We start from the raw sequence: 53257 nt of genomic DNA, 5'->3' as shown, positions 1-53257 counted from the left end.
GACGTTCATACTGTCGGCGAGCGGTTTCAGTCCAGGTCATCGTGATCTCCATCGTATGTCAGAAATCCGATTGAATCATAACCCACTGAAATCGCTCAACCCTTTTTGGAACAGGCTCTCAAACGCAGACTTTGGACATTCAGCATAATCAATGATGCAATAGAAAATTTAAATAACCGTGTTCTAAATATCTATGAAATGACAGCCAATTAATTGTTAGCAGAATATATTTAAATATAAATTGCATGTAAATACAGTAATATTTAGTTGGATGAATATAATATACTATTAAATAGTGCCAGATTTGTCACATAGTTATTTATAATAGTCATTCTCTATAAGTTGTAATTGAGATTTACGACAGATTCATTCTATCAGTCGGCAGTGTTAATTATTCAGATTTGCTGGAGGCATATCAAAATGACTATTAAGGGTTTTCTTCTGGGTTCAGCAGCAGTCATTGCAGCGGGAACTGGCGTTGCTCAAGCCGCTGATGCGATTGTTGCACCAGAACCAGAGGCCGTTGAATACGTACGCGTTTGCGATGCATATGGTGCAGGTTACTTCTACATCCCTGGAACAGAGACTTGCCTGCGCGTTTCCGGCTATGTTCGCTATGATGTGACTGGCGGCAACGATGTATATGGCCGCGGATTTACTGATCGCGACGGTGCTGCTGTTGCCAGCGACGGATACAAGCGCAAGACCTGGGACAACAAGGCTCGTTTCACACTCCGCTTCAGCACGGCTTCGGAAACTGAACTCGGCACCCTCAAGACCTATGCTGAAACCCGCTATGACTGGGGTAATGGCGAAGAAGGTGCATCCGGCTCACTGCGTTATGGCTATATCCAGCTCGGTGGTCTGCGCGTTGGTCTTGATGAATCGGCATTCGTGACCTTCCCTGGATATCTTGGCAATGTCATCAACGATGACGTGATCCTTGCAGGCGGTTATCGCACCGGCCTCATTAGCTATACCTTCAATGGTGATAATGGACTGTCCGCTATTCTATCGCTTGAACAGGGTAACAACGTCGATACCGATAATGCATACGGTTATGAGGGCGTAATCAAGGATTACACCCCGCATGTCGTTGGCGGCGTGAAATACGAACAGGGCTGGGGCAAGATCGCAGCCGTTGCAGCTTATGATGCACGTAATGAAGAATGGGCAGGCAAGCTGCGCGGCGACGTGAATATCACCGATCGCTTCTCGCTCTGGGTCATGGGCGGTTACAAGTCGAATAAGGACAAGTACTTCGACGTGAAAGACGGCTCCGGCAACGTTGTTGGCCAGGTCCGTGCCATCAGCAGCTTTTATGGCACTTGGGGTGGCGATTGGGCTGTCTGGGGTGGAGCAGCGTTCAAAGCAACCGATCAGGCTACCTTCAATGCACAGGTTGCCTACGATGGTAGCAGCACGTTCGCAGCAACCGCTAACGTGGCCTACGAACTGGTACCGGGCTTCACCGTTACTCCAGAAGTTTCTTACACCAAGTGGCAGGACGACAAGTCTTACCTCAAGGGTAAGGACGCATGGCAGGGCATGGTTCGCTTCCAGCGTTCTTTCTAATAAATATGTTGGCCGTTACATTGCGTAGCGGCCAATATACGAAATTTCATAATAATTAAATTCCAAGTCACTAAATTTAATACAAATATTATCAATATATATTGGTATTATACGCGATTAGAAATCTAGATATATTGAAATACCATTCGACGAAGTAGAAGGACTGCTTTGTTAATTCAATCTGATCTCCAGTCAGAAGAATGGTGGCGGCGGACTTCGGTCCGCCGTCTTTTTTTTATTGACGAAATTTAATTAGAGCACATCCCGAAAAGTGTGAAACGGTTTTTGGACAAAGGTGCACGCTAGAACAAAATGTTAGAGCGCTGATCTGGACCAATCAGATCGAAACGCGCTCTAAAGCGGTGATCAAAAGAAAAGGCCGGATCAAGATCGGCCTTTTTCTGTGAGAATGACGCTTAGCGCGACAGCTTCATGTGACGATTGACGTCCTTGTAAAGCAAATAGCGGAACTTGCCTGGTCCACCTGCGTAGCAAGCCTGTGGACAGAAAGCGCGCAGCCACATGAAGTCGCCTGCTTCCACTTCCACCCAATCCTGGTTGAGTCGATATACGGCCTTGCCTTCGAGCACATAAAGCCCGTGTTCCATCACGTGGGTTTCTGCAAACGGAATTACGCCTCCCGGCTCGAATGTGACGACGGTCACGTGCATGTCGTGACGCAGGTCGTTCGGATCGACAAAGCGTGTTGTGGCCCAAGCACCATTGGTGTCCGGCATCGGCGTGGGTGCGATGTTCTTCTCGTTAAGGAAGAGAGGTTCTGGCACATCAAGGCCGTCGACATGCTCATAAGCCTTGCGTACCCAATGGAAACGGGAGACGGCATTGCTGTTGTTGCGAAGTCGCCAGCCACTTTTCGGCGGCAGATAGGCATATCCACCTTCGGTCAGCACATGGTCTTTACCTGCGAGCGTGACTGTTACTTCGCCTTCGACAACAAACAGCACGCCCTGTGCGCCATCGTCCAGCTCAGTGCGGTCGCTGCCGCCGCCCGGCTGCACTTCCATGATATATTGCGAGAATGTCTCGGCAAAACCTGACAGCGGGCGGGCGATGATCCACAACCGCGTCTTTTCCCAGAAGGGCAGGAAGCTTGTGACAATATCGCTGAACGTGCCTTTGGGAATGACCGCATAGGCTTCGGTGAACATCGCGCGGTCTGTCAGCAGCTGCGTCTGTGGCGGCAAGCCACCCGTCGGTGCATAATAATTTCGGCTCATCGGTCTTTTCCTAATCAGTAAAGTGTCTCTGGAAGAATGTCTTTGAGCCGTAGCAGCGCGATGCGCTCGACCTGTTCGGACGCAGTTTCCAGCTCGGCAGCTTTCGTATTCTCGACGCGCCGTTTGAAAGCGTCGAGAATTTCCTTTTTGTTACGGCCTTTAACCGCAATGATGAAAGGAAACCCGAATTTCTGCGTGTAAGCGTCGTTGAGTTCGGTGAATGTCTTCCGCTCGTCGTCTGTCAATGCATCAAGACCGGCAGAAGCCTGCTCGGCGGTGGATTCCGGCGTCAGGCGTTTGGCTGCCGCAAGTTTACCCGCAAGATCGGGGTGCGCGCGCAACACACCGAGCTTTTCGTCGTCGGATGCCGCACGGAAAGCGCGAACCAAAGCTGTGTGAAGGCCGGAGGCTGAATCGGCCAATTCAGTCAGGCGCGTGTCATAGGCACGTTCGGCAATCCACGGAGAGTGCTCAAAGATGCCGCCGAAACGGGCGACAAAATCTGCCTTGCTGGCCTTGGATGGCATAACATCGGTCGATTTTGGCTTGTGATGTTCATGCCAGTGGCGTGCAATGTCGACGCGTTTGGCGATCCAGACTTTGTCGTGGCTCTGTACGTAATCGAGGAAACGCTCCAGTGCTGCCGCGCGTCCCGGACGACCAACCAGACGGCAGTGAAGGCCAATCGACATCATCTTCGGCGCACCTTCTGCACCCTCACGGTAAAGCACGTCGAACGTATCTTTGAGGTAGGTGTAGAACTGATCGCCGGAGTTAAAGCCTTGTGGTGTTGCAAAGCGCATATCATTGGTGTCGAGCGTATAAGGCACAATGAGATGCGGACCTTTCGGTCCCTTGACCCAATAAGGCAGTTCATCGGCATAGGAATCGGCGGAATAGAGAAAGCCGCCTTCCTCCATCACAAGCTTGAGCGTGTTATCGGACGGTTTGCCCTGATAAATGCCAAGCGGACGTGAACCGGTAATTTCCGTGTGCAAGCGCACAGCTTCGCGGATGTGTTCACGTTCCACTTCCTCGGGAACATCCTTATATTCCCACCAACGCAGGCCGTGGCTGGCTATTTCCCAATCGGCTTCCTTCATGGCGGCTATGGCTTCGGGGTTCCGCTCCATGGCGAGCGTCACACCATAGACCGTGACCGGCATATTGCGTCGCGTGAATGCGCGCCACAAGCGCCAGAAGCCGGAGCGCGATCCATATTCGTAGATGGATTCCATATTGAGATTGCGCTGGGCTTTCCATGCCTGTGCGCCAACGATCTCGGAAAGCAGGCATTCAGATGCCGGGTCGCCATCGAGAATGCAGCTTTCGCCGCCTTCTTCGTAGTTTACGACGAACTGCACGGCGATATTGGCTCCACCCGGCCAGCATGGGTCTGGTGTGTTGCGGCCATAGCCAACCAGATTGCGCGGATAACTCATATGGAATTCCCTCAGTTTTTGTCTGTTTTGCCCATGATAATAAAGATTTACGCGGACCATTCCCCCTCAAAATTTTGAAAGACATCCAACGATTATCATCTTTCCCAAGACACGAAGTCGGTAAATACTCAAAATAGGGAACGAGTGCGGTTTGCAAACTTCTATGGTTTGACCAGAATAAGCCGCACTAAATCAAGTGCTTGCAACGGTTCCAATCGTGGGATCGAGAGAATCGTACAAGCGGCAGGAGTACAAATGGGTAGGCAAATAAGCGGTCAGGGCCGATTGACGACGCATGTCCTTGATACGGTGAGCGGCAAACCAGCAGCAAATCTCCGCATTGAATTACGCCGCATCGAGAATCAGCAGGCTGAAACTGTGCGCGAAATCCGCACCAATGCGGATGGTCGCTGCAACGAGCCACTGCTCGCAGGCGATGCGTTACATACTGGTTCATATGAGTTGCTTTTCCATGTTGGTGAATATTTTGGAAAGAGCGATGACGTCGTGCCATTTCTGGATGTCGTGCCGCTGCGCTTTGGCATTTCGGATGAAAAGGCGCATTATCATGTGCCGCTTCTGGTTTCGCCATTTTCCTATTCAACCTATCGCGGGAGCTAAGCGATATGGGTCAAGCCGTCAGACATAGTATCCGCTTTCTGCTGAATGGCGAGACGGTTGAACTCGACCGCGTTTCGCCAACCGAAACCTTGCTCGATTATCTGCGTCTTTCTTGCAAACTACGTGGGAGCAAGGAAGGCTGTGGCGAAGGCGATTGCGGTGCATGCACAGTGCTTGTCGGCAAGATTGTGGATGACGAGCTGATCTATGAAAGCGTGAATGCCTGCATCCGGTTTGTCGGATCGCTCGATAGCTGTCATGTCGTGACTATCGAACATTTGCGCGGGTCGGATGGTGGCCTGCATCCCGTGCAAAAGGCGATGATCGATTTTCACGGCTCACAATGCGGCTTCTGCACGCCGGGCTTCGTCATGTCGCTTTATGGCCTCTGGATGCGCAATCCAAAGCCCGCAGACGCGCAGATCGAAAAGGCGTTGCAGGGCAATCTCTGTCGTTGCACCGGCTATGAAGCCATCATGCGTGCAGCCCGCGCAATCTCCGAATACGGCACACTGATCGACGATCCGCTTGCGGCTGAACGCGCGCAGGTTATCAGCCAGTTGACGGCCTTGCGCGACGGCGCGCGGGTTGAAGTGGGTAGTGGTAAAGATCGTTTGGTCGTGCCTGCCAGTCTCGATGATTTTGCCACTGTTTATGCAGCCGAAGCCAAGGCAACAATTGTTGCCGGTTCTACCGATGTCGGCCTTTGGGTCACGAAAATGATGCGCGATATTTCGCCGGTCATCTTTATCGGTCATCTCACTGAACTGCGCACCATCAGCGAGGGAGACGGCGTCATCTCTATTGGTGCGGGCGTAACCTATACGGAAGCCTTCTCCTTCCTTGCAAAGCGCATTCCGGCTTTGGGAAGCCTCATCAATCGCATTGGCGGCGAGCAGGTGCGCAATATGGGTACCATCGGCGGCAATATTGCCAATGGTTCGCCGATTGGCGATACGCCACCGCCATTGATTGCGCTGAACGCGAAGCTCACTCTGCGCAAGGGTACGGAACGCCGGATGATTCCTTTGGAAGAGTTTTTTATCGCCTATGGCAAGCAGGATCGCCAGCCCGGCGAGTTTGTGGAAGCCGTGCATGTGCCGGTGCCGCTCGAAGGCAGCCAGTTTGCCATTCACAAGATTTCCAAGCGTTTTGAGGAAGACATCACGGCAACGCTGGGTGCCTTCCATCTGACACTCGATAATGAGGGCAAGGTTGCATCCATCCGCATCGCCTATGGTGGTATGGCGGCAACACCAAAGCGGGCATTCAATGTGGAAGCAGCACTGACGGGTAAACTATGGGACGAGGAGAGCGTTGAAGCAGCGCTTGAATCCTATAGCCTCGACTATCAGCCTCTAAGCGATATGCGCGCGACGGCTGATTATCGCTTGCTGGTCGCCAAGAATTTACTCCGCCGCTTTTATGCTGAAACGCAAGGGCAAGCCGAACCTTTGCGCGTGCCAAGCGTTGAAGCTGCATAGGGAGGATGACATGAACAAGCATCCTGCAAACGCTCTTAAAGCTGCCCGTATTAAAGGCGGCGTCGCGACCGATCAGCGCCATGATTCCGCGCATAAGCATGTGACGGGTGAAGCGGTCTATATCGACGATATTCCAGAGCCTGAAGGGACGCTGCATATCGGCGTCGGCTTCTCGACTGTTGCGCACGCTAAAATCAATGCTGTTGATTTGTCCGCAGTGCGTGCGGCACCCGGTGTGGTCGACGTGCTGACTTATAAGGATGTGCCGGGCGAAAACGATGTCTCGCCATCGGGGATGCATGACGATCCGATCTTCGCGGTTGATAACGTTCAGTTCCACGGTCAGCCGATCTTTGCGGTTGTTGCCCGCACGCGCGATCAGGCGCGCCGCGCAGCCCGTCTTGCCAAGGTCGAATATGAAGAAATGCCGGGCCTGTTTTCGATTTCTGGTCTTGACGGTTACAAGGACAAGTTGGTCTTCACGCCACTGACGCTTAATCGGGGTGATGCCCGCAAGGCCATTGACGACGCGCCGCGTAAAGTCAAAGCGCGTATGCTTGTTGGTGGGCAGGATCACTTCTATCTCGAAGGTCAGGCTTCACTCGCCATCCCCGGCGAGGATGACGATGTAACGATCTATTGCTCAACGCAGGGGCCAAGCGAAACGCAGCATCTGGTTGCACATGCGCTGGGTGTGCCGAGCCATTCGGTGACGGTCGAAGTACGCCGTATGGGCGGCGGTTTCGGCGGTAAGGAAACGCAAGCCAATCAATGGGCAGCCATTGCTGCAATTGCTGCCAAGAAACATAAACGCGCCGTTAAAGTTCGTCTTGATCGTGATGAGGATATGACCTCAACCGGCAAGCGGCATGATTTTATGATCGATTATGAAGTCGGTTTCGACGATGAAGGCAACATTCTCGGTGTCGATTATCTTTTTGCTCTGAATGCGGGTTTCTCTGCCGATCTATCTGGCCCTGTTGGGGACCGTGCGCTGTTTCATTGCGACAATGCCTATTTCTTCCCGGCCGTTCATGCGCAGTCGGCACCGCTTTATACCAATACCGTATCCAACACGGCATTCCGTGGCTTCGGTGGCCCGCAAGGCATGGTGGGTGCCGAGCGCGTTATTGAGGAAGTGGCGTCTGCTGTTGGCAAAGACCCTCTCGAAATCCGCAAGCTCAATTTCTACGATGCCATGGGAACCGACGGTGCGCGCAATGTGACGCCCTATCACCAGAAGGTGGAAGACTGCATCATTCAGCGCATCGTTGCCGAGCTTGAGGAAAGCGCTGATTACGCGAAACGTCGTGAAGCAATCCGCGAGTTCAATGCGAAAAGCCGCTATGTGAAACGTGGCATGTCGCTGACGCCGGTGAAATTCGGTATTTCCTTCACCAAGACGGAATCTAATCAGGCTGGCGCGCTGGTGCATGTCTATAATGACGGCTCGGTGCATATGAACCACGGTGGCACCGAGATGGGGCAGGGGCTTCATCTCAAAGTAGCCCAAGTGGTGGCAGAAGAATTCCAGATTGACCTTGATCGTGTAAAGATCACTGCAACGACGACTGCGAAAGTGCCGAACACAGCTCCCACGGCAGCATCGTCCGGTGCTGATTTGAACGGTATGGCCGCGCAGGATGCGGCGCGTCAGATCAAGAAGCGGCTCATTCATTTTGCAGCGCAGCAACATCAGGTACCGGAAGATCAGGTCGTTTTCCTTCCCAACCGCATCCGCGTTGGTAATCAGGAAATCAGCTTCAATGATCTCGTGAAGCAAGCCTATATCGGCCGCGTTCAGTTATCAGCATCGGGTCATTACAAAACGCCGAAAATCCATTGGGATCGCGCAAAGGGTAAAGGCCACGCCTTCTATTATTACGCTTATGGTGCAGCCTGTTCGGAAGTTTCTGTCGATACACTGACTGGCGAATATGTGGTGGAGCGCACCGATATTCTTCACGATACGGGCCGTTCGCTGAACCGTGTCATTGATATTGGTCAGGTGGAAGGCGGCTTCGTGCAGGGCATGGGCTGGCTGACCACGGAAGAGCTTGTCTGGGACAATAAAGGGCGGTTGCGCACACATGCGCCATCGACCTACAAGATCCCATTGGCATCAGACCGTCCAAAGATTTTCAATGTTGCGCTGACGGACTGGTCGGAAGCTTACGAACCAACTATCCATCGCTCCAAAGCTGTGGGTGAGCCGCCGCTGCCGCATGGCATGTCGGTGCTCTATGCACTCTCGGATGCTGTTGCCAGCGTTGCCGATCACAAAATCAGTCCGCGCCTTGATGCGCCTGCCACGCCGGAGCGTGTGCTGATGGCCATCGAACGGCTGCGCAGTCAGAAGGGCTAATGCGATGCCGGGCGCGAGGGATGACATAAGAGCGTTTCTCAACAAGCGATCCGACAGCGTGCTGATCGAAGTCACCGATGTCAGAGGTTCCGCACCACGTGATGCGGGTGCATGGATGCTTGTCGCCCGTGGCATGATCTTCCGCACCATCGGTGGCGGGCAGCTCGAATATATGGCGATCGACCATGCGCGTAAAATCTTGCTGGGTGGGCGGGATTCATCGATGGACGTTCCACTTGGTCCCGAAATCGGCCAATGCTGCGGCGGTCGTGTCGGTTTAAGCTTCCGGCGCGTCAATCGCGGACTGGCTGAAGAGCTTATTGCTAAGGTCGATGCCGAAATCTCCACCCGTCCGCATGTCTATGTCTTTGGTGCCGGCCATGTAGGTGACGCCTTAGCCTATTCATTGTCGCTGACGCCGGTGCGGGTCATTCTGGTGGATACGCGCGAAGCGGAACTCATGGCCGTCGATGCGCCAGGGGTCGAGACATGTCTTGCCGCCTTGCCTGAGCAGGTGGTGCGTTCAGCACCGCCCGGCAGCGCCTTTATCGTGCTTACTCATGACCATGCGCTTGATTTCCTGATCGTGGCCGAGGCTTTGCAGCGTGGCGATGCCGTTTATGTCGGCATGATTGGCTCAAAGACCAAGAAAGCCACTTTCAAAACTTGGTTGAAACGTGAAATTGGTCGCGACGATTTATTCAATAATCTTATTTGCCCGGTCGGCGGAACAGTCGTGAAAGACAAACGACCGGAAGTCATTGCTGCTTTAGCCGCTGCGGAGATTCTGACCGCAGTTCTGGTTTCCAGCAAAGTCTTGCAGCCCGCCTAATTCAATTACAGCAGTTCCAGTTAAGACTGAATCGTTGGAACCGCTGCAACTGTTTGGTTTTACGCATTATACCAAGGCGGCTCAAGATGCTGACGCATCACGCCTTGAAAATGTTCAATCGCCACAAGGGCTTAACCAAAGTCCGATGAGTCGTACTCAATGAACTTTGGTATTATCCCACGCAAAACCGCTTCGCGCTTTTTGCTGGAATTGCTATAATCAGGCGGGCTTTCCTTTAGGCCAATGCCTCGCGGATCAGACGCTGGCAACGCTCTGTCATGAAATCAATGATCAGACGCACCTTCGGGTCCTGAAAACGCTTATGCGGATAGATTGCGGCCAGCTGGATAGACGCTGGTGGTGTGCTTGCAAGAATAGGAATCAGCCGACCATCGCGGAGATATTCTTTCACTTCGAACAGTGGCTTGTTGATAATTCCGCGTCCGCCAAGCGCCCATTGCGTCAATACGTCGCCATCGTCGGAGTCGTATGGGCCAGTGACTTCGAACTTCCGAAGACCTTCGGGTGTTTGCAACGACCAATAAAATTCCTTGGAACCGGGAAAGCGCAGGAGAAGGCAATCGTGTTGGTCGCCCAGAAGCTCTTCGGGTGATTGTGGAGTGCCGTGCTTTTCCAGATAGTCAGGGGCTGCGCAAATCACGCGTTCGCAGTTCAGAATACCGCGCATCCGCAGATTTGAATTTTCCAAAACACCCAATTTGAAAGCAACATCAACGCTTTCGCTCATGATGTCGATCTCATGGTCAGATAGTCGCAGGCGCACTTCAATGTCCGGATATTTGTCGTGAAACTCGGGAATTCCGGAAGCAATGAGCCTTCGACCGAGCCCCAAAGGTGCAGTAATGCGAATCGAACCCTTTGGATTTTTTGCCAGTTCAGCGACTGCTGCTTCGGCTTCATCCACCGCTTCGAGTATCTTCATCGCGCCGTCATAAAATATGCGGCCATGCTCTGTCGGGGTCAGTTTTCGTGTGGTTCTGTTGAAGAGCCGAACACCAAGATGCTTCTCCAACTCCTTGATTCGATTACTTGCAACGGCTGGCGAGGCGCGCTGGTCGCGACCTGCCGCCGACAAATTTCCCAATTCGACAACGCGCACAAAAACACGCAGATTATCAAGGTAAGACATGCGTACGTTCCACCATTGTATATATTTTTTTGAAAGTGATGGTCTTGATGCGACGTTCACACAGGCGCAAAGCTTTGGCAAATAATAAAGCAGGGAACTAAAGCGCATCCCGAAAAGTGTAAGACGGTTTTCGGCAAAGATGCGCGTAGAGAGAAAAGCGCATCCCGAAAAGTGTGAAGCGGGTTTCGGAAAAGATGCGCGTTAACGCAAAAAAGTAAAACGAGTAATGGGAGTGCCGGATGTATGATCTTGCCGTGGCCTGGGACTGGCTGGGCTTCGCAGTGCGGTGGCTACACGTCATCACCGCGATTGCGTGGATCGGCTCGTCTTTCTATTTCATCGCGCTGGACCTTGGCTTGCGCCAGCGTCCGGGCTTACCGGTCGGCGCTTATGGCGAAGAATGGCAGGTCCATGGTGGCGGTTTCTATCACATCCAGAAATATCTGGTTGCACCTGCCGAGATGCCTGAGCATCTGACATGGTTCAAATGGGAATCCTACGCCACATGGCTGTCAGGCTTCACTTTGCTCTGCATCGTCTATTATGCGGGCGCCGATCTTTATTTGGTCGATCCGAATGTGCTCGATGTCTCAGCACCGGTGGCAATCGCTATTTCGATCGCCTCGCTGGCTTTCGGCTGGATCGCCTATAACACCATCTGCAAGCTGATGCTCGGCAAGAGCGATACGCTCCTGATGGTCATTCTCTACTGTATTCTGGTGGTGATGGCCTGGGGTTATACGCATCTGTTCACCGGTCGTGCAGCCTTCCTGCATCTGGGTGCATTCACAGCGACGATCATGTCGGCCAACGTTTTCATGGTCATCATTCCGAACCAGAAAATCGTGGTCGCGGATCTGATCGCCGGTCGTAAGCCCGATCCGAAATATGGCAAGATCGCCAAGCAGCGTTCAACGCATAACAACTATCTGACGCTGCCGGTTCTGTTCCTGATGCTGTCGAACCATTATCCGCTGGCATTTGGCACCGAGTTCAACTGGATCATCGCCTCGCTGGTGTTCCTGATGGGCGTGACAATCCGCCATTGGTTCAACACGCAGCACGCCCGCAAGGGTAGCCCGACATGGACATGGCTGGTGACGGTTATCCTGTTCATCATCATCATGTGGCTGTCGACTGTACCGAAGATTCTGACGGGTGAACCAGAAGAACAGAAGGTTTCATCGCTGCAGCAGACTTTCATCTCGGACCCGCACTTTGGAAAAGTGCGGGATACCGTTCTGGGACGTTGTGCAATGTGCCATGCCAAGGAACCAGGTTGGGAAGGCATCATCGTGCCACCAAAAGGTGTGGTTCTTGAAACAGATAGGGATATCGCAGCCCACGCCCGCGAAATCTATTTGCAGGCTGGTCGATCCCATGCCATGCCGCCTGCCAATGTTACCGGCGTGAGCAATGAGGAGCGCAAGCTGCTCGCTTCCTGGTATGAATCCGCTACTGCTGGAGCAAAATAATAATGAGCAAACTTCTCATCCGTGGCCGCGTGCTGACCTTTCGTGACGAACCGCAAAGTCTGGATGACAGTCAATCCTATCGCTATATCGAAGATGGTGCTGTGCTTGTCGAAAATGGCCGCATCGCGCGTCTCGGAGATTATGCCGAGATAAGCGCTGAAGCAGGCAGCGACGTAAAGGTTGCCGATCATCGGCCACATCTCATCCTGCCCGGCTTCATCGATACGCATATCCATTATCCGCAGACGCAGGTTGTTGCGTCCTATGCCGCCAATCTTCTCGAATGGCTCAACACCTATACATTCGTGGCAGAGCAGAAATTTGCCGATGAGCAGCACGCGGAATTTATCGCAGAGCGCTTTCTGGACGAACTGATCCGTCACGGCACAACAACGGCTGTTGCCTATTGCTCGGTGCATCCGCAGAGCGTTGACGCCTATTTCCGTGCATCGCAGCATCGCAATATGCGTATGCTAGGCGGCAAGGTGATGATGGATCGCAATGCACCACCCGCACTTTGCGATACAGCACAATCAGGTTATGACGAGAGCAAGCAGCTGATCGCGCGCTGGCATGGCAAGGATCGCCTTGATTATGTAATTACGCCGCGTTTTGCGATCACCTCTACACCTGAACAGCTCGAATTGAGCGGGGCGCTTGCCCACGAACATCCCGAATGTTTTATTCAGACGCATTTGTCGGAAAACCATGACGAGATAGCATTCACCAAGACGCTCTATCCAGATTCGCCGGATTATCTCGGCATCTATGAGCATTATGGCTTGCTCGGCAGCAAGACGCTGCTCGGCCATTCCATCCATCTTGAAGAACGTGAAGTGCAGGTGATGGCGGAAGCCGGTGCGATTGCGGTTTTCTGCCCAACCTCGAACCTGTTTCTCGGCTCCGGCCTTTTCGACCGCGACCGCCTGAAAGCATCGGGCGTGCGCATGGCGGTCGCGACCGATGTCGGCGGCGGCACCAGCTTTTCGATGCTGCGCACCATGGACGAGGGCTACAAGATTCTGCAATTACGCGAGCAGCGCCTCAATCCGTTCCAGTCTTTTTACATGATGACGCTCGGCAATGCCCGCGCGCTGTCGATGGAAGATAAAATCGGTACGCTCGATGAGGGTACGGAAGCAGATATTGTGGTGCTGGATTCAGCAGCGACATCGCCTATGCGTCTTCGCATGGCAGCCGGTGCAACGCTTGAGCAGGAGTTGTTCCTGCTGCAAACGGTCGGTGATGACCGTGCGATTGTCGAGACCTATATTGCGGGAAAGCCGCTGAAGGCCGAACTCGCCTAAGAAATCTCTGGAGGAGGGAGAGGGAGGACCCGTAGCGGAGCAATCTGCTGCGGGTTTTTCTGTTTTTAAAGCCTACAGCATAATTCCTTAAACTTGAATCAGTTTAAGGAATTATGCTGTAAATATAAAGTGTTAGAGCGACATCTGTGCGCCCAAGAGGGCGCACGGCGCTCTATCCCGAAAAGTATGAAACGGTTTTCGGAAAAGATGCGTGCTCTAAAGCTCTTCTGGCCGCTTACCGCCCATGGTCCGGGTCAGTTCATCGGCTGTCGTGCGGATCATCGGCCCAAGTTCTTCCAGCTTTTTCTTAGGCAAACGCACGGCAGGCCCAGAAACGGAAATACCCGCAATTGCTTCTCCATACTCGTTGAAAATAGGCGCTGCGATGCAGCACATACCGAGCGTGTGTTCTTCATCATCAATCGACCAGCCGCGCGTGCGGGTTGCCTGAATGTCTTTTAGCAGGGCGGGGAGTGTGTCGAGCGTGCGCTGCGTGAAGTGCTCAAGCGTTCTGCCCGAAAGCGTTCGCGCAATCTCTGTATCCGACCATGTCGAAAGAACAGCCTTGCCGATGCCGGACGCATGGATCGGCCCCCGGCGCCCCGGACGGAAGAAAGCGCGCATCGGGGCATGACTTTCGATCTGCGAAATGAACACGACGTCGCCATCGTCTTCGACCCCGATATTGGCGGTTTCCCCACTCGATTCCATCAATTGCTTGAGATAAGGCCGCGCCAAAGTGCCAAGCTTGCGGAAGCGGCGAAAGGCATTGCCGATTTCAAATGCCTTGACGCCGATAGTCCAGTCGCCGCTTTCCGCATCATGCGAAACCATGCCGTGGTTTGCGAGTGAAGACAGAAGCCGATGCACCGTGGAAGGCGCCATGTGGCTTGCATCAGACAGATCGGTCAATGTCGAACCGTCATTCTCGGCAATCAGTGCCAGAAGCTTGAGGCTGCGATCCAGAACCTGAACGGATGAAGGTGCTGCGTTTTCCGCTGCCTTGCGGCCCCGCTTTGCTTTTACCTGTTCCATGAGCCGCCTCCGATTCCGTGTTCTTCTATCACTACCTTATCCCCATGACATCGGAAAGGGCGTGGGGGATTATCTCCATTTCGTTGAAAATCTTTATTTCCATATAATGGTATGCATTTCCATATTTTGACTGTAGCTTTTGTAAATGGATATATTTTCCGTAGGAGGAAGCCGTCATGGCCAGAATGCGTGCAGTCGATGCAGCCGTACTTGTGCTGGAGAAGGAAGGGATCAATTGCGCTTTTGGTGTGCCAGGCGCTGCGATCAACCCATTTTATTCGGCCATGAAGGCGCGGGGTTCTATCCGCCATATTCTTGCGCGCCACGTTGAAGGCGCTTCACACATGGCTGAAGGCTATACCCGTGCGAAGCACGGCAATATCGGCCTGTGCATCGGCACATCCGGCCCAGCTGGTACGGACATGATCACCGGCCTCTACTCGGCATCCGCCGATTCAATTCCAATCCTCTGCGTTACAGGCCAAGCACCCCGCGCACGCCTCGACAAAGAGGACTTCCAGGCAGTCGATATTGCCAAGATCGCAGCTCCCGTTACCAAATGGGCGGTTACGGTTATGGAGCCAGCACTGGTGCCTTTTGTTTTCCAGAAGGCATTTCATATTATGAAGTCGGGTCGTCCCGGACCGGTGCTGATCGATCTGCCGATCGATGTCCAGCTCGCTGAAATCGAGTTTGACATCGATACCTATCAGCCGATGGAAGCTTATAAACCAGCCGCAACGCGGGCACAGGCCGAAAAGGCGATTGCCATGCTCAACGAAGCGGAACGTCCGCTGATCGTTGCTGGCGGCGGCATCATCAATGCCGATGCTTCCGATCTTCTGGTCGAATTTGCTGAAATCACCGGCATTCCGGTCATCCCAACCCTGATGGGTTGGGGTGTTATTCCGGACGACCACCGTCTGATGGCGGGCATGTGCGGTCTTCAGACGTCGCACCGTTACGGCAATGCGAGCCTGCTTGCGTCCGATACTGTCATTGGCATCGGAAACCGCTGGGCAAACCGTCATACCGGCAATGTCGAGACCTATAAGAAGGATCGTAAGTTTATCCATGTCGATATCGAACCGACCCAGATCGGTCGTGTTTTTGCGCCGGATTTCGGTATAGTTTCAGATGCTGGCAAAGCTTTGAAGCAGTTGCTTGATGTGGCGACCGAGTGGAAATCCGCCGGCAAGCTGCGTGACTGGTCGGGTTGGGCAGAGGAATGTGCGACACGCAAACGGACCATGCTGCGTAAAACACATTTCGATCAGACACCGCTCAAGCCGCAGCGTGTTTATGAAGAGATGAACAAGGCCTTTGGCCGCGACACCTGTTACGTCACAACCATTGGTCTCAGTCAGATTGCTGGCGCACAGTTTCTGCATGTTTATCGTCCGCGCAACTGGATCAATTGTGGTCAGGCTGGCCCATTGGGCTGGACATTGCCTGCTGCTCTCGGCGTCCGTGCTGCTGATCCTGATCGTCCGATCGTTGCGCTTTCAGGCGACTATGATTTCCAGTTTATGATTGAGGAACTGGCGGTCGGTGCGCAACACAAGCTGCCGTACATTCATGTGGTCGTGAACAATTCCTATCTCGGCCTTATCCGTCAGGCGCAGCGCGGCTTCAATATGGATTTCGAAGTCAGTCTCGCCTTCGACAACATCAACGCATCGGGTGACGCAGAAAAGGGTTACGGCGTCGATCACGTGGCGGTTGCCGAAGGCCTCGGCTGCAAGGCGATCCGGGTGCGCAGTCCGAACCAGTTTGCCGAAAGTTTTGAGCAGGCAAAAGCGCTGATGAGCGAGCATCAGGTGCCAGTGGTACTCGAATTCATCCTCGAGCGCGTCACCAATATTTCCATGGGAGCGGATATCGATCAGGTCGTCGAGTTTGAAGAACTCGCCGAACGTGGCGAGGATGCGCCAACCGCGATTGCAGCGCTGCTAGATTAATTTCGAAGGAATGGATTATGCCAAGATTTGCAGCCAATCTCACCATGCTTTTTAATGAAGTGCCGTTTATGGAGCGCTTTGCGCTGGCGGCTCAAGCTGGTTTCACGGGGGTCGAATATCTCTTCCCCTATGACTTCAACCGGCATGAATTGAAAGCAGCACTTACTAAGCACAATCTGGCACAGGTGTTGCACAATTTGCCAGCCGGCAACTGGGGCGGTGGCGAACGTGGGATCGCAGTTCTGCCTGACCGAATTGACGAATTTCGCCGTGGTGTGGCGGACGCGATTGATTACGCGTCAACGCTTAACTGTTCGCAGGTGAATTGCCTCGCGGGTATTGCACCACAGGGCGCCGACCCTGATGTGCTACGCGCAACTTTCGTCAGCAATTTGCGGCTTGCCGCAAAGGAACTCGGCAAGCATGGTATTCGCCTGCTGATCGAACCGATCAATCACTATGATATTCCGGGATTTTACCTCAACACGGTCGAGCAGGCAGTTTCGATCATCGACGAGGTCGGCAGCAACAACCTGTTCATCCAGTATGATCTCTACCATCAGCAGCGCACGCGTGGTGAACTGATTGCCACCTATGAACGCTACAAGCCGCTGATTGCGCATGTTCAGCTTGCCGATAATCCGGGCCGTAACGAGCCGGGCACAGGCGAAATTAACTATCCATATGTGTTCGAAGCGCTGAAAGCCGCTGGTTACAAAGGCTGGATCGGTTGCGAATACAAGCCAAAGACCACCACGGAAGAGGGCTTGGGCTGGTTCAAACAATATGAAGCTGAACGGTTAAGTGCATAAGTTAGAATAGGGAGTAAGCGAAATGGCCAAAATCGGCTTCATCGGACTGGGGATCATGGGCAAGCCAATGGCGCAGCATTTGCAAAATGCAGGCCACCAGCTTTTTACCTCAAAGCACACGCAGCCTCCACATAAAGACTTGCTGGATGCAGGACTGACTGTTCTCGATACGCCCAAGGCAGTGGCTGCGGAATGTGAGACAATCATCCTCATGCTACCGGATACGCCGCAGGTCGCCGACGTTCTGTTTAGTGAGGATGGTGTTGCGGAAGGCTTGGGCAAGGGCAAGACGCTCATCGATATGAGCTCGATTTCGCCTATCGAAACCAAGGAATTCGCAAAGAAAGTCCGCGCAACTGGTGCCGAATATATCGATGCACCAGTGTCAGGCGGTGAAGTTGGAGCGAAAAACGCCAGCCTTTCCATCATGGCAGGCGGCGCACAGGCAAGTTTTGATGCAGCACTACCTTTGCTCAAATTGATGGGCAAAAACATCACGCTGGTCGGCGATTGCGGTGATGGTCAGACAACCAAAGTCGCTAATCAGATCATCGTTGCGCTCAATATAGAGGCCGTTGCCGAAGCGCTGGTGTTTGCCTCCAAAGCGGGTGCTGATCCGGCAAAGGTTCGCGAGGCTCTGATGGGTGGATTTGCCTCGTCGCGCATTCTGGAAGTGCATGGCGAACGCATGATCAAGCGCACATTTGATCCGGGTTTCCGCATTTCGCTGCACCAGAAGGATTTGAACCTGGCATTGCAGGGCGCGAAAGCTCTAGGCGTGTCGCTGCCGAATACGGCAATGGCGCAGGAATTGTTCAACTCCTGTGCAGCCCATGGCGATGACGGTCTGGATCATTCTGGGCTGGTGCGCGCATTGGAACGGATGGCAAATCACGACGTTGCCTAATTCAAGCGCCTGATTTCTCTGGAGGGGAGAACATGGAGCTGGCTGTCTGGAGGAGATGGCCGGCTCCATTGATTTTATAAGTTCGTTCAGAAATAGTCGGCCAAACAACAATAATATCGGGAATCTCATGACCGCCATCACCGATCCGAAGAAGTTTTTGACCAGTCTCTTTGATGCAGCGGTTGCTGCTGCTGACCCTGAACTGGTGATCCGCGCCAATCTGCCTGCAAAGCCCAAAGGCCGAACGATTGTGATTGGTGCAGGCAAAGGCTCGGCGCAGATGGCGGCTGCATTCGAGCGGGCATGGGCAGAGCGGCATGAGAATGAGGAAGCGCCGCTGGAAGGTGTTGTAGTTACGCGTTACGGCTATGGCACGTCCTGCAAAACTATTGAGATCATTGAGGCGTCGCATCCGGTTCCCGATGATGCCGGGCTTGCTGCTTCAAAACGACTGTTTGACGCGGTGTCGGGTCTCACCGAGGATGATCTTGTCGTCGCGCTCATTTCCGGTGGCGGTTCGGCATTGTTGCCATCGCCGCCTGAAGGTCTGACCTTGGAAGATGAGATCGCCGTCAATAAGTCGTTGCTGGCATCTGGTGCGCCGATTTCGGCAATGAATGCCGTGAGAAAACATCTTTCGACCATCAAGGGTGGAAGATTAGCTGCTTGCGCCCATCCGGCAAAAGTCTTTTCGCTGGTCGTTTCTGATATTCCCGGTGACAATCCTGCCTTTGTTGCGTCAGGCCCAACTGTGCCGGATAAAACCAGCCGCGACGAAGCGCTGAAAATCATCGAACGCTATAAGCTTGAACTGCCAGATGCTGTGCTCGCGCATATCAAAAGCGAGAAGGCTCATGCGCCAAAACCCGACGACAAAATCTTTGCCGACAATGAAGTACGGGTGATTGCGTCAGCAGCGGTTTCTCTGGAGGCCGCAGTCAAGGAAGCGGAGCGCCATGGCGTTGAGGCGGTGATCCTGTCCGATTCAATGGAAGGTGAGGCACGCGAAGTTGCTCATGTTCATGCGGCGATTGCGCGTGAAGTGGCTGATCGTGATCGTCCGTTTAAAAAGCCAGTGGTGATCCTGTCAGGTGGTGAAACGACCGTGACTATTCGTACGAAAGGCGGCAAAGGCGGGCGCAACAGCGAGTTTCTACTGTCCTTCGCGCTTGATATAGATAGCTATACGAATATTCACGCGCTGGCAGCGGATACCGATGGCATCGACGGTTCGGAAGATAATGCTGGAGCTTTTGCCGATGGCACAACGGTTTCGCGGCTGCAAAAGGCGGGTGAAGACGGGGCTGCGCGGCTTAACGCCAATGACGCATGGACGGCATTTGATGCGATTGATGATCTGTTCATGCCCGGTCCCACCGGAACGAACGTCAATGATCTGAGAGCGATTTTGATATTGGCTTAGTTTCGTCGTCGATAAGTATCCGGGTCGCAGCTCCGTCTAAGTCTTCATACTGGCCATTTTTCAATGACCATAAAAAACCGGCAAGGCCCAGAACACCAAGGCCCAGCGCGATGGGAATAAGGAAAAGAAGTCCGCTCATTTGTGCGCTTCCTTCAAAATGGCAGCAGGTGCGACAGTGGTTTGCACCGGCTGCTTTTGTTTTCCAGCCCGCAATCGCATGGCGTTGCTGACGACCACGATGGACGATAGCGACATCGATAATGCTGCTACCAATGGCGTCACATAGCCGAAAATTGCAATCGGCACAGCAATGATATTATAGCCTATGGACAGCGCAAAGTTTTGGCTGATCAGCTTGCCAGCTTCCTTCGATACAGCAAAAGCCAGCGGTACGGCGGAGAGGCTTTCGCGCAGGAATACGAAATCGGCAGCATTCCGGCCGATATCGGCAGCGGTTGCGGGAGCCATGGAAACATGGGCTGCAACAAGGGCTGGAGCATCATTAAGCCCGTCACCGACCATCAGAACTTTGCGACCATCGGCGGTGAGTTCCTGCACAAGTTGTGACTTGTCAGCAGGCAGAACTTCGCCGCGATAGGTATCGACACCAAGATAACCGGCAAGCTTTTGCACGGCGGGCTGTTTGTCGCCGGAAATTATTTCCAGCTTCAAACCATTGCGTTTTAGAGTGCCGATGGCAGCGGCTGCATCTTCGCGCGGTTGGTCTTCAAAGCGGAATGTTTCAACCAGCTTGCCGTCGATGGAAAGGCAGGTCTCTGGGCCGTCGGCAGCATCAGCATGCGCATTGCTGTCAGTCCATTCGCGCTTTCCGAGCCGGTAAACCGTGCCATTCAACGCTGCTTCAATGCCCGAACCGGGAATTTCCTCAATGCGTGTGAAAGCAGTCATTGGCTTTGCGCCAGAGAACAACGCCAGCGCTCGCGACAATGGATGACGCGAATAAAGCGACAGTTCAGCTGCAATTTCGAGGTGGTTCGGGTTGATCATATCGCGGTTAATGAGGCGCGGCTGACCAAGTGTCAGCGTTCCGGTCTTGTCGAATATGGCTGTATCGATCTCAGCCATCCGCTCCATTGCGGACCCGTCCTTGATCATGATGCCATTTTCAAACAGGCGACGCGCGGCAACCACCTGAACGATTGGCACGGCAAGTGCCAACGCACAGGGGCAAGTGATGATGAGCGTGCAGATCGCAATATAGATAGAGCGATACCAGTCGCCGCCGGTATAGATCATCCAGCCGACAAATGCCGCAAAGGCTATCGTATGCACCATCGGCACATAAAGCTCCGAGGCACGATCAGCGAGACGACGATAATAGGCGCGGCCTCCTTCTGCGACGTCCATCAGGCGCACCATCTCGGCAAGGAACGAATCCTTGGCTTCGGCAGTTGCGCGAATGACGAGTGGAGCGGAGAGGTTCATGGTGCCCGCACGAATATCCGAGCCGGGACCGACAGGCACTGCATCGCTTTCGCCCGATGCAATGGCGCAATCGAGTTCCGAGCGTCCGTCTTCCACCTTCGCGTCAACAGGAACGCGCTCTCCTGCTGCAAGGATGATCCGCATTCCGGGGCGGATTTCATTGACCGGCAGATAGTTGCGCTCGTCATTTTCGCCGATAACCACGGCACCACGCGGGCTTAACTGTGCAAGACCTCGCACAGCGGAGCGTGCGCGTGCGCGCATGAGATAATCGAGCGTGCGACCGATCAACAGGAAGAACAGCAGTGAAACCGAGGCATCGAAGTAGGCGTGTTGCCCATGGTTCATGGTCTCATAAACGCTCATGCCAAAGGCGAGCGAAATGGCGAGTGCAATCGGCACATCCATGTTCACACGTCGGGTACGCAAGGCGTTCCACGCAGAAACATAGAAAATCCGACCCGAATAAATCAATGTCGGCAGGGCGATAAGACCGGAAATCCAGTGAAACATATCGCGCGTTGCGGCATCTGCTCCCGACCAGACTGCAACAGACAACAGCATCACATTGCTGGATGCGAAGGCTGCAACCCCAAGCGCAATCAACAGCCGTGTGAAGGCCGGGTCCTTATCCTGAACCATATCGAAAATATGCGCCTCGTAGCCAAGGCGGCGTAGCGGATCGACGACATCAGGCGGTGTTTCGCCATCCTTCCAGCGAATGGTGACGCGGCGCGCTGTGAGATTAACGCGAACATATGCGACGCCCGGCAGCTTACCGAGCGCCTCTTCAATGGTCTTGATGCAAAGGCCGCAATGAACGCCGGGAACCGACAGATCAAGCTGACGCAGGCCGTCGCCCAGCGCACGACTTGCAACCAGCATTTCATCGGGCGAAACGGTCTGAATGACGGTGGCTATCTGAGCATTTTCAACGCAACAACTCATAAGATCCTCCCGTCCTTCACAAGAACGCGGATGATATGGCGATAGGGATCTTCAAGGCCATACTTTTCATTGGCATCGGCATTGACTTCCATGATCCATGCGCCTTCACCAAGCTCAAGCGGCGCGGTCAGCACACCCTCGTCATCCGTGCTGAGGGTGACTTTGGTGTCGTGCACATCGCCGACCGGGCGCTTGAATTCAACCGTGCCACCGGCCAAGGTAATGGCTTTGCCGTCGCCATCCGCGAGTTTCCAGCTGAACACACCTTCTGCGTAAGATGGCTGGGACTGCCAACCGAGTGCAGCTTGTTCCTTGCCGGTTTCGGCTTTGTCGTTGAACTCTTGGCTTGCGACATAGGTGTTTTTCACCACAAGCCCGCTCCAGCTACTGACTGCCTTGTAAGCCATGGTCATATTGACAGCGATGATGACGCCAAAAAAGGCAATCATGATGCCCAGCATGTGCCAACCGGTAAAAGTGCCTGACGTTTTTGATTTTACTGACATCATTTCTTCTCCGGTGCCATGAAAGTTGCTTTGTAGCGTGCGCTTTCGGAGCCGTCCGCGTCGCGCACTTCGATTTCATAGTCGGAGCGTGGCTCCGTAATTGCATCATGCGGCAGGGTCACGAAAACGCGCAGCGTCTTCAGCCGGTCGGGTTCTACCGGCACATCGTAATTGCCTTCCGCATCGATGTTTTCATCCTGAACAGTCAGCGTTGCACCCGGCAACCCTTCTATCGACAGACGGAAAGTGCGTGGAACGGGGATCATGTTGAGCAGCTTGACGGTATAACCGTTGCGGATTGAGCCATCGGACAGCAACACATATTGCGGCGTGCGGTCATGCAACACGTTAATGCCGATGCGCTGACGCATCGAAAGCGAGATAACGAGCGTGAGGCCGATCAGCGCCCAGACGATGAAGTAAAACAGGATGCGCGGACGCAGAACTTTTTTCAGCGACAGATGTTCAACCGCACTGGAAAACTTGTTTGGCGCTTCATAGACACGCGTTGGATCGATAGGAGCCGTGCCGTTATTGGTGGCGAGGTCCATATTCGAATTGTAGTCGGCAAGTGTTGCATAGGAGATCAGTCCGCGTTCCTTGCCGACCTTGTCCATCACAGAGTTGCAGGCATCAATGCAGAGTGCGCAGGTAATACATTCAAGCTGCTGCCCGTCGCGAATGTCGATACCCATCGGGCAGGCGGCAACGCAGGCATTACAATCGACGCAATCGCCAACGGTTTCGCCCGTAGCAATTGCTTTTTTGGAGTGACGTGAACGTGGTTCGCCGCGCCAGTCATTATAGGTGACGGTGAGAGAGTTCTCATCGAGCATGGCCGCCTGGATGCGTGGCCAAGGACACATATAAGTGCAGACCTGCTCACGCATCAGGCCGCCGAAAACATAGGTCGTGGCGGTGAGAATGGCGACGGTGAAATAGGCGACGGGTGCCGCTTTAGCCGTGACGAAATCCATAAGCAGAGTGGGGGCGTCGGCGAAATAGAAAATCCATGCGCCACCGGTCAGAATACCGATCAATATCCAGATGCCGTGCTTGGTTACTCGCTTCCAGACCTTGTCAAAGGTCCATGGAGCCTTGTCGAGTTTCATGCGGGCATTGCGGTCGCCTTCGATCGCACGCTCAACAACAAGATAGAGATCGACCCAGACAGTCTGCGGACAGGTGTAGCCACACCAAGCGCGCCCAGCCGCAGATGTCACCAGAAACAGACCGAGGCCCGCCATGATGAGCAGGCCCGCGACGTAATAGAATTCCTGCGGCCAGATTTCGATGAAGAAGAAATAGAAGCGGCGATTGGCAAGATCAATCAGCACCGCCTGATCGGGCGCATAGGGGCCGCGATCCCAGCGCAGCCACGGCGTCAGGTAATAGATCCCCAACGTAATGAACATGATGATCCATTTGAAGCGGCGGAACTCACCCTGCACACGCTTCGGAAATATCTTCACCCGCGCCGCATAAAGCGACTTCCCACTTTTAGGGAGGCGGGTCTTGGGGGAGTTGACTGCCTGAACGTCTATGCGTTCGACATCGTCTGACATTTGCCTTGCTCCTGAAGCGCGATGCCGGACAGACAGAAGCTGGCTTGCCGGTAGATCGTACTTGCAACAATTGAGAGCGGGGTGGTTATTCGCCGTCCGTTCCAATGCAGTGACATGAGCGCAGCCCCGATTTGCCGTTCAATTGGAGCTGCCCTTGTTTTCACTGGCCCCTTTTCGGGGCCAGTGGTCGTTAGAGCGGTTCCAATTAAGATTGAATCGTTGGAACCGCTCTAACTATTTGTTTTTACGCATTATCCTACGTAAAACCGCTAAGCACTTTTGCTGGAAATGCTTTATTCACCACCACCGAGCGAGTGGACGAAAATTGCGAGCTGCTTGACGGTTGCATCGCCGAGGCGTGTTTCCCAAGCAGGCATCACGCCATGTTTTGGACGCGCGACCTGACGCGCAATGGCGTCTTCGCCGGAGCCGTAGAACCAGATGGCGTCGGTAAGATTTGGTGCACCAAATTCACGCAGGCCCTTTGCATCCGCGCCGTGACAGACGGCACAGTTTTCAGCAAATACCTTTTGGCCTTCTGGAACCATAGCCGGATCATGTGGCGTGCCGGAAAGGCTGACCACGTAAGCTGCGACATCGCGTATCTGCGCGGGTTCGAGGACATCCGCAAAGCCCGGCATTTCCGAAACGCGTGTTTCACTATCGTCAGGCGAGCGCACTCCATGACGAATGGTCGTCAGGATGTCGTCGACCGAACCACCCCACAGCCAGTCATCATCATTGAGGTTTGGATAGCCGGGTGCGCCCTGTGCGCCTGAGCCGTGGCACTGCACGCAATTGACGCGGAACGCAGCCGCACCGCCCGCAATCGCATATTGGCGCAGGTTTTCATCGGCCAGAATCTCATGCACATCCTTGGCTTTGATCTGGTCGATAATGCCCTGACGACCAGCCGCAATCTCTGCGTTCTCTTTCCAGAAATCGCCGCGGCTCGACCAGCCGATCAGGCCCGCGGTTGAATTGGAAATCAGCGGCCATGCGGGATAGGCAATGACATAGGCAAGTGCCCAGACAATCGTTGCGTAAAAGGTCCAGAGCCACCAGCGTGGCATTGGATTGTCGAGTTCCCGAATGCCATCCCATTCGTGGCCGGTGGTCTCTACGCCACTGACTTCATCGATCTGTTTGTCAGTCATTTTTGTCGTCCTTGAATGGAATTTCCTTCGCTTCATCGGCTTTCTTTTTGCTTCCGGGGCGGAAGGCAAAGAGAATGACAAAGACGAAGAAGAGCGCCATGGCGAGCAGGCCCCAGCTATCGGCGAAAGTGCGTAGGGTATTGTAATCCATCGCTAAATCTCCGCTTTATCGCGCTTTGGGGGACTGGTCGTAGGTCGAGAAATCAACGAGCGTGCCGAGCATCTGGAGATAGGCGATGAGCGCGTCCATTTCGGAGATGACCTGCGGATTACCGTCAAAATCACCAACACGTGCCTTGGGATAACGCCCTTCGACACCAGAAGTATCGGCGTTCGGATCGGCTTGAGCCTTCAGGTCGGCGAGTGCATTGTCGACCATCTCGGGGGTGTAAGGCACACCGACTGCCACATTGGCCTTCAGGTTCGCAGCGATGTTGTTGGCATCGAGCGGACGATCTTTGAGGAAGGCGTAGCTTGGCATGACCGATTCCGGCACCACGTCACGCGGACGGATGAGGTGCTGCACGTGCCATTCGTTGGAGTAACGGCCACCGACGCGCGCAAGGTCGGGACCTGTACGCTTAGAGCCCCACTGGAATGAATGGTCATACATGGATTCCGCAGCCAGACTGTAATGGCCGTAGCGCTCCACTTCGTCACGGAACGGGCGGATCATCTGGCTGTGGCAGAGATAACAACCTTCACGCACATAGATGTCACGGCCCGCGAGTTCCAGCGGCGAATAGGGACGCATGCCCTCCACCTTCTCGATGGTATTTTCGAGATAGAACAGCGGCGCGATCTCAACGATGCCACCGACCGTTACCACGGCAAGCGAGGCAATCAGCAGCAAGGTCGCGTTTCTCTCCAGCTTGGAGTGTTTTTTCAGAATAGACATAAATCACACTCCTTATTCGGCTGGCTGCATTGGGGCGCCAGCAGCAGGCCGGGCACCGCCCATTGGCACTTCTTTGCGCAGGTTGCCGCGAATGGTCTGGTAGACATTCCATGCCATGACCAATCCACCGGCGAGGTAGAGCAGACCGCCTGCCGTACGGATGACGTAGTATGGGAACATTGCGAGCACGGTTTCGGCGAAGGAATAGACGAGGAAACCCTGATCGTCGTATTCGCGCCACATCAGACCCTGCTGGATACCGGCAACCCACATGGCAGCGGCGTAGAGCACGATGCCGAGTGTTGCGAGCCAGAAGTGCCAGTTGACCATGCGGATCGAATAGAGGCGTTCACGGTCCCACAGCTTGGGTGTGAGGTAGTAAACGGCAGCAAATGTGATCATGCCATTCCAGCCCAGCGCACCCGCATGAACGTGACCAATGGTCCAGTCGGTGTAGTGGGACAGCGAGTTGACTGCCTTGATCGACAGCATAGGACCTTCAAAGGTCGCCATGCCATAGAAGGCGATAGCTGCAACCATCAGACGGATGATCGGATCGGTACGAACCTTGTCCCATGCACCCGAAAGCGTCATCAGACCGTTGATCATGCCACCCCATGAAGGCATCCACAGCATGATCGAGAACACCATGCCGAGCGTCTGCGCCCAATCGGGAACAGCCGTGTAATGTAGATGGTGAGGGCCAGCCCAGATATAGAGGAAGATGATAGACCAGAAGTGAACGATCGACAGGCGATAGGAATAGACCGGACGGTTCGCCTGCTTTGGTACGAAATAGTACATCATCGCAAGGAATGGCACGGTCAGGAAGAACGCAACCGCGTTATGGCCGTACCACCATTGGGTCACGGCATCCTGAACGCCTGCGAAGGCCGAATAGCTCTTAACGCCTAAGAACGATACCGGGATCGCCAGATTGTTGATGATATGCAACATGGCAATGGTGATGATGAAGGACAGGTAGAACCAGTTTGCCACATAGATATGCGGCTCTTTGCGCTTCAACACGGTGCCGAGGAAGACAACGAGGTAGGCGACCCAGACGATGGTGAGCCAGATATCGACATACCATTCCGGTTCAGCATATTCGCGGCTCTGTGTGATACCGAGTAGGTAGCCGGTTGCAGCCATTACGATAAAGAGCTGATAGCCCCAGAATACGAACCAGGCCAAATCGCCACCAACGAGGCGTGCGCGACAGGTACGCTGCACGACATAGAAGGATGAGGCGATGAGTATGTTGCCGCCAAACGCAAAAACAACTGCTGATGTGTGCAGCGGACGCAGACGGCCAAAGTTCAGATAAGGTTCCAGATTGAGATCCGGAAAAGCGAGCTGGGCTGCGATAAGCACACCGACTAGAAAGCCAACAACGCCCCAGAATACGGTTGCGATGACACCATAGCGGATCGGTCCATCCATATAGGTGGACTGGTCAACCTTCTTTGGCGTCAGGCCGTAATCGGCATTCCGCATCAGCAAAATGGTGAAGATGGCAAGTGTAGCGAACAGAATCCACATATGGGTTCTGAACAACTCATCATGAGAAAATCCGGCCAGAAGCACGGCAAAAAGTGCTCCCAGACCAGAAAGGACTGTTCCAGCGGCGTAGTTCATCTAATCCCCTCGCAGCGCAAGTCAGAAGCTGTCGAACTGAAGACAGCTATAGCGATAGTTCTCTATCGGCTCTCTACGAGAGGGTGTCATTGATCTAAATCAACGAGCGCTTAAGCGCATCCCGAAAAGTGTGAAACGGTTTTCGGACAAGATGCGTGCCAAAACAAAAGATTAGAGCGCCTGCGACGAATTGGGAGTTTTTTGGGAAATCAGTTGCTGTCAGTGATGGGCGTCAGATGAATGAGAATATCAACCTTGCTGACCTTGTAACCCGCAGGTGGCGGAGGCAGGGGACCAACACTTACATCATTGGATGCAATGTCGATGATCCTGTCTTCGTCATGAATGTAGAAATGCGTATGATCACCCGTATCCGTATCGAAATAGGTCCGCTCACTATGTAAGCTGATCTTGCGGATGAGACCTGCACCGGCGAACTGATTAAGTGCGTTGTAGACTGTTGCGACCGAAAGTTTTTCCCCGTGCAACAAGGCTTCTTCGTTCAACATATCCGGGGTTACATGCCGATGCTTGTCAGTGAACAGTAAGCACCCGAGAGCTATGCGCTGACGGGTCGGGCGCAACCCGGCCCGTCTTAAAATCGCTTTGACTGTTGATGCCTGCTGCCGTCTCCATTCTTTGCCAGAACGAGGAACGTGCTTTGACAAGAGCTGTGAAGCGTCGGGCTCTGATTTAGGCCCCGATCTAGGATTGAACAGCATGAACAGTCTCGGTTTCTTTTCTCAGAAGCGATATCTGAACTCGAACGAATATACGAATATTAATGCAAATGATTTGCAATTGCATTAATATAGTAAGAGACCTAATGTTCAACGTAAACAGGCAGGAATTTATGTCGCAGTTTGTGCCGGAATGATAAGAAGGGCGCGCAGGCCGCTTTCGATGCGGTTGTGCAATTGCACTTCACCGCCCATGCGTGTTGCTGCCATCTGGACGATTGGAAGGCCAAGACCGCTGCCGTTTTCACTTCTGTTGGCACCGCGATAAAAGCGCTCGGTCACGTGGATCATCTCCTCGGGAGGTATTCCGGGGCCATCATCTTCAACAGTGAAGATGAGGCGCTCGCCATCCTGATTCAGACTGCATCTGACTGAACTGCTTTCCGGCGAATGGTTGACGGCGTTCTCGATCAGATTGCGCATGGCTAACGTGAAGAGGTGCGGGTATTGCATCGTAACCAGTGGCAGATTGCCCGGTAGCTCGATTTTGACGCCACGATGCGCCGCAAGCATCCGCATATCCGTTGAGATTGAAACGAGCAGCTGGCAAGCGGGCTCGGGTGCTGGAGGCTCCATTTCATCGCCTGTTTCAAGCGCTGCCAGATCAAGCAACTGATTGACCAGACGGCTGGTGCGATCGACTCCAGCGGCAATCTGACGAACGGCGTTGATACGCATGGCGTCGTCTTTTGCACTCTCTGCAATTTGGGCCTGTGTTTTGAGACCTGCAAGCGGGGTCTTCAATTCATGTGCCGCAAAGATTGCAAAATTACGCTCGCGCTCCCGCGCTTCTTCCACACGATGGAAAAGCCCGTTGAGCGCCGAAACAGCCGGGGCAATTTCTGACGGAAGCTTCTCTTCACGCAGTGGCCGTAAGTCTCTCGCATCCCGTTTGGATAAGATTGCTGCAAGGTTGCTTAGTGGGTTGAGGCCACGCCGCACGCATAGCCAGATCAGGATAGCGAGGATCGGAAGCAGAAGCAGTGCCGGTAGTACGACGCCCGTAACCACACTTTGCACCAACCGCTCGCGAACTGAAAGGCTGTCGCCAACCATCACGCGCAAGCCCAGTTGCGTATTCTCGACCGCAAAGACGCGCCAGCGATCGCCCGCGACAACTGTATCAGAAAATCCATTGGCTACATCGGTCAGTCGTTCGCCAGGCGCGCTTTCGGATCGTCCCACAAGCTTGCCGTCGATCGCCCATATCTGGCAAAAAAGCTGGCGGTCATACATTGGGAAATCTGGCATGGGCTTCAGCGAAAGCTGCCCGCCATCCCCATCGGGACCGACTTCGACGCGATGCTCAGTCAGCAACGAGTTGACCATGCGAGCGGCTTCCATCAAGCGCGCATCGAGCACTTTTTCGAGGCGCGACTGCGTGCTGACATGAATCCAGACCACGGCAAACAGCCAGACGAGGCAGGTGATGCCGATCAATATGCCGGTGAGGCGACTGCGAATGGAGTTCATGTATGGGCTCCCGCAAGCCTGTAGCCGACACCGCGAACAGTTTCGATAAAGCCGGAGCCGAGCTTGGCGCGAAGGTGATGGATATGTACTTCCACTGCGTTGCTTTCGACTTCCTCTTGCCAGCCATAAAGTGCTTCTTCGAGCGATGACTTGGAAACGGTAGCCGTCGGGCGCTCCATCAAGGTGCGCAATATCGAAAACTCACGTCGCGTCAGACGCAGGGGGGTGCCCTTGAATTGCACCGTCATTTCAGCCGGATCAAGTTCTACGCCTTGCCATTCAAGTGTAGCACTGGCGCGACCTGAGCCACGTCGTGCAATGGCGCGCACACGCGCCGCAAGCTCATGCAGATCAAACGGCTTGCCGACATAATCATCTGCACCCGCATCAAGACCTGCAATGCGTTCGGGCACCTGATCGCGAGCGGTCAATAACAGAACTGGTGTTTCATCGCGTGCTTGTCGCATGGCTTTCAATATGTCGAGACCGGAACCGTCGGGAAGCATCAGATCGAGCACGATCGCATTGTAATTCTGGGCAGCCAGGGCTGCCTCTGCATCGCCACAACTTGCGACAGCGTCCACGGTAAAGCCGGCCAACCCCAGTCCCACGGAAAGCCCGTCGAGCAGGATTGCATCGTCTTCAACCACCAGAATGCGCATGTGTCTTCCTGTTTCCGCCTTGTTTCAACTGTAAGCGGCTTCTCGCTTTGCCAGCTTAAGGCTGCCTTAAGGTGACGGCAGCATTTGCTTTTTACAACCTAATCTATTTTGCACGAATCAAATTACCCGGAATAATTCGAATGCGCTTTTTTGCGATACTCGTCGCTTTTTTTATGATGGTTCTTTCGTCCGCAGTGGCTGCAAGCCCGCTGCCGGTCGATGATGCATTTCGTCTAAGCGTGGTGAAGGACGGCGATAACCGACTGATTTTCAATTGGCAGATTTCAGACGGCTACTATCTTTATCGCGATCATATCGAAGCAAAAGATGCAAAAGGTCAGGCGCTGGCCGTCGATACCCAGCCAGGCATCGCAAAAGATGATCCGAACTTCGGACGCCTTGAAGTCTATTATACCCGTGCAAGCGCCGGTATTCCGGCAGGCAATGAACCCATTCAACTGACTTATCAGGGCTGTCAGGAAGACGGCATCTGCTATCGACCTGAAACCCGTACCATCGATCCGGTAACACTTGCAGTCAGCAGTCAGATGGGTAAGGCCTTTTCACAAGGCTCGGCATTTACGGCGGCGCCAACACCGAATGACCAAGGCAAAGCTTTCGCACTCGCCCCTGAAAAGGGCATGATTGAGAACCTGCTTGATCAGGGTGGTTCAGTGCTGGTGATTGCGGCTTTTCTTGCTTTCGGCGTGCTACTGGCCTTTACGCCTTGCGTGTTTCCGATCTATCCGATTGTTGCCGGAACTCTGGCGCGAGAAGGGGAAAAACTGACTGCGCGACGTGGCTTTGTTCTGTCCAGTACCTATGTTGTCAGCCTTGCGCTTGGGTTTGCAGTCATTGGCGCTATTGCAGGCTGGTCCGGCCAAAACCTGCAAATGGTGCTGCAATCCAAATGGATGGCCTTGGCACTTGCCGGAATATTCACACTGCTGGCCCTGTCGATGTTCGGCCTGTTCCAAATCCAGTTGCCATCATCGTGGGTGAGTGCAATTTCTGCCAAGACTGGTCAACGAACCGGTTCAAAACGCTCTGCTGCAATTCTCGGCTTTTCGTCGGTGTTGATCGTTGGCCCCTGCGTTACGGCACCCTTGGCAGGCGCGCTACTTTATATCGCGCAGACCGCCAACGTAGCACTCGGAGCCAGCGCTCTCTTCGCACTTGGCATCGGCAAAGGTCTGCCTTTGATTGCGTTTGCTACGCTTGGTGCAGGCACCTTGCCACGTGCCGGAGCCTGGATGGAACTGTTCAAGCAGGTATTTGGCTTTGGTTTTCTGGCAACCGCTATCTTTATGGCGGCACCTTTGTTGCCCTCGGGCGTGGATATGGTGCTTTGGGCCTTGCTGCTGTTTGGCGTTGCGAGCTTTGCCTTTCTCAATATACCGGGGCGCAGTGTTGTCGCCCGCACCATCGGCACGACGGCCTTCGTTTATGGCGTTATTTTGATGCTCGGCGTGGCATCGGGTGGCCGCGATCCATTGCAACCGCTGGCGGCATTGGTTAATCGTGACGTTAACCATAATTTGGCCGAGCTGCGATTCGCGCCGGTCGATACGGTTTCTGCCCTTCAGGAAAAGCTGGACGCGGCGCACGGCGACAAGCCGACGCTGGTCTATTTCACGGCAGATTGGTGCGTAAGCTGCTCTACTGTGGAGCGGCGCGTCCTGCCGGATGCAGGCGTGAAGAAAGCGCTTGGCGGATATCAGCTTATCAAGGCGGATGTCTCGGACCTCAATGCGGGCAATGCCGATCTCATGGCAAAGCTCAAAGTGGCAGGTCCGCCAACCATGGTTTTCTTCAACAATGCCAGCAAAGAGCCTGAAGGAACAAGATTGGTCGGCGATGTATCGTCGGCAACCATTGAACGCTCTGTCGGGCTTCTAAGGACCGACCAGAAGCAAGGCTTATGAGAGCGTATCCGAAAAGTGGAAACCGGTTTTCGGAACAAGATGCGCGTTAAAACGAAAGGTTGGAGCGCTGATCTGGTGCAATCAGATCAAAACGCGCTCTAAATTGAACATGGCTCGGGGACATTTGGGGTATTGGGCATTGACTACTCAAAATCAAAAGGGGCGCACAGCAGCGTCCGTAGCGCGGCTGTTGTTGATCAGCCTGCTGCCGCTAGTCGTTGCGGCTTGTACGACGACGTCGTCAGATAGCCCGATCGCAGTGACGATGCCAGAAACGGTTGCTGTCGCTCCTCAGCCCGTGGCTGCAGCACCTGTTGTTGAGCCTTTGCCAGAACCTGAAGTGCAGACGGCAAAGAGCGAATATGAAGTCATGTATGGTGCAGTCAATGATGGCGGCAATCAGATTGCAGCACTTGATCTGAGCAAAATCGCCGAGCGTAATCTGCGTAAGCAGGTCAATTACAAGACCAGCCATCCGGTCGGAACTATCATTGTCGATCCCTATGCGCGCTATCTTTATCTCGTGCAGCCCGGCGGCAAAGCCATGCGTTATTCCGTAGGTGTCGGTCGTGCAGGCCTGACTTTCAGCGGTGAGGCAAAGGTTGCGTATAAGGCGCAATGGCCGCGTTGGACGCCGACGCAGAATATGATTAAGCGCAATCCGGATCATTACGCGAAATATGCCAAGGGTCTGGAAGGTGGTATCCGCAATCCACTCGGCGCGCGAGCCCTCTATCTCTATCGCGATGGCAAAGATACGCTCTATCGCATCCACGGTACGAATGAGCCATGGTCGGTCGGCAAAGCCGCATCTTCAGGCTGCATCCGTCTTTTCAATCAGGACATTCTCGACCTTCATAAGCGTGTTTCCAGCGGAAGCCGTGTCGTCGTTCTGGATAAGTCTCAATCAAGGGCCCAATCTTCTGAAGGAGAAAGCTAATGATCAATCGTCGTCAGATGCTGGCAGCAACTGCAGCCGGTGCCGCAACAATTGCCATTTCTGGCGGCGAGAGCTTCGCCCAGCGTGTGCCGACTGTCGCCGATGTCCTCTATGACAAAGACATCCCGGTTCTCGGCAATCCAAATGGCGATGTCACCATCGTTGAATATTTCGACTATCAGTGCCCTTACTGCAAAAAGGGCCATGCCGAACTCATGCGCGTTGTCGAAAATGACGGCAAGGTGCGGTTGGTATTGAAAGACTGGATTATCTTTGGCGACAACTCGGCTTATCCGGCGCGGCTGGTGCTGGCGGCCGAAAAGTCTGGTGACTACGTCAAGGCGATGGAAGCCATGATGGTAACACCGGGCCGTCTGACCAAAGATCAGACGGATGCAGCACTCAAGAAAGCTGGTCTTGATCCGAAAAAGCTTGAAGCCGCTTACAAAGCAGATGCTGCACGGATCAACGGCATTCTTGAACGCAATATGGATCAGGGTGAAGCCTTCAATTTTGGTGGCACTCCGTCCTTTGTCATTGGCACCAGACTTTATGGCGGCGTGATGAAAGAGCAGGACCTGATCGAAGCGATCAAGGAAGCGCGCAAGGCTTAAAAACGTTTCGGAAATTTGAAAGCAAGCAGCGGAGTGTTGTCGGTCTTGTCTGGGGTTAGATTTCCTTCATATTAGGAAGGACAACGGACATGAACCTGATGACACTCACGCAAACGAACAGCAACGACACTGATGAAAGCCGCTGGAGACAAGTGCTGGCGCGCGACAAGGCATCAGATGGCCAATTCGTTTACGCTGTACGCACGACGGGCGTCTATTGCCGCCCTTCATGCCCATCGCGGCGGGGAAAACGCGAAAATGTGCAGTTTTTTGTTGCTTGCGAAGATGCAGAGCATGCAGGCTTTCGCCCTTGTATGCGGTGCAAGCCACACATTGATGCGACGCTCGACGCACAAAACAACGCGCGTTATGCCGATATGGTATCTGCAGCCTGCCGCTTCATTGAAAGTGCCGAAGAAGTTCCGGCACTCGAAGACATTGCGCGTGCAGCAGGGGCAAGTTCCGCACATTTCCATCGCATCTTTAAAAGCTTTACTGGCCTGACACCAAAGGCTTATGCCGATGCGCATCGTGCAGGCAGAATGCGAGCAGCACTCAAGGCCAATGGCAGCCGCGTAACGGACGCGATCTATGAGGCAGGCTATAATTCCTCCAGCCGCTTCTATGAGGCTTCGGACAAGATTCTCGGCATGAAACCGAAGGTCTACAAGTCCGGCGGCGAAAACGAGACCATCCGCTTTGCGATCGGACAGTCGGCACTTGGTGCTGTTCTGGTGGCCGAAAGTGAGAAGGGGGTCTGTGCCATTCTGATGGGCGATGATCCGCAGGAGCTGATTATCGATCTGGAAAAGCGCTTTCCGAAAGCGCAGCTTGTCGGAGCAGACCGCGATTTCGAGGATCATATCGCGCAGGTGATTGGCTTTGTCGAAAATCCCGGTATTGGGTTTGATCTGCCACTTGATTTGAGAGGCACAGCTTTTCAGCAGCGCGTGTGGCAAGCTTTGCGGGAGATTCCACTGGGCAAGACCGTAAGCTATAGCGAACTTGCCCAGACAATCGGTCTGCCCAAATCAACGCGGGCCGTGGCACAAGCCTGTGGTGCCAACAAGATTGCTGTTGCGGTTCCTTGCCATCGGGTCGTGCGTCATGATGGCGGCCTTTCCGGCTATCGCTGGGGTGTGGAGCGCAAGCGTGATCTGCTTGAAAGAGAGCGCCAGTCATGAAGGATAAACTGGCCTCTTATGACTGGGGAAAAATCGCCGATGAGCTGGATCAGTTTGGCACTGCAACGCTTGCAAAAATCTTGTCCTCACATCAATGCAATCAGCTTGTCGGGCTCTATGATGCACCCGATGCATTCCGCTCGACAATCACGATGGCAAGACATGGCTTTGGGCGTGGTGAATACAAGTATTTTTCCAACCCGCTCCCGGATATCATTCAAGGCTTACGGCAAGAGCTATATGCGCGGCTAAGTCCCATCGCCAATCGTTGGAGCGAGCGTCTTGGGAGCGGAGTACAATATCCCGCAAGTCATGATGAGTATCTCGCAATCTGTCACGCGGCAGGACAGGTGCGTCCGACGCCGCTGATTCTGCAATATGTCGAGGGTGATTATAATTGCCTGCATCAGGATCTCTACGGTGATCTGGCTTTCTCGCTCCAGGTAGCGGTTCTGCTGTCACAGCCGGGCGAGGATTTCACCGGCGGCGAGTTTGTGCTGACCGAGCAGCGCCCGCGTATGCAAAGCAGGGCGGAAGTCGTGCCTTTAAGGCAGGGAGATGCCGTGATTTTTGCGGTAAACGACAGGCCAATTCGTGGTACGCGTGGCGATTATAAGGCGAAAATGCGGCACGGCGTCAGTCGTCTGCGCTCAGGCAAGCGTCATACGCTGGGCATTATATTTCACGATGCACGATAAAGGGTTGCAACGTTTCGGTTGATGGCTTTTGATCGCGGCACGAGATCAAAGGAGTCGGAAATGAGCGTGACCATTTACGGTATCAAAAACTGTGACACCATGAAGAAGGCGCGCACATGGCTTGAAGATCATGGCATCGATTACACCTTCCACGACTATAAGAAGGAAGGCCTCGATGCTGCGACACTCGACCGCTTTCTGACAGACATTGAATGGGGAAAACTGCTCAATCGTGCAGGCACAACCTTCCGCAAACTGCCAGATGGCGAGCGTCAGAATGTCGATGCTGCGAAGGCACGCGAGCTGATGCTGGCGCAGCCTTCTATGGTCAAGCGGCCGGTACTGGATAAGGCTGGCAAGCTGACTGTCGGCTTCAAGCCCGATCAATACGAGATGTTCTTCAAAGCTTGAGCATCTCAAGGTTTGCCTTAGATAATATGTCTTCACATGACGATAGCGGGCAGGCCAAATCATGCATAAGCGGTTAGACAGAGTTTTCCAGCAATGGTCGGTCAGTTGGCGCGATGCGCTGATTGCCTCCGTTGCCGGTGCGGTTGCATGGCTGGTTTGTCAGTGGATGCTCGGCCAGCCGCGACCCGTCTTTGCAATGGTGACGGCAGTTATCTGTTTGGCACCTAATCTGCCCAATCACGGAAAACAGGCAGTCGGTGTCATTACCGGTGTCACAACGGGGGTTGTGGTCGGCGAACTCTCGTTGCTTTTGCCGGAAACAATTCCGGTCCTGCATATGAGCGTTGTCACTTGCATCGCGATGGTGCTTGCAACGACCTTCGGCTTGGCGCCGGCAATAGCCATCCAATCCGGCGTTTCCGCCATTCTTGTGCTGGCGATGGGTCCGCAGGTCGCGGGCATGACACGCCTCATCGATGTGCTGGTGGGCGCTGGCATTGGTCTACTGTTCAGCCAGATATTGGTGACACCTGATCCGGTACGGCTGATTGACAGGGCCGTGCGTGGGCTTGTCGATAACATCCTGAAAGGCTTGAAACAGTCAGCGGTAGCGCTTGAAAAGCAGGACGTTGTCCATGCCCAAAGCGCAATAAACCAGTTCACGCAGGCGCAGCGCGCGCTGAATGCTCTGGGCGACGGTATCGCTTTAGCGCGGTCGAATGCGCGCTGGTCCTTGCGTGGACGGCTCGTCGCGCGTGAAGTCAGTGAAATGGCAGGCCGCTATGATCGCCGCGGCATTCGTCTTTATGCATCTGCTTTGCTGTTTGGCGAGGCGCTTGGCAATGCGCTGCGCAAGAAAGAAGCCTCACCACCTGAATGGATCGCACGGTCGCTGCAATCGGTAATCCACAATTGCAATCTGGATGAAAGCGACACACCGGAGCGTTTGACACCAGTGCCACAGGATATCGATTTCAGCTGGCGTGATACGGCTTTTCGCCTGCAGTCGGTCAATGAGACGCTGCTGCACTTCCTGCATTCGGCCCAGCCCGACAGCGTGCCTGTTCGTAAGACATAATCGTCTGCTGCTTTAGGCTTGCTGCTGTGAGAGCCGCCAAGTGACGGGAAACCTTACAAAAATTTAACTGGTAAAGGATGCGGGACAGGCATTTCATAAATGCAGAATTGCATTTTTGGATTTCCCGATGTTTGTATCGTTTTTCCCGCGTCCCAAGCTCTTCTTTTCGTCCGCACTTCTCTGGACCATCCTTGCTGTGCTCGGCTGGTATGAAGGGGGCGCTAAACTCGGCGGCATGGTCGGATTGCCACCTGCAGCAGCTGATGCAGCCCCCATCATCGGTGCGAGCATCTTCTGGTCGGCACCATTCCTGTGGTTCTATGTTTATTTCGCGGTGGTGGCGCTGGCGTTCTACACTTTATGGGCTTGGTTCTCACCGCATCCATGGCAGCGCTGGTCGATCCTTGGCTCGGCTCTCATCCTGTTTACGACTTACTTCAGCGTTCAGGTCAGCGTTGCGGTCAATGCCTGGTATGGGCCATTCTATGACATGGTGCAAAAAGCTCTGGGTACGCCGGGTGCCGTTTCGGCCGCCGATTTTTACTGGGGCGCACTGGACTTCGCGGGCATCGCTTTTCTGGCGATCACGATTGGCGTCCTGAGCATGTTCTTCGTCAGCCATTATATCTTTCGCTGGCGCACGGCCATGAACAGTTATTACATGCTGCACTGGCAGAAACTGCGCCATATCGAAGGTGCCGCCCAGCGCGTGCAAGAGGATACGATGCGCTTTTCCACGACGCTGGAACAGCTTGGTGTCAGCCTCGTAAAGTCCGTCATGACACTGATCGCCTTTCTGCCGGTGCTTTTTACGTTCTCGGAAAAGGTCAGCGAACTTCCGATTATTGGCACTATTCCGCATGCGCTGGTTTGGGCCGCTATTGTGTGGGCGATCTTCGGGACCGCCTTTCTGGCGCTCGTCGGTATCAAGCTGCCGGGTCTTGAATACAACAATCAGCGTGTGGAAGCGGCATATCGCAAGGAGCTTGTTTACGGCGAAGACCACGAGAACCGCGCTGAGCCTATAACCATGGGCGAGCTGTTCTCAAATGTGCGCCACAATTATTTCCGGCTCTACTTCCACTATGTGTATTTCAATGTCGCGCGCATTTTCTATCTACAGGCGGATAATATCTTTCCGCTGCTGATCCTCATTCCTTCTATTGTCGCGGGTAAGCTGACGCTGGGTCTAATGAGCCAGATTTCCAACGTTTTCGAGCAGGTGCGAACCTCGTTCCAATATCTCGTCAACTCATGGACGACGATTATTGAACTGCTTTCAATCTACAAGCGCTTGCGCGGTTTTGAGGCAGCGATTGATGGGCCGCTAGTGCCTGCACTGGATCAGGAAAATCTCGGGCTGTCGGCATAAACTGCACACCAAGCTCTGGTGTTATGATCGATTCTGCGTGGCATGGCCGCTCGGGGAGTCGGTGCTGTTGAGATAATCATTATAGGTCGTGCACTTAACATCTGGCTTATTGCAGACTTCCGACACCAGCCGTTCCATGGCGCGCCAATAGGCCCCGTCATTCATCAGCACAAAATGAAAACCGAGCTGCAACGGAATGCGCTCGCCTTCATATTGCTTGTCAAAAGCGGCGCGAAACGCCTTGTAGGCGCGTTCCTCAAATTCGGCTGATTGGGCTGGTGCTTCCTTGCCCTTTGAGTGACGAACATAGAGATTATAATCCATGCCGACGATAACGCGCTGGGATGGACCTTCAGGAATAAGCGGCAGGCCAAACGATGCAAACCGGCTATTTATCTGCGGTAATTCCGGTCCACGTGTGATGGACGATGCCTGATAGCGGAAGCCATTGGCTTTCAACGCATCCTGCACGGGCTTGGAGGCTGCGAGATAAGGCGCGCGGAAGCCGTTGATGCCTTTACGGGCCAGCTCCTGCCAGCCGTCGGGTTCGCCTTCGATACCATTGTTTTTGTAGGCATCTGCCGTGATGCGACGGAATTCCCTGATTTCCTTGTCCCAGTCTGCGGTTGACCAGTTGGTGCCATCAAAATGGCCACAGCCATGGCTTGCGATTTCGTTGCCTTCCAGATGTGCCTGCCAGATATTATCGAGGCGGGTCACAACCTCATCGTCGCTTAATGCAAAACCAACATTGGATGAACCAGCACGCTTATGCGGTGGCTGGTAATCACGACGGTCCTTCTTGGTCATCAGAAAGACGCAGGACAGGAAATAGGTGAAATGTGCGTTGTTGTTTTTTGCCAGCTCCCGCGAGCGCGTCCAAAGCTTGTTGTCATGCGCTCCGTCAAACGAAATCAGCACATATTGCGGCTTCGTCGTCTCAGCGACGACGGAACTTGCAGCGAGTGCGGAAGCGATGATGACGGCGGGAGTGATGAGACGCATGGGGGAATGAACGCAATCTGGCTGGAAAAGTTGCCTGTTAGTCACAAAATATGGCGAAGCTCCGACGCAAATGCACATTGTTTCTTGCGCTTACAGCTTATTTCGCCGACAGGTCTTACATATGGCGCGAATTCCGACTAAAAGCGCCAGAATAGATAAATTAAGATCAACGGTTTTTAGAGCGCGGCTCCACAAGTGTCGCGCTCCACTAAAGATGGCAGGTCCATGGCAGACGACAGTTTCATTCGCGAGGTAAACGAGGAACTCCGTTCAGAACGGGCAAAGCAGGTTTGGAAAAACTTCGGCCCGGTCGTGATCGGTGCTGCGGTTGCGGTTGTCATTGGTACGGCCGCCTGGGTTGGCTATCAGCATTGGACCGACAGCAAAGCCTCTGCTTCCGGTGACAAGTTCCTGGCAGCACTCGATCTGGCCTCTTCCGGCAAGAACGATGAAGCTATTGCGGCACTCGATGATCTGGAAAAGACCGGTTACGGCTCTTATCCAGTGCTGGCTCGTCTGCGCGCTGCCTCCGTTCAGGCAGAAAAGGGCGATGTGACAGCAGCTGTTGCAGCCTTTGATGCTGTTTCTGCCGACAATGCCGTACCTGCGCCAATGCGTGATGTGGCCCGTCTGCGTGCAGCTTATCTGCTCGTTGATTCTGGTTCTTATGATGATGTCGCAAAGCGCGTTGAAACGCTTTCGGCAGATGGCAATCCAATGCGCTCCAGCGCGCGCGAGGCTCTTGGTCTGGCAGCATGGAAGGCGGAGCGTTTCGACGATGCTGCCAAGCTTTATCAGCAGATTGCCAATGACACTCTGGCTCCGGCGAATATCCGCCAGCGGGCCAATACAATGCTAGATCTCATGCGCGGCGCCGGTATCAATTTGCCGGAAGCCCAAGGCTAAACCGCGCTTACCTCCGGAGTAATACGAACCCATGGGTTTCACTCTCGCCATCGTCGGGCGTCCCAATGTCGGCAAGTCCACACTGTTTAATCGCCTCGTCGGCCGCAAGCTGGCGCTGGTCGATGACTTGCCGGGCGTTACGCGCGACCGGCGCATCCATGATGCCAAGCTTTACGATCTGAAGTTTCAGGTCATCGATACTGCGGGTCTCGAAGATGCAGCCAATGACAGCCTGGAAGCACGCATGCGCGCCCAGACTGAGGCTGCTATCTCTGAAGCCGATGCAATTCTGTTTGTGATTGATGCCAAAGCCGGCCTGACGCCTGCTGACAGCACTTTTGCTGAACTGGTGCGTCGTTCCGGTCGTCCCGTTGTGTTGGTTGCCAACAAGGCGGAAGCACGCGGCGCGCAAACCGGCATGTACGATGCTTTCCAGCTCGGCTTAGGCGAACCATGCGCGATTTCTGCTGAACATGGTCAGGGCATGCCTGATCTGCGCGACGCGATTGTCGAGCTTCTGGGCGAAGAACGTGCATTTGCAGATCAGCGTGCAGAAGAAGCTGCGGAAGAGGCCTTCACACCTAAAGCGGTTGGTGAGCTGATCGGTGATGATATCGAAGACCCGGATGAAGAAATCATTCCGGAATACGATACGACCAAGCCACTGCGCATTGCCATTGTTGGACGCCCGAATGCAGGCAAGTCCACAATGATCAACACCATGCTCGGCGAAGACCGTCTGCTGACGGGCCCCGAAGCCGGTATCACGCGCGATTCGATTTCCGTTGACTGGGAATGGCGTGGACGCAACATCAAGCTGTTCGACACCGCTGGTCTGCGCCGCAAATCGCGTGTGCAGGAAAAGCTTGAAAAGCTTTCCGTAGCCGATGGTCTGCGTGCTATTCGCTTTGCTGAAGTTGTGATCATCGTGCTCGATGCAACAATCCCGTTTGAAAAGCAGGACTTGCAGATTGCCGATCTGATTATTCGCGAAGGTCGTGCGCCGGTTATCGCGTTCAATAAATGGGATCTGATCGAAGATCGCCAGATGGTTCTGGAAGATCTTTACGAAAAGACCGCACGGCTTCTGCCACAGGTACGTGGTCTTCGCGCTGTGCCGATTTCCGGTGAGCGCGGCCAGGGGCTGGACAAGCTCATGGAGAATGTGGTCAAGACCCATGAAATCTGGAACCGTCGTATCTCGACCGGTCGCCTGAACCGTTGGCTGGAAGGGGTTATTGCGCATCAGCCGCCACCGGCAGTTTCGGGACGCCGTCTCAAGGTCAAGTACATGACGCAGATCAAGACCCGCCCGCCAGGCTTTGTGGTCTCCTGCTCGCGTCCTGATGCGATGCCGCAATCCTATGTGCGTTACCTCATCAACGGTTTGCGTGAGACATTTGAAATGCCGGGCGTGCCGATCCGCCTGTCGCTCAAGACATCGGAAAATCCGTTCGCGGGCCGTGCGAAAAAGAAGCGCTAAAAGCATTTCTGACGAGAGCTACTGCTGCTTTCGCTGATTAAGAAATGCAGCAGAACAAAGCAAAAGCCCGGGACACGATCCCGGGCTTTTGCTTTAAGTTTTAATCGCCGCGAGATGCCTTGGCACCTGCAGGCGCTCCGGTCATGCCACCGTCCACAGTGATTTCTATGCCGGTCACGTTGGTGGATTCGTCGGAAGCGAGATAGAGCGCAGCTCGGGCGATTTCTTCCGGTTCGCTCATCCTGCCCGTAACGCTTCTGCTGCCAAGCTGAGCCTCAAGAACTGTCATTGCATCTGGTGTCGGCGCAGAAGAATGCCAGATCGGTGTTTTGGTTGCGCCCGGCGTCACCTGATTTACACGGATGCCGCGCGGCGCAAGTTCTGCTGCGAAATTGCGCGTGAATGCGCGCACCGCACCTTTGGATGCCGCATAAGCACCCCATCCCGGAACGCCAAGCACAGCGTGGACCGAACCGTTCAGGATGACGGATGCATTGTCATTAAGATGAGGCAGGGCAGACTGTACTGTGAAGAAGACTGCCGTCAGATTGGTGCTGATAATTTGATTGAACTGCTCAAAACTTGTCTGACCGAGCGGTGTTGCACCACCAATACCAGCATTGGCGAAAACCACATCAAAACGACCGAACTTTTGCGCAGCTTCCGTAAAAGCGGCTTCGGTTGCCGCAGCATCGGTGACATCGAGTTTTAGTGCAAAAGCGTTGTTGCCCAGTTCCTTTTGAGCTGCGGCAAGTGTTTCCGGATTTCTGCCGGTAATAATGACCTTTGCGCCCTCATCGAGAAATACCTTGGCGGTGGCAAATCCAATACCGCTATTACCGCCGGTGATCACGGCAACCTTGTTGTTCAGGCGCATTTCAGTCTCCTGGGGTTTATCCAATGTGGATTATGATTGACATCCATAAAGATTATGTATGTAATCCAGAACGTCAAGTCACGAAATCGGGAGAATTTTTATGGGCCATTCCCAGCTCGACAAACAGAAGACCCACGATCGTATCGTAGAAGTCGCAGCGCGTCGTCTGCGCGAAAAAGGGTTGGAAGGCATCGGTGTGGCCGACCTCATGAAAGAGGCAGGGCTGACGGTTGGCGGTTTCTACAAACACTTTGCCTCTCGTGAGGACATGGTTGTCGAAGCTATGGAGCTGGCATTCAATGCATGGGAAGCAAGCGCGAGGGCCAAGGGGAAAGACCCTGCGACGGTCCCTATCGGCGAATATGTGGAAACCTATCTCAGCTCAGAGCATAGAGACGATGTAGCAAGCGGGTGCCCATTCGCCGCACTCACCGCAGATATGGCACGCAGTGGCGACAAGTGTCGCGCGGCGGCAACCGCACGGATTAAAACCAACCTCGACACCATAATCGCTCGGCTTGATGATACGCGCGATGCAGAGGCGCGTCGCAAGGCGATTATTCTTTCGTGTCTGATGACGGGCGCTGTTGGAACAGCCCGCATCGTTGATGATGCGGAACTGTCGGATGAAATTCTCGCGACGGTGCGCGAATTCGTCGGGGAATTTGTGCGAGATCGATAATCCCGTTTCAGGCAAACACGCCACCCTCATCGGCATCGACCGTGATCGATAGCGACACATGACGCGGACGCGTTAGCGCAAACAGAACGGATTCGACAATATCGCGACTGGTGGCTGCTTCACCCTTGTGCCGTTTGGATGAAGCTTCCCAACTTTCATCAAGCGGCGAGGCGTCTTCGAGATAAGGCGGATGTACGACGATTGAGCGAACGGGCGTGTTAGCGAGTTTTTGCCGCAAGCCATCTGCCAATGCTGCCTGGGCGCGCTTTGCTGCATAGAACGGCACGGAGACTGTTTGAAGCGGCGCATTTGACAGGCCGCTAATCGATCCAATCGTCACGATATCCGGACCGGATGATTGACTGAGAAGGGGGAGTAGCCCCTGTGTAAACAGAAATGTTCCGGTCACGGCCGCATTAATCACGCCCGCGACTTCCGCGATCGAATAGTCTACTTTCCGGTCTTCGAGCCACATCGCGCCATTGTTGATCAAGATATCGATTGTCGCGTGTTTCTCTTTGATGGTTTCGATGGCCGCTGCAACGCTTTTCATGTCAGCAAGATCGACTTGAACGGTTTTCACGCTGCGTCCGCTTTTGTCCGCAATACTTTTTGCTGTTTCTTGAAGCGCGTTCAGATTTCGTCCGCAAAGCACGACATCGCATCCGGCTTCCGCGAGGGAAAATGCCAGTGCTGCACCCAGACCGCGTGCTGCACCCGTGACAATTGCGGTGGTTCCTTCAAAGCGGGACATTGCTTTTCCTTTGCGGCATAAGTTGCGACAGTGTCTTATTCGCCTTTCGTGGCTTGAGAAACTCATATTCGTCTGCTAATCCGCCGCCTCCTGAAATTTCCCACATATCAGAGGCAGACCATGACGAAAGCTGAACAAGGCCAGAGCGAAAGCCAGTTTAATGGCGTGACCTTGGGCATCGATTTCGGCACCACCAATACGGTTCTGTCTCTGGCATCCCCTGATGGTACGACTGCAGTGCTGAGTGTGCCGAAAGATGGCGTCGACATCACCGGCTATCGTTCGATTCTTTGCTTCTGGCAGGACCGCGAAACAGGACAGCGCACTTCAGAAAGCGGTCCGTGGGCAATGGATGCCTTCGTCAATGCGCCGCATTCGACACGGATGCTTCAATCCTTCAAGACGTTTGCCGCGCAGAAGTCCTTCACCGACACACCCGTTTATGGCAAACGCTTCAAGTTCGAAGATATTCTAGAGACTTTTCTAGAATCAGTCGCAACCCGCCTGGGCGACAAGCTTCCGCCCAGAGGCAATCGTGTCGTCGTTGGTCGTCCGGTTATTTTTGCGGGAGCGTCTCCTGATGAAGAACTGGCCATGCAGCGCTATGAAAAAGCGTTCCGTGCCTTTGGGTTCACCGATATCCATTATGTGTATGAACCTGTTGCAGCGGCATATTTCTATGCGCAGGAACTCAAAGCCGAATCGACTGTTCTGGTTGCCGACTTTGGTGGCGGTACGAGCGATTTTTCTATCGTTCGTTTTGAAGTTGGAGCTGAGGGTCTGAGTTTCACGCCGCTGAGCCAGACGGGTCTCGGTGTTGCGGGCGACACATTCGATTATCGCATCATCGACAATGCGGTTTCACCGCTTCTGGGTAAAAATGGCGAATATAAATCTTTCGGCAAACGTTTGCCGATACCGCGTCATTATTATGCGAACTTCGCACGATGGAACACGCTGTTTCTCATGAACTCGCCGTCAACCATTCGCGCTCTCACCGATCTTGCCAAGAATGCTGTCGATCCTGAACCGCTCGAACATTTCATCAACCTGATCGAGAACGACTATGGCTATGAGATTTATCGCGCTGTCTCAAATCTCAAAGTGCGGCTATCTTCGGAAAGAATATCTGAGCTTCATTTCAAGGCAGATGATTTCGAAATTAGGTCCGATATCACGCGCAACGATTTTGATAGCTGGATTGCAGATGACGTGGCCAATATCGAGCAATCAGTAGAGCAGGCTGTTGAAAAGGCCGAACTTACCTTCGATGGCATTGATCGGGTCTTCCTGACAGGCGGCACATCCTTCGTGCCTGCCATCCGTGAGGCTTTCGAAAAGCGTTTCCCCGACGCCATGGTCACAAGCTCGAACCAGTTTGATTCGATTGCCAATGGTCTGGCGTTGATTGGTCAGAGCGCCGATATTGAACGTTGGGCGGTTAAGCGGCCGGTTTGATCTGGTCGCGCCTCAACTCAGGCATCGGCGACGGTTCTTGCAAAACATTCTGCGATCTTTTCGTTAGCGCCAATGCCCTTGGCCCATTTCACAATCTCCGGCATTTCACTTTCGTCAGCGATACCGCCCCAAACATCTTTGAATTTTGGGACATTCGATGAAATATCGAAGAAGAAGTAACCGGGATCGGCAACTGCCACGTCTGCATAAACAATCGACCACTTGTCATATTGCATGAACGAATTGATTGTAACCGAGGCTGGCTTGACCTTCTTGCCAAAGCTTTTGGCAATCAGCGCTGCATAATCTGCTTTCTGCTGTGTGCTGATTGTTGTCGTCACGCCGTCGCAAGCCGATTTCGCTGATGCGGCATGGGCTGACGTAAGCAATGCACTTAACATGAGTCCCAAAATGGATGCCGTCTTAATCATCCCGGTCACCAATACCCTCCATGACTATGTGTAGCTATGAGCTTAACACATATTTCTTAGGGTAAGATATTGATTGGCGTGCCGTTTGGTACCTTCGACCAGATTTCACGCATTTCCGTGTTGCTCACGCCGATGCAGCCGTCTGTCCAGTCCCAAAGATGGTGCACAGGAGCAAGCACGCCCCAGCCATTGGGCAGGCCATGGATCATGATATTGCCGCCGGGTGCATAGCCGGCTGTATCGGCGACACTCTGGTCTACACTGTTCGGATACGAAATATGCAGGCTTAGGTGGGCCATCGAGCGTGGATTGCGCCAGTCAATGATGTATGCGCCCTCAGGCGTTTTCTGATCTCCCTCACGGCTCTTATGTCCACCGTCGCCATTGCCGCCGAGTGCGATTCGAAAGGTGCCAATCACAGTACCATTGCGTAGCAACGTCATCCGACGCTCGCCTTTATAGACCTTGATGGCGTCCGCCTGTTGTTCTGCGGGCAGAAGTTGTGGCGGCTCACCTGAACCGATGCGTGCCATGACCTTGGTGTAGCCGAACAAGCCGACAGCGATGAGAACTACGGCGAAAAGGATTTTCTTGATCATATAGGTCGCTTATTTTTGGTCTGTGGCGCGTTCAAGGCAGTCTTTGAGGCTCGTTTCACAAACGGGCGTTTGCGCACGGATTTCTGGATTGTCGCGCCACATTTTGTATGTGACCCAAAACTCGACATCCTTGTAGGCATATGTTCCGGCACGTTTATTGTTGCGACTTTTCTCCAGCGCTTCGCCAGTGATCACTATATGATGTGCAAGCCGTTTGAACTCCCAAGGCTGAGCGCCCTTCTTATGCTCGAACGCTTCCAAGTGATAATATGGATCGTTATGAGCCGGATCGGGCTCCTGATGAATGACGGCCCACCGGGTAATTTTGGGTGTGTCGGTAAGGATCACGACGCGATCTAAGGTTTCAGCATTAGGACTTGAAAGCAGAAAGGGGAGGGCAATTAGTGCTGCCGCCGCTGCATTCAATGTCTTTTTGCCAATCATTTTAAATTCCTTTTGCATTCCAGATAAATCCAGCACGCTCCTGCCCAAATGCATTTGCTATTGGGACGGCTAAAAAAGCAAATGAAAACAAACCTTCCCGAGCTGTGTTAATTCAAAATTAATCAATATTTTCAAAGGGTAAACAAAAACGCGTTAACCATCCATCAAGGTTAATACTCCATTATTCGCTATAGTTAAGTAATCGTTGCGAGTGGAGTTTGCGGTGCGTCTTGGTTCCATACGAGCGCTGTTTGGCCGGTCTAAGGCCGTTGCCGAGCCGGTATGGCATTATCCGGTAACGGGCTATTGCCCCGAGGATGGTCGCTATTACGCTGTGCGTGCAAAGCCACGTCAGGTTGTGCGCAAGCCACATCGCTTCGTGCCGCTCATGCTGGCAGCGATTACCTACCTGTTCAACTCCAATGCAATCGCCTTTCAGGACATGGCAAGCCTTGTGCCGACCGCAGATGTCGCTGGTCATCGCTGGACAGCCTTTGTCGCCAAAGCTCCGGTTGGTTCGCTGCATCAGGCAGAAATGCCTTTTGTGGATGCAACAACAGTCACAGGCAGCATCGCCACCACCGGCATTCAGGTGCCGGGCATTGGCCGCGTCGCGCTTTCCGGCGGACAGAAGACAGCAAAACTTGGCGTCGATGATCCCAATCCGGATGAAAACCGCATCAATCGTGCGGACAAGACCGACCGTATCGTTTCGGTGAAGCCTAAGGCTCCGGCGCGGGCTTTCAATGCTGGCAGCATGTTTGAGAAAATCAGCATGATCACAGCGCCGCGTGAAAAGATTGATGCGCGTATGGCCTTCTCAAAATCCAGCATCGAAGGGAAGGAGGTTGAGATCGCAATGGCGTTCCACGCGGTCAAACCACCCAAACCCAAACAGGACATGCCTGTGCAACTGGCAAAGCTGATCAACAACAATGAGCCCGACGTTCTCGCGTTGGGCTATGCGCCTTCTAAGCCGGACTACGGCAAGACATCGCCCTTCGAAAGCATTCTGACGCCAGAAGCCGACGCGGGCCGTTTTGTGCCGCCGATCAGTGATCAGGATCACGCATGGGCGGCAACGCCTTTGCCCGCAGAATCGTTTGGCTCGAAAGAGCAGAAATGTCTCGCGGAAGCTGTCTATTATGAAGCGCGTGGCGAAAACGTAAAAGGGCAGGTCGCCGTAGCGCAGGTCGTACTCAACCGTGTGCGGAACCCGGCTTATCCGGGAACCATTTGCGATGTGGTTTATCAGAATCGTAACTGGCTCAATGCATGCCAGTTCTCATTTGCCTGCGACGGCCAAAAGCATCGCGTAACCGAGATGCCACAATGGCGTATGGCACAGCAGGTCGCCAAGACAGTGACGGCTGGTCAGATTTGGCTACCGGAAGTTGGTTCCTCTACCCATTATCACGCGACCTATGTCAGCCCGTTCTGGGCACCTACAATGAAGAAGATGACTAAGATTGGTCTTCATGTGTTTTACCGCACCTATGGCGGTGGCTGGAGCTGATTGTTGCCGTATGTTCAGGTAGTTGGCTAAGAAATCACTTTCGGACACATTTATTTGTCTCGAACGTCGCTTGAAACGGATGCACATTGATGAATCTATGTGCCGAGGTTCGCTCAATTCGATTCCAATTTTGAGGCCGAATTGCTGCATGAACTCTGACTTTGGACGGAAAATGAGTCGCACCATCGGCTAAATCATTGCATTTCCTAGATAAAAAACCTTTTGAAGCAACTGCTTGACCGCCTTGACTAGCGCGCGGTGTGTCAATATGTTGCGCGCAACTTGGAAATGGGCTTTTACGGCCCGCATTTCTTGCAAAAAGGAGCTGCCAATGACGAGCGGCACTGAGCCCGGAAAATCATCCGGTGTAGGCAGGGATGTGGAACGCAAAACTGTTTCCGGGGGGCTGGATCAGCGTTTGAACCGCCTTGAGGCCGAACTGGCCAAAAAGGGGATGTTTAAGCCACCGGCTTCCGAGGATGAACGGTCGGAAACATCCAGTTCCGTCGCGCAAGCCATGAAACTCTCCAGCGAGTTTATTGCTGGTATTGTGGTCGGCGCGTTGATCGGTTGGTTTCTTGATCGTTACGCAGGCACGTCGCCATGGGGGTTAATTATCTTTCTCCTTCTGGGCTTCGGTGCTGGCACCCTCAACGTGCTCCGTTCCGCAGGTTATGTTGCCGATCAAGGCAATATTAAGTCTAGCGTGGAAAAGAGCGATAAGGAATAAGTCTTCGCGGACATCACGAAAATGTTCGCGTATAGACACGTAAGACATGCGGGCCTCTCGCCCGAGAATTAAACGCCTTAGGGCAGGAACGACAGACGAGGTAAAGGTGGCCAACGATCCGATCCATCAGTTCCAGGTTTCCCGGTTGATTCCGATCGACGTCGGTGGTTTGGACCTGTCGTTCACCAATGTTTCGGCCTTCATGGTCGCAACGGTGGTGCTTGCGTCAGGCTTTCTGTACTTCACGTCGTCGAGCCGTGGACTGATCCCAAGCCGCCTTCAGTCGGTTTCGGAAATGGCTTATGAATTTGTGGCATCGAGCCTGAGAGATTCGGCCGGGTCGAAGGGCATGAAGTTCTTCCCGTTCGTTTTCTCTCTGTTCATGTTCATTCTGGTTGCGAACTTTATCGGCCTGTTTCCTTATTTTTATACGGTCACCAGCCAGATCATCGTGACGTTTGCTCTGTCGCTGCTCGTCATCGGCACTGTGATTATCTACGGTTTCTACAAGCATGGCATTGGCTTCCTCAAGCTGTTCGTGCCAAGCGGTGTGCCGGGCATTATCGTGCCACTGGTCGTCGCCATTGAAATCATCTCGTTCCTCTCGCGTCCAATCAGCCTCTCGGTTCGTCTTTTTGCGAATATGCTGGCAGGCCACATTACGCTCAAGGTTTTTGCAGGCTTCGTTGTCTCGCTGAGTTCGCTTGGTGCGCTTGGTGTTGGTGGCGCGATCCTGCCTCTTATCATGACGGTCGCGATCACCGCGCTTGAGTTCCTGGTTGCATTCCTCCAGGCCTACGTCTTCACCGTTCTTACCTGCATGTACATCAACGACGCAGTACATCCGGGTCACTAAAGCATGTTGCGGAAAAGTGGGTTACCGGTTTTCCGACAACAACATGCGTAATGAAAATATTTAAAGCGCCTCGTATTGGTAAAATAAAAAACGAAGCGCTTTGAGGTTCTCGCCGGCGGGTTTCCGCCAGAACAGAAATCCGCACTAATTTGCAATCCAGAAGGAGCTTTAACATGGAAGCGGAAGCAGCAAAGTACATCGGCGCCGGTCTCGCCTGTTTCGGTATGGCCGGTACGGCTCTCGGCCTCGGCAACATTTTCGGTAGCTATCTCTCGGGCGCTCTGCGTAACCCATCCGCTGCTGACAGCCAGTTCGGCCGTCTCGTGTTCGGTTTCGCTGTGACGGAAGCTCTGGGCATCTTCTCGCTGCTCATCGCGCTTCTGCTCCTCTTCGCTGTTTAATAAACAGTCGCAAGAAACTGGCCTGCCGCGATCTGTATCTTGAAATGCAGCGCGGCTGGCCTTTGCATATGACGTCTAAGTGAGCATGTTTCTATAAATCCGGGACTTCTTTCCGGGAAAGAACATGCTGGATTGAAGGGGAAATCTGGATGTTCGTGTCCACGGCGTTTGCCCAAACCGCCACCGAATCGCAACCGGCACCAGCTGCTGGTGAGCACGGCGCAGCCGATGCTGTGCACACCGAAACCGGGGTCGCGCACGATGCCGGACACGGCAGCGGCGTATTCCCGCCGTTCGATTCCACCCATTACGCATCACAGCTTCTGTGGCTGGCGATCACTTTCGGTCTTTTCTATCTGTTTCTGTCTCGCGTGGTTCTGCCACGTATCGGCGGCGTGATTGAAAATCGTCGTGACCGTATCGCACAGGATCTGGAGCAGGCTGCCCGCCTCAAGCAGGATGCAGACAACGCCATTGCTGCTTACGAGCAGGAATTGGCTGCTGCCCGCACCAAGGCCGCTTCGATTGCCGAAGCTGCTCGCGAAAAGGGCAAGGGCGAAGCAGCGGCCGAACGCGCCACTGCGGAAGCCGCTCTTGAGAGCAAGCTTGCTGAAGCGGAAGAACGTATCGCCGCAATCAAGGCCAAGGCCATGAGCGATGTCGGTACTATCGCCGAAGAAACCACGTCTGCGATCGTTGAACAGCTTCTGGGAACCAAGACCGATAAGGCCGACGTGACCGCAGCAGTCAAATCCGCAAACGCCTGAGGAGACGACAATGGATTCAACATTTTGGGCGTTTATTGCCCTCCTCCTCTTCATTGCACTGATTGTTTACCTGAAGGTTCCAGGCATGATCGGACGCTCGCTCGATGAGCGCGCCGAGAATATCAAGAAGGAACTGGAAGAAGCCCGCACTCTGCGCGAAGAAGCTCAGCAGCTTCTTGCTGAATATCATCGCAAGCGCAAGGAAGCGGAGAAAGAAGCTGGTGACATCGTCGCCGCTGCTGAACGCGAAGCAAAGGCGCTTCTTGAAGACGCAAAGCGCTCGACTGAGGAATTTGTTGTTCGTCGCAACAAGCTCGCAGAGCAGAAGATTGCAACCGCTGAAACCGATGCAATCAATGCAGTCCGCGCTTCGGCTGTTGATCTGGCGATCGCTGCTGCCGGCAAGATCGTTGCCGACAAGGTTGATACGAAGGTAGCAGGCACCTTGTTCAAGGATGCGCTCGGTCAGGTTAAGACCAACCTGAACTAAGCTCAGTGACTTACTGAAATTTAGAAAACGCCGCCTCGAAAGGGGCGGCGTTTTTGTTTGTCCGATTGAGAGACCAGCCAAGTTTTTACGGTATTCGCCTCGCTGGTAATGTCATCGCGACGACGCCTGCAATCACGAATGCCAATCCCAACCATGCGGTTGATGTCAACCTTTCTCCCAGAAAGGTTACGCCAATACCGACACCGATGGGGACGCGGAGATAGGCTTGCGCTGTGGTGCCGACCGAACCCAACGTCTGAATAAGCCGGAAATATATAGTGAAAGCCGCCGCGGTCGAAAACACAGCAAGGGCGAGCAATGCGAAGAGCGAGTTAGCGCTGGGTGTCAGGGTCCATGGTCGGTCGATGACGAGGCTCAACGGGATCAGAATGATCGCGCCGCTGATGAGAGACCCTGCTGCAGGCAACATCGGATCAAGGCCCTTAAAATTTCTGCCAAAGATGGCGGCACCTGCATAGCAGATAGTCGCAGCGACAATTGCAAGCTGTGCCCACAATTCGTTGCCCAGTCCAGCAAGCGCCTGCACGCCGATAATGAGACTGGTGCCCGCAAGACCTGCCGCAATGCCGAACAGCCTGCGGCTGGTTACAGCTTCGTGTCGTGTGATCAGGAGCGTGATGAGAAATGTAAAGATCGGCGTCGTTGAGTTAAGGATCGCTGCAAGACCTGCATCAGTCGTCTGCTCCGCCCATGCGATCGCGGTAAAGGGTACGACGCTGTTAAGGCAGGCCTGAAACAGAAAGCGCTTCCAAGTGAGGGCATCAGTCGGCAGCTTCAAACCGCGCAACCGGATTATGACGATGAGTATAAGGCCTGCAATCAGTGTTCTGGTAGCGATTAGAGCGTCGGGCGCTAATCATGCAACACATTGAGCTGCTTTGAAGAAGTTTCGGCACTCTTGTGGCGAAAACAGATCGCAGACGGAGCCGAGGGCTCTCCACAGCTCGTCATAGGT

At 53.8% G+C, this 53257-nt stretch carries 50 protein-coding genes and 1 pseudogene; 29 read left to right on the top strand and 22 right to left on the bottom strand.

The window, feature by feature from the left end; all coding sequences use genetic code 11:
- The first annotated feature begins 420 nt into the window (after nt 1–420).
- The gene (locus OIV19_RS20080; protein ID WP_095446070.1) at nt 421–1575 is read left to right on the top strand and encodes a porin; all 1155 of its coding nucleotides are present in this window, start codon (nt 421–423) and stop codon (nt 1573–1575) included.
- A gap of 416 nt (nt 1576–1991) precedes the next feature.
- Here OIV19_RS20080 and OIV19_RS20075 read toward each other — a convergent pair whose 3' ends face one another.
- Entirely contained in the window at nt 1992–2813 is an 822-nt protein-coding gene (locus tag OIV19_RS20075) for a bifunctional allantoicase/(S)-ureidoglycine aminohydrolase (protein ID WP_095446071.1), read from the bottom strand.
- A 14-nt stretch (nt 2814–2827) separates the two neighbouring features.
- Nucleotides 2828–4255, bottom strand: coding sequence for an allantoinase PuuE (puuE, locus tag OIV19_RS20070; RefSeq protein WP_151096039.1), 1428 nt, complete (start codon nt 4253–4255; stop codon nt 2828–2830).
- A 255-nt stretch (nt 4256–4510) separates the two neighbouring features.
- Here puuE and uraH point away from each other — a divergent pair, with 255 nt between their 5' ends.
- Genes uraH through xdhC form a run of 4 tightly spaced genes read left to right on the top strand, consistent with a single transcriptional unit; the run spans nt 4511 to nt 9557 of the window.
- Complete coding sequence (uraH, locus tag OIV19_RS20065; RefSeq protein WP_095446073.1) at nt 4511–4876, top strand: hydroxyisourate hydrolase; 366 nt, start codon at nt 4511–4513, stop codon at nt 4874–4876.
- A gap of 5 nt (nt 4877–4881) precedes the next feature.
- Nucleotides 4882–6360, top strand: coding sequence for a xanthine dehydrogenase small subunit (gene xdhA, locus OIV19_RS20060; protein ID WP_264233307.1), 1479 nt, complete (start codon nt 4882–4884; stop codon nt 6358–6360).
- Between the two features lie 10 nt (nt 6361–6370).
- Nucleotides 6371–8725, top strand: a complete 2355-nt coding sequence (gene xdhB / locus OIV19_RS20055; RefSeq protein ID WP_264233305.1) for a xanthine dehydrogenase molybdopterin binding subunit — start codon at nt 6371–6373, stop codon at nt 8723–8725.
- A gap of 4 nt (nt 8726–8729) precedes the next feature.
- The gene (gene xdhC, locus OIV19_RS20050) at nt 8730–9557 is read left to right on the top strand and encodes a xanthine dehydrogenase accessory protein XdhC (RefSeq protein WP_264233304.1); all 828 of its coding nucleotides are present in this window, start codon (nt 8730–8732) and stop codon (nt 9555–9557) included.
- A gap of 235 nt (nt 9558–9792) precedes the next feature.
- Here xdhC and OIV19_RS20045 read toward each other — a convergent pair whose 3' ends face one another.
- Nucleotides 9793–10707, bottom strand: a complete 915-nt coding sequence (locus tag OIV19_RS20045) for a LysR family transcriptional regulator (protein ID WP_095446077.1) — start codon at nt 10705–10707, stop codon at nt 9793–9795.
- 239 nt (nt 10708–10946) lie between these two features.
- Between OIV19_RS20045 and OIV19_RS20040 the strand changes: the two genes are divergently transcribed.
- Both OIV19_RS20040 and guaD read left to right on the top strand, forming a co-directional pair.
- Complete coding sequence (locus OIV19_RS20040) at nt 10947–12182, top strand: urate hydroxylase PuuD (protein ID WP_095446078.1); 1236 nt, start codon at nt 10947–10949, stop codon at nt 12180–12182.
- Nucleotides 12183–12184: 2 nt separating this feature from the next.
- A complete protein-coding gene (gene guaD, locus OIV19_RS20035) occupies nt 12185–13489 on the top strand; it encodes a guanine deaminase (RefSeq protein ID WP_264233300.1) in 1305 nt (434 codons plus the stop codon).
- 216 nt (nt 13490–13705) lie between these two features.
- On the opposite strand, the gene OIV19_RS20030 is transcribed toward guaD, so the two are convergent.
- Complete coding sequence (locus OIV19_RS20030; protein WP_095446080.1) at nt 13706–14524, bottom strand: IclR family transcriptional regulator; 819 nt, start codon at nt 14522–14524, stop codon at nt 13706–13708.
- Between the two features lie 176 nt (nt 14525–14700).
- Between OIV19_RS20030 and gcl the strand changes: the two genes are divergently transcribed.
- From gcl to OIV19_RS20010, 4 genes are all read left to right on the top strand, one after another.
- Nucleotides 14701–16485, top strand: a complete 1785-nt coding sequence (gcl, locus tag OIV19_RS20025) for a glyoxylate carboligase (RefSeq protein WP_095446081.1) — start codon at nt 14701–14703, stop codon at nt 16483–16485.
- A gap of 17 nt (nt 16486–16502) precedes the next feature.
- Nucleotides 16503–17297: a hydroxypyruvate isomerase gene (hyi, locus tag OIV19_RS20020; protein WP_095446082.1), complete on the top strand. Its 795-nt coding sequence runs from the start codon at nt 16503–16505 to the stop codon at nt 17295–17297.
- A 22-nt stretch (nt 17298–17319) separates the two neighbouring features.
- Nucleotides 17320–18204 (top strand): 2-hydroxy-3-oxopropionate reductase, encoded by an 885-nt coding sequence (locus OIV19_RS20015; protein ID WP_095446083.1) that lies wholly within the window; start codon nt 17320–17322, stop codon nt 18202–18204.
- Between the two features lie 127 nt (nt 18205–18331).
- Entirely contained in the window at nt 18332–19627 is a 1296-nt protein-coding gene (locus OIV19_RS20010) for a glycerate kinase type-2 family protein (RefSeq protein WP_264233295.1), read from the top strand.
- Here OIV19_RS20010 and ccoS read toward each other — a convergent pair.
- From ccoS to OIV19_RS19955, 11 genes are all read right to left on the bottom strand, one after another.
- Nucleotides 19593–19766 carry a cbb3-type cytochrome oxidase assembly protein CcoS gene (ccoS, locus tag OIV19_RS20005; protein ID WP_095446084.1) on the bottom strand — a complete coding sequence of 58 codons (174 nt, stop codon included), beginning with the start codon at nt 19764–19766 and terminating at the stop codon, nt 19593–19595. The genes OIV19_RS20010 and ccoS overlap by 35 nt on opposite strands.
- On the bottom strand, nt 19763–22021 hold the full coding sequence (locus OIV19_RS20000) for a cation-translocating P-type ATPase (protein WP_264233293.1): 2259 nt from the start codon (nt 22019–22021) through the stop codon (nt 19763–19765). Before OIV19_RS20000 ends, ccoS begins: the two co-directional genes overlap by 4 nt.
- Nucleotides 22018–22527, bottom strand: coding sequence for a FixH family protein (locus tag OIV19_RS19995; RefSeq protein ID WP_264233313.1), 510 nt, complete (start codon nt 22525–22527; stop codon nt 22018–22020). Before OIV19_RS19995 ends, OIV19_RS20000 begins: the two co-directional genes overlap by 4 nt.
- Nucleotides 22527–24092, bottom strand: coding sequence for a cytochrome c oxidase accessory protein CcoG (ccoG, locus tag OIV19_RS19990; RefSeq protein WP_151096067.1), 1566 nt, complete (start codon nt 24090–24092; stop codon nt 22527–22529). The genes OIV19_RS19995 and ccoG overlap by 1 nt, the downstream gene beginning before the upstream one ends.
- A 293-nt stretch (nt 24093–24385) precedes the next feature.
- Nucleotides 24386–25249, bottom strand: coding sequence for a cytochrome-c oxidase, cbb3-type subunit III (gene ccoP, locus OIV19_RS19985; protein ID WP_095446089.1), 864 nt, complete (start codon nt 25247–25249; stop codon nt 24386–24388).
- Nucleotides 25242–25400 (bottom strand): CcoQ/FixQ family Cbb3-type cytochrome c oxidase assembly chaperone, encoded by a 159-nt coding sequence (locus OIV19_RS19980; RefSeq protein WP_024896091.1) that lies wholly within the window; start codon nt 25398–25400, stop codon nt 25242–25244. The genes ccoP and OIV19_RS19980 overlap by 8 nt, the downstream gene beginning before the upstream one ends.
- 15 nt (nt 25401–25415) lie before the next feature.
- Nucleotides 25416–26147, bottom strand: a complete 732-nt coding sequence (ccoO, locus tag OIV19_RS19975; protein ID WP_095446090.1) for a cytochrome-c oxidase, cbb3-type subunit II — start codon at nt 26145–26147, stop codon at nt 25416–25418.
- A gap of 12 nt (nt 26148–26159) precedes the next feature.
- The gene (ccoN, locus tag OIV19_RS19970) at nt 26160–27785 is read right to left on the bottom strand and encodes a cytochrome-c oxidase, cbb3-type subunit I (protein ID WP_095446091.1); all 1626 of its coding nucleotides are present in this window, start codon (nt 27783–27785) and stop codon (nt 26160–26162) included.
- 209 nt (nt 27786–27994) lie between these two features.
- Nucleotides 27995–28507 (bottom strand): iron response transcriptional regulator IrrA, encoded by a 513-nt coding sequence (irrA, locus tag OIV19_RS19965; protein ID WP_151096073.1) that lies wholly within the window; start codon nt 28505–28507, stop codon nt 27995–27997.
- A 129-nt stretch (nt 28508–28636) separates the two neighbouring features.
- The gene (locus OIV19_RS19960) at nt 28637–29998 is read right to left on the bottom strand and encodes an ATP-binding protein (RefSeq protein WP_264233287.1); all 1362 of its coding nucleotides are present in this window, start codon (nt 29996–29998) and stop codon (nt 28637–28639) included.
- A complete protein-coding gene (locus OIV19_RS19955; RefSeq protein WP_264233286.1) occupies nt 29995–30660 on the bottom strand; it encodes a response regulator in 666 nt (221 codons plus the stop codon). Before OIV19_RS19955 ends, OIV19_RS19960 begins: the two co-directional genes overlap by 4 nt.
- 140 nt (nt 30661–30800) lie before the next feature.
- Between OIV19_RS19955 and dsbD the strand changes: the two genes are divergently transcribed.
- The 8 genes from dsbD to sbmA all read left to right on the top strand — a co-directional run bounded on the left by dsbD (nt 30801) and on the right by sbmA (nt 38882).
- Entirely contained in the window at nt 30801–32585 is a 1785-nt protein-coding gene (gene dsbD, locus OIV19_RS19950; protein ID WP_264233284.1) for a protein-disulfide reductase DsbD, read from the top strand.
- Nucleotides 32586–32772: 187 nt separating this feature from the next.
- Nucleotides 32773–33525: a L,D-transpeptidase gene (locus OIV19_RS19945; RefSeq protein WP_412535054.1), complete on the top strand. Its 753-nt coding sequence runs from the start codon at nt 32773–32775 to the stop codon at nt 33523–33525.
- Nucleotides 33525–34139: a DsbA family protein gene (locus OIV19_RS19940; protein WP_095446097.1), complete on the top strand. Its 615-nt coding sequence runs from the start codon at nt 33525–33527 to the stop codon at nt 34137–34139. Before OIV19_RS19945 ends, OIV19_RS19940 begins: the two co-directional genes overlap by 1 nt.
- Nucleotides 34140–34228: 89 nt before the next feature.
- The gene (gene ada, locus OIV19_RS19935; protein WP_095446098.1) at nt 34229–35323 is read left to right on the top strand and encodes a bifunctional DNA-binding transcriptional regulator/O6-methylguanine-DNA methyltransferase Ada; all 1095 of its coding nucleotides are present in this window, start codon (nt 34229–34231) and stop codon (nt 35321–35323) included.
- A complete protein-coding gene (locus tag OIV19_RS19930) occupies nt 35320–36021 on the top strand; it encodes a 2OG-Fe(II) oxygenase (RefSeq protein ID WP_264233283.1) in 702 nt (233 codons plus the stop codon). Before ada ends, OIV19_RS19930 begins: the two co-directional genes overlap by 4 nt.
- Before the next feature lie 60 nt (nt 36022–36081).
- The gene (locus tag OIV19_RS19925; protein WP_264233281.1) at nt 36082–36432 is read left to right on the top strand and encodes an ArsC family reductase; all 351 of its coding nucleotides are present in this window, start codon (nt 36082–36084) and stop codon (nt 36430–36432) included.
- Nucleotides 36433–36493: 61 nt separating this feature from the next.
- Nucleotides 36494–37510: an FUSC family protein gene (locus tag OIV19_RS19920; RefSeq protein ID WP_264233279.1), complete on the top strand. Its 1017-nt coding sequence runs from the start codon at nt 36494–36496 to the stop codon at nt 37508–37510.
- Between the two features lie 127 nt (nt 37511–37637).
- Entirely contained in the window at nt 37638–38882 is a 1245-nt protein-coding gene (sbmA, locus tag OIV19_RS19915; protein ID WP_264233277.1) for a peptide antibiotic transporter SbmA, read from the top strand.
- Between the two features lie 21 nt (nt 38883–38903).
- On the opposite strand, the gene OIV19_RS19910 is transcribed toward sbmA, so the two are convergent.
- Nucleotides 38904–39887: a polysaccharide deacetylase family protein gene (locus OIV19_RS19910; protein ID WP_151091322.1), complete on the bottom strand. Its 984-nt coding sequence runs from the start codon at nt 39885–39887 to the stop codon at nt 38904–38906.
- 225 nt (nt 39888–40112) lie between these two features.
- On the opposite strand from OIV19_RS19910, the gene OIV19_RS19905 reads away from it, so the two are divergent.
- Together OIV19_RS19905 and der are read left to right on the top strand one after the other, a co-directional pair.
- Entirely contained in the window at nt 40113–40793 is a 681-nt protein-coding gene (locus OIV19_RS19905) for a tetratricopeptide repeat protein (RefSeq protein ID WP_095446103.1), read from the top strand.
- Between the two features lie 31 nt (nt 40794–40824).
- Complete coding sequence (gene der, locus OIV19_RS19900) at nt 40825–42276, top strand: ribosome biogenesis GTPase Der (protein WP_095446104.1); 1452 nt, start codon at nt 40825–40827, stop codon at nt 42274–42276.
- Nucleotides 42277–42376: 100 nt separating this feature from the next.
- Here the strand turns inward: der and OIV19_RS19895 are convergent, their stop codons facing one another.
- The gene (locus OIV19_RS19895) at nt 42377–43153 is read right to left on the bottom strand and encodes an SDR family NAD(P)-dependent oxidoreductase (protein ID WP_264233274.1); all 777 of its coding nucleotides are present in this window, start codon (nt 43151–43153) and stop codon (nt 42377–42379) included.
- 100 nt (nt 43154–43253) lie between these two features.
- On the opposite strand from OIV19_RS19895, the gene OIV19_RS19890 reads away from it, so the two are divergent.
- Entirely contained in the window at nt 43254–43835 is a 582-nt protein-coding gene (locus tag OIV19_RS19890) for a TetR/AcrR family transcriptional regulator (RefSeq protein WP_264233271.1), read from the top strand.
- Nucleotides 43836–43842: 7 nt separating this feature from the next.
- Here the strand turns inward: OIV19_RS19890 and OIV19_RS19885 are convergent, their stop codons facing one another.
- Nucleotides 43843–44589 carry an SDR family NAD(P)-dependent oxidoreductase gene (locus tag OIV19_RS19885; protein WP_264233269.1) on the bottom strand — a complete coding sequence of 249 codons (747 nt, stop codon included), beginning with the start codon at nt 44587–44589 and terminating at the stop codon, nt 43843–43845.
- 120 nt (nt 44590–44709) lie between these two features.
- Here OIV19_RS19885 and OIV19_RS19880 point away from each other — a divergent pair, with 120 nt between their 5' ends.
- Nucleotides 44710–46047 carry an Hsp70 family protein gene (locus OIV19_RS19880; protein ID WP_264233267.1) on the top strand — a complete coding sequence of 446 codons (1338 nt, stop codon included), beginning with the start codon at nt 44710–44712 and terminating at the stop codon, nt 46045–46047.
- 17 nt (nt 46048–46064) lie between these two features.
- Here OIV19_RS19880 and OIV19_RS19875 read toward each other — a convergent pair whose 3' ends face one another.
- The 3 genes from OIV19_RS19875 to OIV19_RS19865 are packed head-to-tail and all read right to left on the bottom strand — an operon-like array spanning nt 46065 to nt 47521.
- Nucleotides 46065–46478, bottom strand: a complete 414-nt coding sequence (locus OIV19_RS19875; RefSeq protein WP_264233311.1) for a hypothetical protein — start codon at nt 46476–46478, stop codon at nt 46065–46067.
- Between the two features lie 56 nt (nt 46479–46534).
- A complete protein-coding gene (locus OIV19_RS19870; protein ID WP_264233266.1) occupies nt 46535–47077 on the bottom strand; it encodes a L,D-transpeptidase family protein in 543 nt (180 codons plus the stop codon).
- 9 nt (nt 47078–47086) lie between these two features.
- Nucleotides 47087–47521 carry a DUF5086 family protein gene (locus OIV19_RS19865; protein ID WP_264233264.1) on the bottom strand — a complete coding sequence of 145 codons (435 nt, stop codon included), beginning with the start codon at nt 47519–47521 and terminating at the stop codon, nt 47087–47089.
- Between the two features lie 223 nt (nt 47522–47744).
- Here OIV19_RS19865 and OIV19_RS19860 point away from each other — a divergent pair, with 223 nt between their 5' ends.
- The 6 genes from OIV19_RS19860 to OIV19_RS19835 all read left to right on the top strand — a co-directional run bounded on the left by OIV19_RS19860 (nt 47745) and on the right by OIV19_RS19835 (nt 52281).
- Nucleotides 47745–49037, top strand: a complete 1293-nt coding sequence (locus tag OIV19_RS19860; RefSeq protein WP_191794047.1) for a cell wall hydrolase — start codon at nt 47745–47747, stop codon at nt 49035–49037.
- 331 nt (nt 49038–49368) lie between these two features.
- Nucleotides 49369–49767, top strand: coding sequence for an AtpZ/AtpI family protein (locus tag OIV19_RS19855; RefSeq protein WP_095446112.1), 399 nt, complete (start codon nt 49369–49371; stop codon nt 49765–49767).
- A gap of 106 nt (nt 49768–49873) precedes the next feature.
- Nucleotides 49874–50623 (top strand): F0F1 ATP synthase subunit A, encoded by a 750-nt coding sequence (locus tag OIV19_RS19850; RefSeq protein WP_095446113.1) that lies wholly within the window; start codon nt 49874–49876, stop codon nt 50621–50623.
- Nucleotides 50624–50796: 173 nt separating this feature from the next.
- Nucleotides 50797–51024, top strand: a complete 228-nt coding sequence (locus OIV19_RS19845; RefSeq protein WP_007632966.1) for a F0F1 ATP synthase subunit C — start codon at nt 50797–50799, stop codon at nt 51022–51024.
- Nucleotides 51025–51173: 149 nt separating this feature from the next.
- Nucleotides 51174–51791, top strand: a complete 618-nt coding sequence (locus OIV19_RS19840; protein WP_095446114.1) for a F0F1 ATP synthase subunit B — start codon at nt 51174–51176, stop codon at nt 51789–51791.
- A 10-nt stretch (nt 51792–51801) separates the two neighbouring features.
- Nucleotides 51802–52281 carry a F0F1 ATP synthase subunit B gene (locus tag OIV19_RS19835; protein ID WP_095446115.1) on the top strand — a complete coding sequence of 160 codons (480 nt, stop codon included), beginning with the start codon at nt 51802–51804 and terminating at the stop codon, nt 52279–52281.
- Nucleotides 52282–52366: 85 nt separating this feature from the next.
- Here the strand turns inward: OIV19_RS19835 and OIV19_RS19830 are convergent.
- Nucleotides 52367–53158: pseudogene (locus OIV19_RS19830) on the bottom strand (DMT family transporter); the annotation flags it as partial.
- Nucleotides 53159–53257 lie beyond the last annotated feature (99 nt).

Origin of the sequence: Brucella sp. HL-2 (genome assembly GCF_025846885.2) — a bacterium.
GTDB classification, from domain to species: domain Bacteria; phylum Pseudomonadota; class Alphaproteobacteria; order Rhizobiales; family Rhizobiaceae; genus Brucella; species Brucella quorumnocens.
Note: the sequence above shows the minus strand (reverse complement) of the source record. Positions and strands in the feature narration are given on the sequence as shown.

Excerpts from the sequence above, each read along its gene's own strand:
- OIV19_RS19845 (WP_007632966.1), top strand. The coding sequence starts at position 50,797 with ATGGAAGCGGAAGCAGCAAAGTACATCGGCGCCGGTCTCGCCTGTTTC.
- ccoG (WP_151096067.1), bottom strand. The coding sequence starts at position 24,092 with ATGTCAGACGATGTCGAACGCATAGACGTTCAGGCAGTCAACTCCCCC.
- OIV19_RS20040 (WP_095446078.1), top strand. The coding sequence starts at position 10,947 with ATGTATGATCTTGCCGTGGCCTGGGACTGGCTGGGCTTCGCAGTGCGG.
- OIV19_RS19865 (WP_264233264.1), bottom strand. The coding sequence starts at position 47,521 with ATGATTGGCAAAAAGACATTGAATGCAGCGGCGGCAGCACTAATTGCC.
- xdhC (WP_264233304.1), top strand. The coding sequence starts at position 8,730 with ATGCCGGGCGCGAGGGATGACATAAGAGCGTTTCTCAACAAGCGATCC.
- puuE (WP_151096039.1), bottom strand. The coding sequence starts at position 4,255 with ATGAGTTATCCGCGCAATCTGGTTGGCTATGGCCGCAACACACCAGAC.
- ccoO (WP_095446090.1), bottom strand. The coding sequence starts at position 26,147 with ATGTCTATTCTGAAAAAACACTCCAAGCTGGAGAGAAACGCGACCTTG.
- OIV19_RS20015 (WP_095446083.1), top strand. The coding sequence starts at position 17,320 with ATGGCCAAAATCGGCTTCATCGGACTGGGGATCATGGGCAAGCCAATG.
- OIV19_RS19925 (WP_264233281.1), top strand. The coding sequence starts at position 36,082 with ATGAGCGTGACCATTTACGGTATCAAAAACTGTGACACCATGAAGAAG.
- OIV19_RS19995 (WP_264233313.1), bottom strand. The coding sequence starts at position 22,527 with ATGTCAGTAAAATCAAAAACGTCAGGCACTTTTACCGGTTGGCACATG.
- ccoP (WP_095446089.1), bottom strand. The coding sequence starts at position 25,249 with ATGACTGACAAACAGATCGATGAAGTCAGTGGCGTAGAGACCACCGGC.
- gcl (WP_095446081.1), top strand. The coding sequence starts at position 14,701 with ATGGCCAGAATGCGTGCAGTCGATGCAGCCGTACTTGTGCTGGAGAAG.
- OIV19_RS19930 (WP_264233283.1), top strand. The coding sequence starts at position 35,320 with ATGAAGGATAAACTGGCCTCTTATGACTGGGGAAAAATCGCCGATGAG.
- xdhA (WP_264233307.1), top strand. The coding sequence starts at position 4,882 with ATGGGTCAAGCCGTCAGACATAGTATCCGCTTTCTGCTGAATGGCGAG.
- der (WP_095446104.1), top strand. The coding sequence starts at position 40,825 with ATGGGTTTCACTCTCGCCATCGTCGGGCGTCCCAATGTCGGCAAGTCC.
- OIV19_RS19880 (WP_264233267.1), top strand. The coding sequence starts at position 44,710 with ATGACGAAAGCTGAACAAGGCCAGAGCGAAAGCCAGTTTAATGGCGTG.
- ada (WP_095446098.1), top strand. The coding sequence starts at position 34,229 with ATGAACCTGATGACACTCACGCAAACGAACAGCAACGACACTGATGAA.
- OIV19_RS19940 (WP_095446097.1), top strand. The coding sequence starts at position 33,525 with ATGATCAATCGTCGTCAGATGCTGGCAGCAACTGCAGCCGGTGCCGCA.
- uraH (WP_095446073.1), top strand. The coding sequence starts at position 4,511 with ATGGGTAGGCAAATAAGCGGTCAGGGCCGATTGACGACGCATGTCCTT.
- OIV19_RS19905 (WP_095446103.1), top strand. The coding sequence starts at position 40,113 with ATGGCAGACGACAGTTTCATTCGCGAGGTAAACGAGGAACTCCGTTCA.
- irrA (WP_151096073.1), bottom strand. The coding sequence starts at position 28,507 with ATGCTGTTCAATCCTAGATCGGGGCCTAAATCAGAGCCCGACGCTTCA.
- OIV19_RS20030 (WP_095446080.1), bottom strand. The coding sequence starts at position 14,524 with ATGGAACAGGTAAAAGCAAAGCGGGGCCGCAAGGCAGCGGAAAACGCA.
- OIV19_RS19855 (WP_095446112.1), top strand. The coding sequence starts at position 49,369 with ATGACGAGCGGCACTGAGCCCGGAAAATCATCCGGTGTAGGCAGGGAT.
- hyi (WP_095446082.1), top strand. The coding sequence starts at position 16,503 with ATGCCAAGATTTGCAGCCAATCTCACCATGCTTTTTAATGAAGTGCCG.
- OIV19_RS19835 (WP_095446115.1), top strand. The coding sequence starts at position 51,802 with ATGGATTCAACATTTTGGGCGTTTATTGCCCTCCTCCTCTTCATTGCA.
- OIV19_RS19875 (WP_264233311.1), bottom strand. The coding sequence starts at position 46,478 with ATGATTAAGACGGCATCCATTTTGGGACTCATGTTAAGTGCATTGCTT.
- ccoN (WP_095446091.1), bottom strand. The coding sequence starts at position 27,785 with ATGAACTACGCCGCTGGAACAGTCCTTTCTGGTCTGGGAGCACTTTTT.
- OIV19_RS19840 (WP_095446114.1), top strand. The coding sequence starts at position 51,174 with ATGTTCGTGTCCACGGCGTTTGCCCAAACCGCCACCGAATCGCAACCG.
- OIV19_RS19980 (WP_024896091.1), bottom strand. The coding sequence starts at position 25,400 with ATGGATTACAATACCCTACGCACTTTCGCCGATAGCTGGGGCCTGCTC.
- OIV19_RS20000 (WP_264233293.1), bottom strand. The coding sequence starts at position 22,021 with ATGAGTTGTTGCGTTGAAAATGCTCAGATAGCCACCGTCATTCAGACC.
- dsbD (WP_264233284.1), top strand. The coding sequence starts at position 30,801 with ATGCGCTTTTTTGCGATACTCGTCGCTTTTTTTATGATGGTTCTTTCG.
- OIV19_RS20080 (WP_095446070.1), top strand. The coding sequence starts at position 421 with ATGACTATTAAGGGTTTTCTTCTGGGTTCAGCAGCAGTCATTGCAGCG.
- OIV19_RS19960 (WP_264233287.1), bottom strand. The coding sequence starts at position 29,998 with ATGAACTCCATTCGCAGTCGCCTCACCGGCATATTGATCGGCATCACC.
- OIV19_RS20010 (WP_264233295.1), top strand. The coding sequence starts at position 18,332 with ATGACCGCCATCACCGATCCGAAGAAGTTTTTGACCAGTCTCTTTGAT.
- OIV19_RS19885 (WP_264233269.1), bottom strand. The coding sequence starts at position 44,589 with ATGTCCCGCTTTGAAGGAACCACCGCAATTGTCACGGGTGCAGCACGC.
- xdhB (WP_264233305.1), top strand. The coding sequence starts at position 6,371 with ATGAACAAGCATCCTGCAAACGCTCTTAAAGCTGCCCGTATTAAAGGC.
- sbmA (WP_264233277.1), top strand. The coding sequence starts at position 37,638 with ATGTTTGTATCGTTTTTCCCGCGTCCCAAGCTCTTCTTTTCGTCCGCA.
- OIV19_RS20045 (WP_095446077.1), bottom strand. The coding sequence starts at position 10,707 with ATGTCTTACCTTGATAATCTGCGTGTTTTTGTGCGCGTTGTCGAATTG.
- OIV19_RS19870 (WP_264233266.1), bottom strand. The coding sequence starts at position 47,077 with ATGATCAAGAAAATCCTTTTCGCCGTAGTTCTCATCGCTGTCGGCTTG.
- guaD (WP_264233300.1), top strand. The coding sequence starts at position 12,185 with ATGAGCAAACTTCTCATCCGTGGCCGCGTGCTGACCTTTCGTGACGAA.
- OIV19_RS19910 (WP_151091322.1), bottom strand. The coding sequence starts at position 39,887 with ATGCGTCTCATCACTCCCGCCGTCATCATCGCTTCCGCACTCGCTGCA.
- OIV19_RS19920 (WP_264233279.1), top strand. The coding sequence starts at position 36,494 with ATGCATAAGCGGTTAGACAGAGTTTTCCAGCAATGGTCGGTCAGTTGG.
- ccoS (WP_095446084.1), bottom strand. The coding sequence starts at position 19,766 with ATGAGCGGACTTCTTTTCCTTATTCCCATCGCGCTGGGCCTTGGTGTT.
- OIV19_RS19890 (WP_264233271.1), top strand. The coding sequence starts at position 43,254 with ATGGGCCATTCCCAGCTCGACAAACAGAAGACCCACGATCGTATCGTA.
- OIV19_RS20075 (WP_095446071.1), bottom strand. The coding sequence starts at position 2,813 with ATGAGCCGAAATTATTATGCACCGACGGGTGGCTTGCCGCCACAGACG.
- OIV19_RS19895 (WP_264233274.1), bottom strand. The coding sequence starts at position 43,153 with ATGCGCCTGAACAACAAGGTTGCCGTGATCACCGGCGGTAATAGCGGT.
- OIV19_RS19955 (WP_264233286.1), bottom strand. The coding sequence starts at position 30,660 with ATGCGCATTCTGGTGGTTGAAGACGATGCAATCCTGCTCGACGGGCTT.